Source organism: Flavobacterium xueshanense (genome assembly GCF_900112975.1).
GTDB classification, from domain to species: Bacteria; Bacteroidota; Bacteroidia; order Flavobacteriales; family Flavobacteriaceae; genus Flavobacterium; species Flavobacterium xueshanense.
The window spans coordinates 230,686-288,356 of sequence record NZ_FONQ01000002.1; the positions used below are offsets into that span (position 1 = coordinate 230,686).

Annotated in this window: 57 protein-coding genes and 1 tRNA gene (2 of these 58 only partly in view); 26 read left to right on the plus strand and 32 right to left on the minus strand. The window is 34.9% G+C overall.

Annotation, left to right across the window (positions count from 1 at the left end; translation table 11 throughout):
• The 4 genes from BMZ76_RS03185 to BMZ76_RS03195 all read left to right on the plus strand — a co-directional run.
• Positions 1-576 carry the 3' portion of a CoA transferase subunit A gene (locus BMZ76_RS03185; protein WP_091203271.1) on the plus strand. The gene continues 126 nt to the left of window position 1, outside the view, so 576 of the gene's 702 nt are visible here — the last part of the coding sequence; its start codon lies beyond the left edge, outside the window; it ends in the stop codon at positions 574-576.
• Between the two features lie 2 nt (positions 577-578).
• A complete protein-coding gene (locus BMZ76_RS03190; RefSeq protein ID WP_091203272.1) occupies positions 579-1,238 on the plus strand; it encodes a CoA transferase subunit B in 660 nt (219 codons plus the stop codon).
• Between the two features lie 112 nt (positions 1,239-1,350).
• Positions 1,351-1,752, plus strand: a complete 402-nt coding sequence (locus tag BMZ76_RS15965) for a helix-turn-helix domain-containing protein (protein WP_208857628.1) — start codon at positions 1,351-1,353, stop codon at positions 1,750-1,752.
• A gap of 29 nt (positions 1,753-1,781) precedes the next feature.
• Entirely contained in the window at positions 1,782-2,651 is an 870-nt protein-coding gene (locus tag BMZ76_RS03195; RefSeq protein WP_262987272.1) for an IS3 family transposase, read from the plus strand.
• A gap of 100 nt (positions 2,652-2,751) precedes the next feature.
• Here the strand turns inward: BMZ76_RS03195 and BMZ76_RS03200 are convergent, their stop codons facing one another.
• From BMZ76_RS03200 to hemA, 11 genes are all read right to left on the minus strand, one after another.
• Positions 2,752-4,191, minus strand: a complete 1,440-nt coding sequence (locus BMZ76_RS03200) for a nucleoside recognition domain-containing protein (protein WP_091203273.1) — start codon at positions 4,189-4,191, stop codon at positions 2,752-2,754.
• A 131-nt stretch (positions 4,192-4,322) separates the two neighbouring features.
• Positions 4,323-5,036 (minus strand): 3'-5' exonuclease, encoded by a 714-nt coding sequence (locus BMZ76_RS03205; RefSeq protein WP_091203274.1) that lies wholly within the window; start codon positions 5,034-5,036, stop codon positions 4,323-4,325.
• A gap of 81 nt (positions 5,037-5,117) precedes the next feature.
• A complete protein-coding gene (locus tag BMZ76_RS03210; RefSeq protein ID WP_091203275.1) occupies positions 5,118-5,588 on the minus strand; it encodes a methylated-DNA--[protein]-cysteine S-methyltransferase in 471 nt (156 codons plus the stop codon).
• A 229-nt stretch (positions 5,589-5,817) separates the two neighbouring features.
• Positions 5,818-6,204 (minus strand): c-type cytochrome, encoded by a 387-nt coding sequence (locus tag BMZ76_RS03215; RefSeq protein ID WP_091203276.1) that lies wholly within the window; start codon positions 6,202-6,204, stop codon positions 5,818-5,820.
• A 37-nt stretch (positions 6,205-6,241) separates the two neighbouring features.
• Positions 6,242-6,751, minus strand: a complete 510-nt coding sequence (locus tag BMZ76_RS03220) for a DinB family protein (RefSeq protein ID WP_091203277.1) — start codon at positions 6,749-6,751, stop codon at positions 6,242-6,244.
• Between the two features lie 3 nt (positions 6,752-6,754).
• Positions 6,755-7,747, minus strand: coding sequence for a porphobilinogen synthase (gene hemB, locus BMZ76_RS03225; RefSeq protein ID WP_091203278.1), 993 nt, complete (start codon positions 7,745-7,747; stop codon positions 6,755-6,757).
• A 109-nt stretch (positions 7,748-7,856) separates the two neighbouring features.
• Positions 7,857-8,759: an oxygen-dependent coproporphyrinogen oxidase gene (hemF, locus tag BMZ76_RS03230; protein WP_091203279.1), complete on the minus strand. Its 903-nt coding sequence runs from the start codon at positions 8,757-8,759 to the stop codon at positions 7,857-7,859.
• A gap of 69 nt (positions 8,760-8,828) precedes the next feature.
• The gene (hemE, locus tag BMZ76_RS03235; RefSeq protein ID WP_091203280.1) at positions 8,829-9,854 is read right to left on the minus strand and encodes a uroporphyrinogen decarboxylase; all 1,026 of its coding nucleotides are present in this window, start codon (positions 9,852-9,854) and stop codon (positions 8,829-8,831) included.
• A 22-nt stretch (positions 9,855-9,876) separates the two neighbouring features.
• The gene (locus BMZ76_RS03240; RefSeq protein ID WP_091203281.1) at positions 9,877-10,560 is read right to left on the minus strand and encodes a uroporphyrinogen-III synthase; all 684 of its coding nucleotides are present in this window, start codon (positions 10,558-10,560) and stop codon (positions 9,877-9,879) included.
• Positions 10,560-11,483 (minus strand): hydroxymethylbilane synthase, encoded by a 924-nt coding sequence (gene hemC, locus BMZ76_RS03245; RefSeq protein WP_167547408.1) that lies wholly within the window; start codon positions 11,481-11,483, stop codon positions 10,560-10,562. Before hemC ends, BMZ76_RS03240 begins: the two co-directional genes overlap by 1 nt.
• Positions 11,483-12,739 (minus strand): glutamyl-tRNA reductase, encoded by a 1,257-nt coding sequence (gene hemA / locus BMZ76_RS03250; RefSeq protein WP_091203283.1) that lies wholly within the window; start codon positions 12,737-12,739, stop codon positions 11,483-11,485. Before hemA ends, hemC begins: the two co-directional genes overlap by 1 nt.
• Positions 12,740-12,967: 228 nt before the next feature.
• On the opposite strand from hemA, the gene BMZ76_RS03255 reads away from it, so the two are divergent.
• The 7 genes from BMZ76_RS03255 (at position 12,968) to BMZ76_RS03285 (ending at position 19,717) form a co-directional block, all read left to right on the plus strand.
• Positions 12,968-13,840, plus strand: coding sequence for a helix-turn-helix domain-containing protein (locus BMZ76_RS03255; protein WP_091203284.1), 873 nt, complete (start codon positions 12,968-12,970; stop codon positions 13,838-13,840).
• 102 nt (positions 13,841-13,942) lie between these two features.
• A complete protein-coding gene (gene hemH / locus BMZ76_RS03260) occupies positions 13,943-14,998 on the plus strand; it encodes a ferrochelatase (RefSeq protein WP_091203285.1) in 1,056 nt (351 codons plus the stop codon).
• Entirely contained in the window at positions 14,999-16,354 is a 1,356-nt protein-coding gene (locus tag BMZ76_RS03265; RefSeq protein WP_091203286.1) for an MATE family efflux transporter, read from the plus strand.
• Entirely contained in the window at positions 16,341-16,895 is a 555-nt protein-coding gene (locus tag BMZ76_RS03270; protein WP_091203287.1) for a CopD family protein, read from the plus strand. Before BMZ76_RS03265 ends, BMZ76_RS03270 begins: the two co-directional genes overlap by 14 nt.
• A 2-nt stretch (positions 16,896-16,897) precedes the next feature.
• Positions 16,898-18,370 (plus strand): ATP-binding protein, encoded by a 1,473-nt coding sequence (locus BMZ76_RS03275; RefSeq protein ID WP_396230379.1) that lies wholly within the window; start codon positions 16,898-16,900, stop codon positions 18,368-18,370.
• A gap of 10 nt (positions 18,371-18,380) precedes the next feature.
• Positions 18,381-19,163, plus strand: a complete 783-nt coding sequence (locus BMZ76_RS03280) for an enoyl-CoA hydratase/isomerase family protein (protein WP_091203288.1) — start codon at positions 18,381-18,383, stop codon at positions 19,161-19,163.
• Positions 19,164-19,312: 149 nt separating this feature from the next.
• Positions 19,313-19,717, plus strand: a complete 405-nt coding sequence (locus tag BMZ76_RS03285) for a hypothetical protein (RefSeq protein WP_091203289.1) — start codon at positions 19,313-19,315, stop codon at positions 19,715-19,717.
• 92 nt (positions 19,718-19,809) lie between these two features.
• Here BMZ76_RS03285 and BMZ76_RS03290 read toward each other — a convergent pair whose 3' ends face one another.
• From BMZ76_RS03290 to BMZ76_RS03300, 3 genes are all read right to left on the minus strand, one after another.
• A complete protein-coding gene (locus BMZ76_RS03290; protein ID WP_091203290.1) occupies positions 19,810-20,463 on the minus strand; it encodes an HD domain-containing protein in 654 nt (217 codons plus the stop codon).
• A 90-nt stretch (positions 20,464-20,553) separates the two neighbouring features.
• Positions 20,554-21,543, minus strand: a complete 990-nt coding sequence (locus BMZ76_RS03295) for an acyl-ACP desaturase (RefSeq protein ID WP_091203291.1) — start codon at positions 21,541-21,543, stop codon at positions 20,554-20,556.
• Positions 21,544-21,553: 10 nt separating this feature from the next.
• A complete protein-coding gene (locus tag BMZ76_RS03300) occupies positions 21,554-22,288 on the minus strand; it encodes a lysophospholipid acyltransferase family protein (protein WP_091203292.1) in 735 nt (244 codons plus the stop codon).
• Between the two features lie 125 nt (positions 22,289-22,413).
• Between BMZ76_RS03300 and rnpA the strand changes: the two genes are divergently transcribed.
• From rnpA to BMZ76_RS03320, 4 genes are read left to right on the plus strand one after another with little or no spacing between them, the layout of a single operon-like run.
• Entirely contained in the window at positions 22,414-22,794 is a 381-nt protein-coding gene (gene rnpA, locus BMZ76_RS03305; RefSeq protein ID WP_091203293.1) for a ribonuclease P protein component, read from the plus strand.
• 42 nt (positions 22,795-22,836) lie between these two features.
• Positions 22,837-23,673 (plus strand): DUF4349 domain-containing protein, encoded by an 837-nt coding sequence (locus BMZ76_RS03310; protein WP_091203294.1) that lies wholly within the window; start codon positions 22,837-22,839, stop codon positions 23,671-23,673.
• Between the two features lie 4 nt (positions 23,674-23,677).
• Positions 23,678-25,315 carry a S41 family peptidase gene (locus tag BMZ76_RS03315; protein WP_091203295.1) on the plus strand — a complete coding sequence of 546 codons (1,638 nt, stop codon included), beginning with the start codon at positions 23,678-23,680 and terminating at the stop codon, positions 25,313-25,315.
• Positions 25,315-26,121 carry an OmpA family protein gene (locus BMZ76_RS03320; protein WP_091203296.1) on the plus strand — a complete coding sequence of 269 codons (807 nt, stop codon included), beginning with the start codon at positions 25,315-25,317 and terminating at the stop codon, positions 26,119-26,121. The genes BMZ76_RS03315 and BMZ76_RS03320 overlap by 1 nt, the downstream gene beginning before the upstream one ends.
• On the opposite strand, the gene BMZ76_RS03325 is transcribed toward BMZ76_RS03320, so the two are convergent.
• The 4 genes from BMZ76_RS03325 to BMZ76_RS03340 all read right to left on the minus strand — a co-directional run bounded on the left by BMZ76_RS03325 (position 26,083) and on the right by BMZ76_RS03340 (position 29,510).
• Positions 26,083-26,568, minus strand: a complete 486-nt coding sequence (locus tag BMZ76_RS03325; RefSeq protein WP_091203297.1) for a GNAT family N-acetyltransferase — start codon at positions 26,566-26,568, stop codon at positions 26,083-26,085. The two genes, BMZ76_RS03320 and BMZ76_RS03325, sit on opposite strands and share 39 nt — an antisense overlap.
• 37 nt (positions 26,569-26,605) lie before the next feature.
• Positions 26,606-27,589: a DUF4837 family protein gene (locus BMZ76_RS03330; protein WP_091203298.1), complete on the minus strand. Its 984-nt coding sequence runs from the start codon at positions 27,587-27,589 to the stop codon at positions 26,606-26,608.
• A 48-nt stretch (positions 27,590-27,637) separates the two neighbouring features.
• The gene (locus BMZ76_RS03335; RefSeq protein ID WP_091203299.1) at positions 27,638-27,958 is read right to left on the minus strand and encodes a LysM peptidoglycan-binding domain-containing protein; all 321 of its coding nucleotides are present in this window, start codon (positions 27,956-27,958) and stop codon (positions 27,638-27,640) included.
• 364 nt (positions 27,959-28,322) lie between these two features.
• Entirely contained in the window at positions 28,323-29,510 is a 1,188-nt protein-coding gene (locus BMZ76_RS03340; protein ID WP_091203300.1) for a phosphoglycerate kinase, read from the minus strand.
• 283 nt (positions 29,511-29,793) lie between these two features.
• Between BMZ76_RS03340 and BMZ76_RS03345 the strand changes: the two genes are divergently transcribed.
• The 4 genes from BMZ76_RS03345 to recA all read left to right on the plus strand — a co-directional run bounded on the left by BMZ76_RS03345 (position 29,794) and on the right by recA (position 33,099).
• Positions 29,794-30,942 carry a DNA polymerase III subunit gene (locus BMZ76_RS03345; protein WP_091203301.1) on the plus strand — a complete coding sequence of 383 codons (1,149 nt, stop codon included), beginning with the start codon at positions 29,794-29,796 and terminating at the stop codon, positions 30,940-30,942.
• 4 nt (positions 30,943-30,946) lie between these two features.
• Positions 30,947-31,330 (plus strand): DoxX family membrane protein, encoded by a 384-nt coding sequence (locus BMZ76_RS03350; RefSeq protein WP_091203302.1) that lies wholly within the window; start codon positions 30,947-30,949, stop codon positions 31,328-31,330.
• Positions 31,331-31,378: 48 nt separating this feature from the next.
• Entirely contained in the window at positions 31,379-31,888 is a 510-nt protein-coding gene (locus tag BMZ76_RS03355) for an acyl-CoA thioesterase (protein WP_091203303.1), read from the plus strand.
• 203 nt (positions 31,889-32,091) lie between these two features.
• Entirely contained in the window at positions 32,092-33,099 is a 1,008-nt protein-coding gene (gene recA, locus BMZ76_RS03360) for a recombinase RecA (RefSeq protein ID WP_091203513.1), read from the plus strand.
• Positions 33,100-33,693: 594 nt separating this feature from the next.
• Here the strand turns inward: recA and BMZ76_RS03370 are convergent.
• On the minus strand, positions 33,694-34,476 hold the full coding sequence (locus BMZ76_RS03370) for a lysophospholipid acyltransferase family protein (protein ID WP_091203305.1): 783 nt from the start codon (positions 34,474-34,476) through the stop codon (positions 33,694-33,696).
• A gap of 136 nt (positions 34,477-34,612) precedes the next feature.
• Between BMZ76_RS03370 and trpS the strand changes: the two genes are divergently transcribed.
• Positions 34,613-35,587, plus strand: coding sequence for a tryptophan--tRNA ligase (trpS, locus tag BMZ76_RS03375; RefSeq protein WP_091203306.1), 975 nt, complete (start codon positions 34,613-34,615; stop codon positions 35,585-35,587).
• 84 nt (positions 35,588-35,671) lie between these two features.
• Here trpS and dprA read toward each other — a convergent pair whose 3' ends face one another.
• Positions 35,672-36,772 carry a DNA-processing protein DprA gene (dprA, locus tag BMZ76_RS03380; protein ID WP_091203307.1) on the minus strand — a complete coding sequence of 367 codons (1,101 nt, stop codon included), beginning with the start codon at positions 36,770-36,772 and terminating at the stop codon, positions 35,672-35,674.
• A gap of 102 nt (positions 36,773-36,874) precedes the next feature.
• Between dprA and BMZ76_RS03385 the strand changes: the two genes are divergently transcribed.
• Complete coding sequence (locus BMZ76_RS03385; protein ID WP_091203308.1) at positions 36,875-37,822, plus strand: HU domain-containing protein; 948 nt, start codon at positions 36,875-36,877, stop codon at positions 37,820-37,822.
• Between the two features lie 58 nt (positions 37,823-37,880).
• Here the strand turns inward: BMZ76_RS03385 and BMZ76_RS03390 are convergent, their stop codons facing one another.
• The 6 genes from BMZ76_RS03390 to BMZ76_RS03420 all read right to left on the minus strand — a co-directional run bounded on the left by BMZ76_RS03390 (position 37,881) and on the right by BMZ76_RS03420 (position 48,073).
• Positions 37,881-40,148 carry a helix-turn-helix domain-containing protein gene (locus BMZ76_RS03390; protein ID WP_091203309.1) on the minus strand — a complete coding sequence of 756 codons (2,268 nt, stop codon included), beginning with the start codon at positions 40,146-40,148 and terminating at the stop codon, positions 37,881-37,883.
• A 343-nt stretch (positions 40,149-40,491) separates the two neighbouring features.
• Positions 40,492-41,106, minus strand: coding sequence for an OmpH/Skp family outer membrane protein (locus BMZ76_RS03400; RefSeq protein WP_244281739.1), 615 nt, complete (start codon positions 41,104-41,106; stop codon positions 40,492-40,494).
• Between the two features lie 244 nt (positions 41,107-41,350).
• Positions 41,351-42,199, minus strand: a complete 849-nt coding sequence (locus BMZ76_RS03405) for a class I SAM-dependent methyltransferase (RefSeq protein ID WP_091203515.1) — start codon at positions 42,197-42,199, stop codon at positions 41,351-41,353.
• 141 nt (positions 42,200-42,340) lie between these two features.
• Positions 42,341-44,212, minus strand: coding sequence for a tRNA uridine-5-carboxymethylaminomethyl(34) synthesis enzyme MnmG (mnmG, locus tag BMZ76_RS03410; RefSeq protein WP_091203311.1), 1,872 nt, complete (start codon positions 44,210-44,212; stop codon positions 42,341-42,343).
• 142 nt (positions 44,213-44,354) lie between these two features.
• Positions 44,355-44,774: an rRNA maturation RNase YbeY gene (gene ybeY / locus BMZ76_RS03415; protein WP_091203312.1), complete on the minus strand. Its 420-nt coding sequence runs from the start codon at positions 44,772-44,774 to the stop codon at positions 44,355-44,357.
• Complete coding sequence (locus BMZ76_RS03420; protein ID WP_091203313.1) at positions 44,771-48,073, minus strand: coiled-coil domain-containing protein; 3,303 nt, start codon at positions 48,071-48,073, stop codon at positions 44,771-44,773. The genes ybeY and BMZ76_RS03420 overlap by 4 nt, the downstream gene beginning before the upstream one ends.
• A gap of 131 nt (positions 48,074-48,204) precedes the next feature.
• Here BMZ76_RS03420 and BMZ76_RS03425 point away from each other — a divergent pair, with 131 nt between their 5' ends.
• Positions 48,205-49,233 (plus strand): alkane 1-monooxygenase, encoded by a 1,029-nt coding sequence (locus BMZ76_RS03425; RefSeq protein ID WP_091203314.1) that lies wholly within the window; start codon positions 48,205-48,207, stop codon positions 49,231-49,233.
• 91 nt (positions 49,234-49,324) lie between these two features.
• Positions 49,325-50,836: a glutamate--tRNA ligase gene (gene gltX, locus BMZ76_RS03430; RefSeq protein ID WP_091203315.1), complete on the plus strand. Its 1,512-nt coding sequence runs from the start codon at positions 49,325-49,327 to the stop codon at positions 50,834-50,836.
• 33 nt (positions 50,837-50,869) lie between these two features.
• On the opposite strand, the gene BMZ76_RS03435 is transcribed toward gltX, so the two are convergent.
• Complete coding sequence (locus BMZ76_RS03435) at positions 50,870-51,511, minus strand: outer membrane beta-barrel protein (RefSeq protein ID WP_091203316.1); 642 nt, start codon at positions 51,509-51,511, stop codon at positions 50,870-50,872.
• Positions 51,512-51,589: 78 nt separating this feature from the next.
• Between BMZ76_RS03435 and BMZ76_RS03440 the strand changes: the two genes are divergently transcribed.
• Complete coding sequence (locus tag BMZ76_RS03440) at positions 51,590-52,573, plus strand: SPFH domain-containing protein (RefSeq protein WP_091203317.1); 984 nt, start codon at positions 51,590-51,592, stop codon at positions 52,571-52,573.
• Between the two features lie 26 nt (positions 52,574-52,599).
• Here BMZ76_RS03440 and BMZ76_RS03445 read toward each other — a convergent pair whose 3' ends face one another.
• The 4 genes from BMZ76_RS03445 to BMZ76_RS03460 form a co-directional block, all read right to left on the minus strand.
• Complete coding sequence (locus tag BMZ76_RS03445; RefSeq protein ID WP_091203318.1) at positions 52,600-52,872, minus strand: DUF6327 family protein; 273 nt, start codon at positions 52,870-52,872, stop codon at positions 52,600-52,602.
• A 3-nt stretch (positions 52,873-52,875) separates the two neighbouring features.
• Positions 52,876-53,226 carry a phage holin family protein gene (locus tag BMZ76_RS03450; RefSeq protein WP_091203319.1) on the minus strand — a complete coding sequence of 117 codons (351 nt, stop codon included), beginning with the start codon at positions 53,224-53,226 and terminating at the stop codon, positions 52,876-52,878.
• Positions 53,227-53,265: 39 nt separating this feature from the next.
• Positions 53,266-53,595 (minus strand): YtxH domain-containing protein, encoded by a 330-nt coding sequence (locus BMZ76_RS03455; RefSeq protein ID WP_091203320.1) that lies wholly within the window; start codon positions 53,593-53,595, stop codon positions 53,266-53,268.
• A 303-nt stretch (positions 53,596-53,898) separates the two neighbouring features.
• Positions 53,899-56,001 (minus strand): glutamine--tRNA ligase/YqeY domain fusion protein, encoded by a 2,103-nt coding sequence (locus tag BMZ76_RS03460; RefSeq protein WP_091203321.1) that lies wholly within the window; start codon positions 55,999-56,001, stop codon positions 53,899-53,901.
• Between the two features lie 126 nt (positions 56,002-56,127).
• Between BMZ76_RS03460 and folB the strand changes: the two genes are divergently transcribed.
• Together folB and BMZ76_RS15840 are read left to right on the plus strand one after the other, a co-directional pair.
• Positions 56,128-56,487: a dihydroneopterin aldolase gene (gene folB / locus BMZ76_RS03465; RefSeq protein WP_091203322.1), complete on the plus strand. Its 360-nt coding sequence runs from the start codon at positions 56,128-56,130 to the stop codon at positions 56,485-56,487.
• Between the two features lie 104 nt (positions 56,488-56,591).
• Positions 56,592-56,662: transfer RNA gene (locus BMZ76_RS15840), tRNA-Cys, on the plus strand.
• A 601-nt stretch (positions 56,663-57,263) separates the two neighbouring features.
• Here the strand turns inward: BMZ76_RS15840 and BMZ76_RS03470 are convergent.
• On the minus strand, positions 57,264-57,671 hold the 3' portion of the coding sequence (locus BMZ76_RS03470; protein ID WP_091203323.1) for a LysE family translocator. The gene runs 270 nt beyond the window's last position; 408 of the gene's 678 nt are visible here — the last part of the coding sequence; its start codon lies off the right edge, out of view — the gene reads right to left on this strand; its stop codon occupies positions 57,264-57,266.

Genomic DNA, 57,671 nt, shown 5'->3' on the forward strand with positions numbered 1-57,671 from the left:
AAAGCAACTACGGATTTAACCTGTATTTCAAACAATGCGGGTGTTGATGATTTTGGTCTGGGATTGCTTTTGAAAAAGCGCCAAATCAAAAAAATGATTTCGTCTTACGTAGGTGAAAATGCCGAATTTGAACGCCAAATGCTTTCTGGAGAACTAGAAGTAGATCTTATTCCTCAAGGAACTTTAGCAGAACGTTGTCGTTCGGCGCAAGCTGGAATTCCTGCTTTTTTCACACCAGCAGGTTATGGAACTGAAGTAGCCGAAGGGAAAGAAGTCCGTGAATTCAATGGAAAAATGCATGTTATGGAGCACGCTTTCAACGCTGATTTTGCCATCGTAAAAGCATGGAAAGGTGATGAAGCCGGAAACCTGATTTTCAAAGGAACCGCAAGAAATTTTAATCCTTGCATGGCCGGAGCAGCAAAAATAACCATCGCCGAAGTTGAAGAATTAGTACCTGCAGGAAGTTTAGATCCAAACGAAATTCATATTCCTGGAATACTTGTAAATAGAATTTTTCAAGGCGAGAAATATGAAAAAAGAATTGAACAAAGAACCGTGAGACAAATTTTCTAATTATGGCTTTAGATAAAAATCAAATTGCAAAACGCATTGCAAAAGAATTAAAACACAACTATTACGTGAATCTCGGAATCGGAATTCCAACATTAGTGGCAAATTATGTTCCAGAGGGAATTGACGTTGAATTTCAAAGCGAAAACGGAATTCTCGGTATGGGTCCATTCCCTTTTGAAGGAGATGAAGACGCTGATTTAATCAACGCCGGAAAACAAACCATCACCTCTTTGCCCGGAGCAAGTTTCTTCGACTCCGCATTTAGTTTTGGAATGATTCGTGGGCAACATGTTGACCTAACCATCCTTGGCGCCATGGAAGTTGCCGAAAACGGCGATATTGCCAACTGGAAAATCCCTGGTAAAATGGTCAAAGGAATGGGAGGCGCAATGGATTTAGTGGCTTCTGCCGAGAATATTATTGTGGCCATGATGCACGTAAACAAAGCTGGAGAATCTAAAATACTTAAAAAATGTACGTTACCATTAACGGGTGTCGGTTGCGTTAAAAAAGTAGTCACTGAATTAGCCGTTTTAGAAGTAACGCCGCAAGGTTTCAAACTCTTGGAACGCGCACCGGGTGTAACTGTACAGCATATTATCGCTTCTACTGAAGCTGATTTAATAATTGAAGGAGAAGTTCCAGAAATGGAAATAGAGTAACACCTGCGCTAAAAAACACAAAAAAACCACGATCTCAATTAGTATTGAGATTGTGGTTTTTTTTTAAACAGCGTGTCCCGTCCTGAAATAGCGATACACAAAAAGTATCCTAATGGAAAAACATGAAGAAACTCGCTATGTTAAGCGCACCCAAAAAGACTACACAATGTCTTTTAAATTACAAATTGTTCAAGAAATAGAACGAGGACAACTTACAAGTACAGAAGCTACAAAGAAGTATGGTATTCAATGTAGAAAGACAGTTGTACAATGGCTAAGAAAATTTGGTAACTTTGATTGGGAAAATCAAATACCTTTTAATATGACAAAGTCTCCAGAACAGAGGATAATGGAGCTTGAAGCCAAAGTAAAACTTCTAGAGAAACAGAAGTCATTTTTGGAACAACAAGCTTTTGTTGCCGATAAAAAAGCTATCATTTTTGATATGATGATCGATATCGCTGAAGAAGAATATAAAATTGATATACGAAAAAACTCTCCCCCCGGACAATAGACCATTTTAGACAAAAAGAACAGCAAACAATAATGTTCGCCTGTAATTTGTTCGGGATAGACAGACAGGTTTATTATCGAAGAATTAAAAGAAAAACCATCAAAGAAGCCAAAGCTATTGAAGTGGTTTCGATGGTTCTTGAAATCAGAAAGAGCATGCCAAGATTAGGAACAAAAAAGTCTTATCATATTTTATTAGATAAGTTTCAATTAATTAATATTGGAAGGGATAAACTATTTGATATACTAAGAGCTAATCATTTATTGATACAACCCAAACGCAGTTATCATATAACTACAAACTCTCATCATCGATTTAGAAAACACCAAAATTATATTCTTGATTTAGAAATTAACAGACCCGAACAAGTCTGGGTCTCCGACATAACCTACATTGGAAAAAGAGACAAGCCACGTTATTTAAGTATTGTTACAGATGCTTATTTTAAGAAGATAATGGGATATTATGTGGCAGACAATATGAATACAGAGAGTAGTGTTATGGCTCTAAAAATGGCGATAAGACAAAGAAAAAACAAAGAAATGCCGTTGATTCATCACTCAGATAGAGGATTACAATATTGTGCTAATAATTACCAAAGTGTTTTAAGTAAAAATGGAATACTCCCAAGTATGACACAAAATTCTGATCCGTACGAAAATGCTGTAGCTGAAAGAATAAATGGTATATTAAAACAAGAATTTATGATTGATAAATACAATCTAGAATTAAGTGTTATCAAACGAATTGTCAAAGAATCAATTAATATTTACAATACGCAACGACCACATTATTCAAATTATATGCTAACTCCAGATCAAATGCACTTACAAAATCAAATTAAAATGAGAACTTATAAAACAAAAAACAGCAGTAAACTTTTGCTTACTACTGTTTAATAATTGTAATTTTATTTTTTATTAATCCTGTATCGTTTTTTTAGGACTAGACAGCGATTTGCGATTCCATATAAAAATCAAATCACTTCAAAATTCTTATTTAAAAGAACCAAGTCGCCACAAAAATTGCTGTAATAACACAAATCAAATCGACTAAAAGCATTGTTCCTAGGGCATAACGCGTATTTTTAATATTTACAGAACCGAAATAAACGGCTATCACATAAAAAGTACTTTCAGCACTACACTGAAAAATACTACTTAATCGCGCTGTTAAAGAATCGGCACCAAATGTATTCATTGAGTCAATTAAAAATCCTCGTGATCCGGCAGAGCTAAAAGGACGAAGTAAAGCCACCGGTAAAGCATCCGTGATTTGCTTACTTACTCCCATATTAGAAAAAATGAAAGCAATCCAATTGCTTATAATTTCAAATAAACCACTGTTTCTAAATAAAGAAATGGCAACCAGCATTCCCAAAACATAAGGAAAAATAGTCACACCGGTTTTCACACCATTATTGGCTCCTATTACAAAAGTCTCAAAAACGGTAGTAGATGCTTCTGTAAATTTCTTTTCATTTATAAATGAAAAAATCAACGTAAAAGCAATAATTCCAATTAATATTAAAGCAGAAAGATTAGAAGTGAAATAGTTTTTTCCAATTAAATCCAAATGGTTCACATACATCAACAAACCCACAATTGCAGCTATTAATGTCATCAATACAATCACTAAAGAAGCACTTTTGAAATTGATTCTTTGTTTGATTCCAACAATTAAAAAGGCTGCGATGGTACCGATAAAAGAAGTGATTATGCAAGGCAACATCACATCCGCAGGATTGCTCGCATTAGCAGCTGCGCGATAACCAATAATAGACGTAGCGATTAAAGTAAGACCCGAAGCATGCAAACACATAAACATAATTTGCGCATCACTCGCTTTATCTTTCTCTGGATTTATTTCTTGTAAACTTTCCATAGCTTTTAGGCCAAAAGGAGTTGCAGCAGAATCTAACCCTAAGAAATTAGCAGCAAAATTTAAAGTCATGTAGGAAATGGAGGGATGGTTTTTGGGAATACTCGGAAATACTTTTACAAAAACAGGGCTCAATGCTTTCGCCAATTTTCCAGATGCACCAGAAATAATTAAAAGTTCCATCAATCCACAGAAAAAGGCCAAATAAGCCATCAGCGGAAGGACTAAATCTAGCAAAGTACTTTTACAAGTTGGTAATAAACCATCTGATTTTTGAACACCGCTGTAAATTTTTACGGTTTTATTCTTAAAAACATAAGTCGTATCCGCATTTAGCGTGTCCCGATTGATAATCATGGTTTGTTCTGGGGCTGTCTTAATGCTGTCTTTTATAAAAGCAGGAAGTTCGTCGGCAAATTTCTCCGAAACCAGAATTGGATCATCTTTCTTTCCGTTCAAAACGTGGTCAATTGTATAACTGTCTCCAGAAAATAAACTAAACACTACAAATACAATTGCTGAAATAAAAATGACCAACCAAAATCTACTCAATACCATAATCTATAATTTTTGTAAATGTAATAAATCAATTGCAATGACAATAGCAAAAAGACAAGGTCAATATCAAATTCAAATCTAAATGTTATGCATTAGTATTGATTTTTGAAATTGAAATTGCCATTGATTTTTTATACATGAATAATCTCGTCATCAATCAATAATTCATCTCTACGCAATCGAAGGAAAATCTGTGCTACGGCAATCGTGTCTTTCTCACAATAGGTTACAATGCGATCAATATCTTTATCTACGTAAAAAACATGACCCACCTGACTGCCGTCGATATCGCCTTTTGGTGACGGAATCCCGAGTACTTTACACATTAACTTTAAGGAAGTATAGTGTTTATAATCTCCAAATTTCCATAATTCTAACGTGTCTAAATGTGGGATTTCCCATGGTTTTTTTCCAAATAAATTTAGCTTGTTAGGAATAGCGATTTGGTTAATAATCATGCGACGGGCGAGGAAAGGAATATCAAATTCCTTGGCATTGTGACCACACAAAACGTGTTGTGGCTGATTAAAATGAGTGTTCAGCAAATTATTGAAATCCAATAATAGTTTCTTTTCTTCTCCAAAGAAAGAAGTTACTCTAAAATTTCGAATATCGCCTTTGATGGTAAAATAACCCACTGAGATACAAACGATTTTCCCAAATTCGGCCCAAATTCCCGCTCGATCGTAAAAATCCTCCGGCGTGTATTCGTCTTTGCGCTGGTATTGGGTTTTGTGCTCCCAAAGGTCTTTCATTTCCGCATCCAGATCATTAAAATCTTCCGCTTCAGGAACGGTTTCTATATCAAGAAATAGGATATTATTGAGGTTTATTTTTTCTATCATTTTATGGCACGCAGATGAAGCGGATTTTACAGATTGAAACTGATTTTCTTAAACGAATATAAGAAATTTATTCACAAACAACTAAAAAAGACTTTGTTGTGTTGTAGGATTTTCGTGTTCCAATAACCATTTTTTGCGCCACAAACCTCCTGCATATCCTGTTAATGAACCATCAGTTCCAATTACTCGATGACAGGGAACCACAATCCATAATGGATTTTTCCCATTTGCGGAAGCCACTGCTCGAATGGCTTTTACATCACCCAAAATTTTGGATTGTTCGAGATAGGTGCGGGTTTTCCCATAAGGAATGTCCAATAAAGACTTCCAGACTTTTTGTTGGAATTCAGTACCTTTTGGATTGAGTGTAAAGTCAAAATCAATTCTCTTTCCCTCAAAATAATCTTGAAGTTGTGAAACCGCTTCCTGCAACACAGTTGAAATGCATTCTGAAATCACGCCTTCTTCAGCAACAGAAATTACGGATATTCCATTTTTATCGCCAATGATTGTGGCAATTCCTAAAGGTGTTTCGATTAAAGCTGTTTCCATGTTTTAAAGATAAAAAAATCAACCATATAGTTCCTAAAGATCCAGCAAAGTTCAGAAAGAAATAAATTTGAAATGTTTTGAATATAAAAAAACCATTCGCAGAGACGAATGGTTCTTATGTTTTAGCCCTGATAGTAGCGGCATCCTTTATGTTTTTTCTTTAAAAACATAAAGATAAAGCGGATAGCAGGATTAGCTCCTTATTTCGACTACGCTCAGTATATTAAATCTATTTTAAACTTGAATATACGTACGCTTCTAAGGTTTTTAACTCGTCATCAGACATAGCTTTAGTAATCACGAAGTTTGCTTTCATGACTTCGTATTGGCTTGGGTCAACAATAGGTTCGCCTTCACCTTTTAAAAATGTTACGATACTTGCGTTTTTATCTTTATAAATCTTAGCAATATCCTGCAGGCTTGGCCCAATCACTTTCTTGTCTACTTGATGACAGGCAACACAATTTCCTTTTCCTTTGAAAATTTCTTCCCCTAATTCCTCTGGCGTTTGTGCAACTACCTCTGTTGAGGTTGGGTATAAAGGTTCTTTTTTGACTTCTTCTTTTTTACAAGATGCAAAGGCTAAAACGGCAAATAAAAACAATGTCTTTCTCATGTTAATTTCTTTAATTGTGAATAACTATGTTACTGCTTTACCACCCAACATATTTGGGTGGTTGAATTTGATTCAAGTTCAAATATACTAAAATTTGCGCTCTGTGATGGGTAACATGATCTTGCATCAAATTGAGTATCTGTAATTTTGATTTTGGACCAGCAAAAAAATCGACCTTATCGGATAATTCAGCCTCTTTGGTTTTTTGTACAAATGTCTTTGCTGTATCAAACGAGGTTTTTATTTCTTGGATTATTTGTGTTTTTGAAAGGCCTTTTACCGCTTCTTTTTTTACATATTTCTGTCCCGAAAAATGCGTTGTGCTCAACCAATTCATGTTATCTTGTATGTGAAATAATTGTTCTCTAAATGACATTTCACGGGTTGAAGGCTTGTAATCATATTTGTCTTCGGGCATGGCTTGTGCAACGGCCACTAAATAATCTTTGGAATTATCCCATTTCTCGATGAAAGTAGCAATTACCTCCACTTGTGCAAAAATGCTATTGGATAGCAAAAAAACCGCTATTATTAAACATTTTTTCAATTTCTATTTATTTAAAAGTATAGCCGCTTCTTTGGCAAAATAAGTCGAAATCAAACTGGCTCCAGCACGTTTGATACACATTAATTGTTCCATCATAATTTTATCGTGATCTAACCAACCTCTTTCGGCTGCGGCTTTTATCATCGCGTATTCCCCAGAAACATGATAAACGGTTACTGGAACATTTACCGCATTTTTAACCTCGCGAACGATGTCTAGGTAGGCAATTCCTGGTTTTACCATCACCATATCAGCGCCTTCTTCCACGTCCCACAACGCTTCTTTAATAGCTTCGATGCGATTGGCATAATCCATCTGGTATGTTTTCTTGTCTTTTGGAATTTCAGTAGCATCAACAGGAGCGCTGTCTAACGCATCACGAAACGGCCCGTAAAATGCCGAAGCGTATTTAGCCGAATAACTCATGATGCCTACGTTATGAAAACCGGCAGCATCAAGACCTTCGCGCAAACGCAACACGCGTCCGTCCATCATATCCGATGGCGCTACAAAATCGGCTCCAGCTTGCGCATGAGAAACGGCCATTTTTACTAAGGCTGCGTTCGTCGAATCGTTTTCTATATCGCCGTTTGCAATAATTCCGTCATGTCCGTAAATAGAATACGGGTCCAAAGCTACGTCTGGCATTACTATCATTTCCGGACAAGCGGCTTTGATGGCACGAATGGCATTCTGCATCAATCCGTTTGGATTCCAAGCTTCCAATCCCGTATTGTCTTTTAAATTTTCACTGACTTTTACATAAATATTGACAGCACGAATGCCTAAATCGAATAATTCATGAATTTCTTTTACCGTCAAATCGATGGAACGACGAAATATTCCTGGCATGGAAGCAATTTCCACTTTGTAATTTTCTCCTTCAGCAATAAACATGGGAAACATGAAATCTGATGGACTTAAACTGGTTTCACGAACTAAAGAACGAATGGATTCATTAACGCGTAATCTTCTGCCTCTTTGTAATGGGAACATATATTTTCGTTTAAAGTTTAACTTTAATTTATTTTTTTAATCATTAAAAAATTAAGGTTCATTAAGGTTTTACACTTAATTTTCCTTAATCTCTTTATGGTTCAACTATTTAAATCCAATCTCTTGGATTTTCTAATACGTTGATTAATTTTTCTTCTGCACTTCCAATTTCCGGATGATGGTCATAGATCCATTGTACATTGGGTGGCAAACTCATCAGAATACTTTCGATTCTTCCGTTGGTTTTTAGTCCAAATAACGTGCCTTTATCATGAACCAAATTAAATTCGACATAACGGCCACGGCGTATTTCCTGCCACGTTCTTTGTTCTGGCGTATATGTTAAGTCTTTTCTTTTTTCTACAATTGGAACGTAAGCTTCAAGGAAACTATTCCCCACTTCTGAAACGTAATTGAACCAATCTTGCATGCTCATCTCTGGAGTTTCTTTGCAATAATCGAAAAACAACCCACCGATTCCTCGTGATTCATTTCTGTGAGCGTTCCAAAAATAAGCATCACATTGTTTCTTATATTTTGGATAGAACTCTGGATTATGTTTGTCGCAGGCTGTTTTACAGGTTTGATGAAAATGAATTGCATCTTCTTCAAACAAATAATAAGGTGTTAAATCTTGTCCGCCACCAAACCATTGCTGAATCACGTTTCCGTTATCATCGTACATTTCGAAATAGCGCCAATTGGCATGAACCGTAGGAACCATTGGATTTTTTGGATGCAATACCAAACTCAATCCGCAGGCAAAAAAATCAGCTTCACCTACGTTGAACATTTTCTGCATGGCCTCGGGTAACTTCCCGTGAACTGCCGAAATATTCACGCCGCCTTTTTCGAAAACTTTACCGTTTTCTATTACTCGGGTTCTTCCGCCGCCGCCTTCCGGACGTTCCCAAAGGTCTTCACGGAATTTGGCTTGACCTTCAACTGCTTCCAATCCTTTACAGATTTGGTCTTGAAGGTTTTTTATGTAGGAATAAAATTGTTCTTTCATTATAAATTAGTTTTCAGTGGCAGTTTTTTAATTCCAAGGATGGAAAATGAAAACTGTGACTGTGACTGACTACTGATTGTACTCCTTCACTGCATCAATGAACGCTTTCGCGTGATCCACAGGAATATTTGGTAAAATTCCGTGTCCTAAATTCACAATATATTTGTCTTTACCGAATTCATCGATCATTTCGTGTACCATTTTCTTGATAACAGGAATTGGTGACAACAATCTGGATGGATCAAAATTTCCTTGTAAAGTAATATTTCCTCCTGAAAGGTATCTTGCATTTCGTGGAGAACATGTCCAGTCAACACCTAATGCTGATGCTCTACTTTTTCCCATTTCGCCTAATGCAAACCAACATCCTTTTCCGAAAACAATTACAGGAGCATCATCGACTAGGGCTTCAATAATTTGGTTGATGTATTTCCAAGAGAATTCTTGATAATCCACTGGAGATAACATTCCGCCCCAAGAGTCAAAAATTTGTACAGCGTTTACTCCTGCTTTCACTTTTTCTTTTAAATATAAAATAGTGGTATCGGTAATTTTTTGCAATAAAACATGCGCTGCTTCTGGATGTTGGAAACAAAATCCTTTGGCCATATCAAAACTTTTAGAACCTTTCCCTTCCACCGCATAACACATAATTGTCCAAGGCGAACCTGCAAAACCAATTAACGGCACCTCATCATTCAACATTTCTTTGGTTAATTTGATAGCGTCAAAAACGTACCCTAATGTTTCATTAACATCCGGTACGATTACTTTCTCCACATCCTGAATCGTGCGAATTGGATTTGGTAAAAAAGGACCAAAATTTTCTTTCATCAACACCTCTATTCCCATTGCTTGCGGAACTACCAAAATATCCGAAAACAAAATGGCAGCATCAGGAGCGATTCTACGTATTGGCTGAACCGTAATTTCGGCAGCTAATTCTGGGGTTTGACAACGAGTGAAAAAATCATATTTATCGCGCAAAGCGATGAATTCCGGCAAATATCTTCCCGCTTGACGCATCATCCAAACTGGTGGGCGTTGTACTGTTTCTCCTTTTAGTGCTCTTAAAAATAGGTCGTTTTTGATCATGTATTTAAATTTTAGCAGATTGCTAGATGCTTTCCGGTGTATAATATTCAATAACTTCCAAAATCACCTCTTCGATAGTTGGTGTTTCAGCAATTACTATGTTTTTAATTTTCTTTGTTTCTAATGCTGATGCTGTAGTAGTGCCTACGCAAAAACAAACTTCTTTCTTGATTTTATTATTTGTCAAATAACTTTCAACGGCAGATGGGCTAAAAAATAGAATTCCGTCAAAATTTTCTTGGTCTGATATTTTAAAAGGCGCAAGTGTTGTTTGATAAACTTCGATTTCGTTAAAAATTATTCCGGCACTTTTTAATGCTCCAGGCAACGTTTCTTTACGCAAATTTCCGCTTAAAAAAGTATAGCTTTCCTTGTTGTAAATTAAAGTGATTATTTCGGCTAATTCAGAGGCGTAATCTAAATAAACATCAACCGTAAAGCCATGCAATTCAAGTAATTCCTTGGTTTTAATTCCGACACAAAAAACAGGTTTGGTCTTTAAAACTTCCCAACCGCTTTGTTCTATCAAACTTAAAACAGCATTTTGGCTGCTAAAAATTAAATTATTGTTGATTGTATTGAGTTCAAAAAGGTTGTTTTTAATTGCGATGAAATCCTGTTCTAAAAGATCAAAATCAGCATCAAGAAATACTTGCCTTTGTTCTGCCGACAATGTTTTAGTGGATAATATGCTTGTTTGGCTCATTATTTCTTCAAATTATTTTTAATTTCTGACATCAGTTTTGTTCCGCCATTGTTCAGAATTTCCTGAGCAGAATAAAATCCTAATTTCTTCCATTCTTCGATAGGAACAATTTTATCAATTTCAATCTTTTCTTTTCCGTCTAGCGAAAACAAAACACCTTGAAAATGAATGCTATCATCCTCTTCATTATATTTAGCTAAAGCCCCAATAGGAGCTGTACAACCTCCTTCTAAGGTTTTTAAAAACTGTCGTTCAATGTAAGTTACAATTTCGGTTTCAATATGATTTAACTGTGATAAAGCATCACGGGTAAATGCATCTTTTTGCATTGCAACAACCAACATTGCGCCTTGAGCCGGTGCCGGAATCATCCACTCCAAATCAATATAATTGGAAGGTTTCAAATTGATTCTTTCTAATCCTGCTGCTGCAAAAACGGCTCCGTTCCAATCACTTTGCTGCAATTTCTGCATTCTAGTATTTACGTTTCCGCGTAAATCAACTACTTTATGAGTCGGGTATTTACTCAGCCATTGTGCCTGACGACGCAAACTTCCGGTGGCAATTGTTCCTTGTTCATTGAGAAAATCAAGGTTTCCTTTATATACCAAAATATCCAACGTGCTAGCTCTTTCCAAAACTGCTGCCTGAACAATTCCTATTGGTAGAGCTGTAGGAACATCTTTCATCGAATGCACTGCAATATCAACCTGACCGTTGATCATGGCGATATCGAGAGTTTTGGTAAAAATTCCTGTGATTCCTAATTCGTAAAGTGGTTTGTCAAGAATGATATCTCCTTGTGATTTTACCGCTATAATTTCGGTTTTATAGCCTAAATCGTTCAGTCTTTTTTCGACGTTATGGGCTTGCCAAAGCGCGAGTTCACTATCGCGGGTTCCTATGCGTATTGTTTTATTCATTATCTTGCGGTAGCTCCAATTTTGAAAACTTTTTCAATCCATTCTATACTTTCGTCCACCATGGTATCGTCGTCTTTCAAATGATTAGCAAAGTGTGTTGTTATTTTTTGGATAATTCTGGCACTGATGATTTCGGCCTGTTCTTCATTAAAATTGGAAATTTTCCTACTTTGAAAATCCAATTCAGATGTTTTGATCGCATTCAGTTTTGCTTTTAAAGCATTAATTGTAGGCGCAAATTTTCTGCCTTTGGTCCAGGTAATAAATTCCTCCTTTATTTCTTCAATAATTGCCTCTGCTGCGGGAATGTGTTTTTTCCTGTTTTCTAAAGTCTCATCTGTTAGTTGTGACAGATAATCCATGTGAATCAGCGTAACGCCCTCGATCTCTTCTACATCCTCATTTACATTTTTCGGAATGGATAAATCCAGAATCAACAATGGTTTTTTTAAATTCAGAATTGCTTTGTCAATCGTTGGATTTTGTGCGCCGGTTGCTACCACAACAACATCTGCTTTTTGCAATTCCAAATGGAGTTCCGAATAATCTTTTACAATTAAATTCAATTTTCCGGCTAGTTTCTCCGCTTTTTCTTTGGTTCTGTTAATTAGCGTAATGTGTTCGTTTTTAGTATGTTTCACTAAATTTTCACAGGTGTTTCTGCCAATTTTCCCAGTACCAAACAAGAGTATATTTTTGTTTCCAATATCTTCAACATTCTTGAAAATATAGTGAACCGCAGCAAAAGAAACCGAAGTAGCTCCTGAGCTAATCTGTGTATCAGTTTTTATCTTTTTACTTGCCTGAATAACGGCATTCACCAATCGTTCCATAAATGTATTGGCTAAACCCAACGATTTTGACTGTGAAAACGAATTCCTTATTTGGGCAATAATTTCAAAATCACCAAGTATCTGACTATCTAAACCCGTTCCTACACGAAACATGTGACTTATGGCTTCTTGATTTTTATAGACAAAACCTACTTTTTGAAATTCTTCAACAGAGCCTTGACTGTTCTCGCAAATTAATTTGATTAATTGAAATGGATGTTCCGCATAACCGTAAATTTCAGTACGGTTGCAGGTAGAAGTGACTATTAAACTCTCTATTCCTTCATTCTTGGCTTGTTCCAGTAAACGCGTTTTTGCAGCGGCGTCTAAACTAAACTTACCTCTAATCTCAGCATCTGCTTTTTTATAACTCAATCCAACGGAGTAAAAATAATGATGCTTTAATGTGTTATTGTTTTCCATATTTGCACTTTTCCAGAAAGTTGAACAAAATTAGAACTATAGTATTTATAAAAGTAACGCTAGAAGTACTTTTTGTATCGCTGCATGATTTTTTAGATTTAAATCGTTATTTAATTATAAAAACCCTTATTTTTGTAACATAAACAGGTTCTTTTTAGCGCTCTATTTAGAGTGTTTCTAAATAAAACAATCTGATAATTATCATTTTTGTATTAAAAAAACATCGCTATGAGTTCTCAAGAAATAATAAAAATTGAAGATGATTTTACCTTAATTCGCTTTCAGAATGACGGAACCGATGTCTTTCAAGCCCAACGTGAAGTAAGCAGCGGATTGATTCAGTTTCATTTTGGATTAAAAGGAAATGCAAAATTCATTTTTAATCAAGGGAATTACGCGTTAGAGTTAAAGGAAGAAAAATCATTACTTTTATATAATCCACAAAAAGAATTGCCTTTAAATCTGGAATTAGCACCAAATTCGTGGGTGATATCAGTAATTATTTCCATCAAAAAATTTCATGCTTTATTTTCAACTGAAGCGGATTATATTACTTTTTTAAGTGCTGACAATAAGGACAAAAAATATTATGATGAAGGGAACATTAGCCCTTCGATGGCAATTGTTTTGTCCCAATTATTTCATTACAGCTTGCACCCGTCAATTAAAAACTTGTATTACAAAGGAAAAGGATACGAATTACTGAGTTTGTATTTCAATCGAACCGAAGATCCAAATGCAGAACAATGTCCGTTTTTAATAGACGAAGACAATGTAATGAAGATTAAAAAAGCCAAAGAAATCATCATTGCCAATATGGCCGAACCGCCTGGATTACAAGAATTAGCCGATGAAATAGGTTTGAATTTAAAGAAACTAAAAATGGGTTTCAAACAAATTTATGGCGATACAGTTTATGGTTTTCTATTTGACTACAAAATGGATTTTGCTCGAAAACTGCTCGACAGTGGTTCCTATAACGTAAATGAAGTAGGACTGAAAATAGGATACAGCACCGGAAGTCATTTTATAGCGGCCTTCAAAAAGAAATTTGCCACTACGCCTAAAAAATATTTGATGTCAATCAACCCAAATATGTAATTTGGCATTGATTTCTTATATTAAACAATAAATAAAAAATAGTTAATCGCAATTTATAAAAAAGTAAGTTTAATTACTTTTGTACCAACAAAAAAAGACAACATGAAAGGTGTATTATTAGTTAATTTAGGTTCGCCGGAAAGTCCAACTGCTAAGGATGTAAAACCATATTTAGATGAATTTTTAATGGACAAATACGTAATTGACGTTCCGTTTTTGTTGCGAGCATTATTAGTACGTGGAATAATTTTACAAACAAGACCTAAAAAATCCGCAGCCGCTTATGCAAAAATATGGTGGGACGAAGGTTCTCCGCTTGTAGTGATTTCCAAAAGAATGCACGCGAAAGTCCAAAAATTAGTTGATGTTCCTGTTTCCCTAGCGATGCGTTACGGAAATCCTTCGCTTTTATCAGGTTTACAAGAACTGCACGACAAAGGCGTAAATGAAGTACTGCTTTTTCCATTGTACCCACAACATGCAATGGCGTCTACAACAACCATTTTAGAATTGGCTGAAGAACACCGTAAAAAATATTTCCCGGAAATGAAATTTACCATTGTTCCTGCGTTTTATAACAAACCTGATTATTTACAAAACCTGGCCGATTCTATTAAAGGACATTTAGCTGGTTATGATTACGACCATTTATTATTCTCTTACCATGGAATCCCGGAGCGTCACATTCGCAAAACCGATATCACTAAATCGCATTGTAAAATTGATGGCTCTTGTTGCAACACGCCTTCACCGGCACATGAATTTTGTTACCGCCACCAATGTTACGAAACGACCAAACAAGTCGTTAAATTACTGGGAATTCCAGAAGGAAAATACAGCCAAACCTTTCAATCGCGCTTAGCGGGAGATAAGTGGTTGACGCCTTACACGGACGTTGAAGTGAACAAAATGCCGGAAAAAGGAATTAAAAATCTTGCCGTTGTAACACCTGCTTTTGTATCGGATTGTTTAGAGACTTTAGAAGAAATTGCCATGGAAGCCAATCATGAATTTAAGGTTCACGGAGGAGAAAATTTTAAAGCAATTCCATGTTTAAATGATGGTGACGACTGGTGTAAAACAGTAAGTAATTGGATTTCAAACTGGTCCAATACTTCATCATCCGTTAAAGCTGACTCCGAAAAAATAAACGCTTAAATGGCTGTTACCGCCGATGAGTTAGGAACCCAAGACATCAAAAAACTCTTGATAAAGCAAGCGGTTCCATCCTCTATTGGTATTTTATTCATGTCGGTTAATATTTTAATCGACACCATATTTGTGGGACAATGGATTGGTTCTCTTGCAATTGCGGCGGTAACCGTGGTTTTGCCCATTACCTTTTTGATTTCTTCTTTGGGAATGGCAATCGGTGTGGGCGGAGGCTCCGTACTTTCGCGAGCCTTGGGAGCTGATCACAAAGAAAAAGCATTGCATACCTTTGGTAATCAAATCATGATGACCTTTTTATTGGCATCTGTTTTTGTGTTATTTGGTCTTTTTTTCAGCACCGAAATGCTGATGCTTTTTGGCGCGAAAGGAGCGATAATGGAACCCGCCAGAGCATTCTTCTTTCCCATAATCATTAGTGTCCCGTTTTTGGCGCTTTGCATGATGGGGAACAACGTTATTCGGGCCGAAGGCAAGGCTAAATTTGCAATGGTGGCCATGATTATTCCCGCTTTTATAAATATTATATTAGATATTATTTTTATAAAATATTTAGATTTAGGAATGTTTGGCGCTGCGTTAGCTACGGCCATATCCTATTTTTCATGTTTCTTATTTGTGTTTTGGTTCTTTTATTTTAAAAGTGAACTAAAACTAAAAATCAGACATTTCAAGTTTAATATTCCTCTTGTAAAAGAAATTACCGAATTGAGTTTTGTAACTTTTTCGAGACAAGGAGTCGTAAGTATTTTAGCGATAATCCTCAATCATACTTTATACACGTACGGAGGTGAACATTCCGTTGCCATTTACGGAATTATAAGCCGAATGTTGATGTTTGCTTTATTTCCAATTCTGGGAATTACGCAAGGATTTCTGCCAATTGCAGGTTTTAATTACGGTGCCGGAAATTATGAAAGAGTGAAAGAAAGTGTACAGCTTTCGATAAAATACGCCGCTTTTTTAGCAACGTTGATTTTTGTGGTTATTCTAATTTTTGCCAAACCTATCGTTGCTGTTTTTACTACAGATCCACTCGTTATTGCCCAAACTCCGGAAGCGTTGCGCTGGGTTTTTGCGGCTTCGCCAATTATTGCTGTTCAACTCATTGGAGCGGCTTATTTTCAAGCGGCGGGAAAGGCAAAAAAAGCATTGCTTTTGACCTTAAGTAAGCAAGGATTTTTCCTGATTCCGTTAGTGCTGATTCTACCAAATTTTTTAGGTATTTTTGGTGTTTGGATTGCCTTCCCAATTGCGGATATCTTATCAACAATATTGACTGGCTATTTTTTAAAAAAAGAAATAAATACAAAACTGATTCAAACTAACGATGGAATACTATAATTACCTTAAATCCTTACACCTTATCTTTGTAATAACATGGTTTGCAGGATTATTTTATATCGTCCGCTTGTTCGTTTACCAAATTGAAGCGGCACAAAAACCTACGCCAGAGAAAGAAATTTTACAAAAACAATACAAAATAATGACCTACCGTTTATGGTATATTATCACTTGGCCGTCAGCAGTTTTGGCTAGTATTTTTGCTTTTTGGATGCTGTTTTTTACGGATTTAGGCCAAGCGTGGTTAAAAATGCCTTGGATGCACGTAAAACTTGGTTTCGTATTTGCGCTGTATTTATACCATGCAAAATGCCAACAAATATTCAATCAATTGCAAAATGACGAGGTAAAATATACCACAACTTTCATGCGATTGTGGAATGAAGGCGCGACGATAATCCTTTTTGCAGTGGTTTTTTTAGTGGTTTTAAAAAATGCCGTCAACTGGATTTATGGCGTGATTGGGATTTTCTTATTTTCCATTTTAATAATGCTAGGCTTTAAATTTTACAAAAAAATTAGAGAAAGAAATCAATCTTAATTATGTTCAAAAGTTTCAAAATAGCAATGCTTTCGTTACGAATCAGGATTTTCCTTTCGATGATTGTATTGATATTAATGGCTTCTGTGATATTGGCTTCCATATCTATTATCCAATTTAAAAACGAAGCCAAAGAATACCATCAAGAGCGACTGGAACGAAATGAAAACGCAGTAAAACAACACATTAACTTCATTCTTTCCACCACTACCTATCCGTTGACTTCTGGTAATCTGGATTTGATTTTTAAAGATAAAATTCACGAATTAGCCCACATTCACAACATCGAAATCAACATTTACAGTTTGGACGGAAAATTGCTGAAATCCTCCAAAGAATCATTTTCTGTTGATAAGGTGGCACCGCCAATTCCCAAATACATTTTAAAACTAGTTCGTTCTTCGATTGAAAAAAGATACGTGGACATTAAAACTATTGATGGCAAAAAAAATCGTTCAGCTTTCAGCCAGATTAAAGACGACAAATTCAAACCACTGGGAATCTTAAATTTACCTTATGTAGAAGATGACGGCTATTATGAAAATGAATTGAAAAGTTTTCTAATTCGTCTGGGGCAGGTTTATGCTTTCATGCTTATTATAGCTTTCGCCTTTGCATATTTTCTATCGTCCTACATCACAAAATCATTAAAAACAATTTCGGATAAGTTAAGCGAAACGAGTTTGAATCAAAAAAACGAAAAAATTGTTCTGGAAGCCAATAGCAAGGAAATTAACTTACTGATAAAAGCGTACAACGGAATGGTGGATGAACTGGAGAAAAGCGCCATAAAACTCGCGCAAAGCGAACGTGAAGAAGCGTGGCGCGAAATGGCGAAACAAGTGGCGCATGAAATCAAGAATCCGCTTACGCCAATGCGATTAACAGTGCAGAGTTTTCAGCGGAAATTTGACCCTACTGACCCCAATGTAAAGCAGAAAATGAACGACTATTCGGAAACTTTGATTCAACAAATTGATACCATGAGTGCGGTAGCTTCCGCTTTTTCGAATTTTGCATCGATGCCGGCACAGCAAAATGAAACTCTAAACGTGGTGGAAGTAGTAGAGCTTGCGATGGATATTTTCAACGAAGAATATATTGAATTCCAAAGTTCTTCTCCCGAAATTATTTCGAAAATTGACCGAACGCAACTCATTCGAATTATCACGAATTTAGCGAAAAATGCCATTCAATCGATACCGGAACAACAGGAAATTAAATCGGTTGTGGTGCGCATCAGAAAAGAAGCAAATAACGTATTAATTACGGTTTCTGACAACGGAATTGGCATTCAACCCAAAGACATCAGCCGCATATTTGAACCAAAATTCACCACCAAAAGCAGCGGTATGGGTCTTGGTCTTGGAATTATAAAAAACATTATTGAAAATTATAAAGGAACGATTACCTTTGAGACTGAATTTGGAAAAGGAACTACTTTTATTGTATCACTTCCAATAATTAACACCTAAAAATACAATTATGAACTACGAAAATATTTTAATTGCAACCGAAAATAACATTGCAACGATTACCATTAATCGTCCGACTAAACTCAACGCTTTAAATGTTGCAACTATTTCTGATTTGAACAAAGCGTTCAAAACATTAGGAAAAAATGATGAAATTCGTGTTATTATTTTAACGGGAAGTGGTGAAAAAGCATTTGTAGCCGGAGCTGATATCTCTGAATTTGCTCATTTTTCGATTGAAGAAGGGATGCAACTGGCGGCAGAAGGACAAGAAAAATTATTTGATTTTATAGAAAATCTAAAAAAACCCGTAATAGCAGCCGTTAATGGTTTTGCGTTAGGTGGTGGATTAGAATTAGCCATGGCGTGTCATTTCAGAGTAGCTTCTGAAAATGCAAAAATGGGATTACCTGAAGTTTCGCTGGGTGTAATTCCGGGTTATGGCGGAACACAACGTTTGCCACAATTGATAGGAAAAGGACGCGCAATGGAAATGATTTTGAGTGCAGGAATGGTAACAGCGCAAGATGCTTACAGAACTGGACTTGTGAATCACGTAGTCCCTGAAGCTGAACTTTTAGACTACTGTGTGAGTGTGGCCAATAAAATAATAAAGAATTCTCCTTACGCTGTTGGTAAAGCTATAAAAGCGGTCAATGCTAATTTCAAAGAAGGAAAAAATGGGTATGAAGTCGAAATAAAAGCTTTTGGAAAATGTTTTGGAACCGAAGATTTTAAAGAAGGAACAACGGCATTTTTAGAGAAAAGAAAAGCAGTGTTTACTGGGAAATAATAACAAAAGAGAGAACCATTGGTTCTCTTTTCTGTTTATCAGTGAATATCATTTAAAATAATTTTTCCTCAAAAACAGATTGTTTGCTTTACAACACTTAATTTTGCAGACCCGTTTCGGAATATAACGCACCATCTAAAATTAAACTTATGTCCTTCCAACCTGTATTTGAACTTTTCTGGGAAAAGGTAAAAGAAAGTATCGAAAACCATACCTACGCTAAACTAACGCTTGCCAAAACCATTGGTGATACAGAACTGAAAAATATTTATGTGCGTCCTGTTTTACTGGAAAATGACGTGTTTAGTCTTTCGGTTACGGAGCGTTACAAAACCGAGGAAATAGAAAGTTTTCATACGCTTGATGAAGCTTTTATTATATTGGCTCCGTATGTGAATAATCCGTTTTTAACCGCTTTACTGTTTACAACAGAAAATGACATTACCTTTAAACTCAATAAAAAAAGAGTGGGAACCATTATTGAGCAACCACCAACTTTTAAGAACGCTTCAGATGTGATTTTGGAAATGAAAGTCAAAGGAATTAAGATTTAAGATTTTTGATTAACGATTGCTGATTTTTGATTTAAAATCAGCAATCGAAAAAACATCTGAAATTTAAAATCTTTAATCCGCAATCAAAAATCTTACTTCTCTCCTTCCCATTCCGCATAAAACTGCGCCAGAAATCCTTCCATATAACGGTGTCTTTCTTGTGCGATTTGTTTTCCGGTCTCGGTATTCATCTTATCTTTCAAAAGCAATAACTTTTCGTAAAAATGATTTAACGTTGGAGAATCATTCTTCTTGTATTCTTCTTTAGTCATACTGGAATTTGGAGCAATTTTAGGGTCGTAGATTGCTCTGTTTTTAAATCCGCCATAATTGAAAGTTCTGGCGATTCCAATGGCTCCAATCGCATCTAAACGATCCGCGTCCTGAACCACATCCAATTCTATTGAAGAAAATTTCTTTTCGAAATTGCCGCCTTTGTACGAGATGTTTTCAATGATATCAACCACATGCTTGATGGTCTCTTTGTCAACGTTTTCTGATTCTAAAAATTCGCGCGCAATTCTTGGTCCGACGGTTTCATCACCATCATGAAACTTACTGTCGGCAATATCATGAAGCAAAGCGCCAAGTTTGACAACGGTGGTATCACAGACTTCACTTTTCGAAATCAGAACGGAATTCTTAAACACTCTTTCAATATGAAACCAGTCGTGCCCGCCCTCGGCATTTTCTAGTTTTTCTTTAACAAAAAGAATCGTTTTACTTATTAAATCAGGGTTTATCATTATTTATATACTTTTAAAAAAAATGTTGAATTTCAAAGTCCATCAACTTCAAAATCCAACATTTTTATTTTATATTTAAAATTTAGTAATCTATCGTACTAAAGCTGGCTCTACCCATTTAAAAATATGCGATTCTTGTGGAATTACCATTCTCTCGGAAATTTTTGCCATTCTACCCGGTAATTTCATCAAATAATCACGGGCTTTCTCTGCTTCATCGGTCAAACCGGAAATTTTATCAATTTCCCATTTCTCAATTAATTTTTGCATAATGTCTACATAATCCGCTGCTGTGTAAACTCCAATTCTTTGTGCCGAATCAGAAAACTGTTCAAAAGCGGTACTGATTTTTTGACCTGATTCTCTTAAGAAATGTGCAGGCATAACGATTTTTGCTTTCATCATGTATTGAAACGCAAGCATCATCTCACTTGGATCTATTTGAAAAATACGGGTAACAAATTCACTGTACGCATGATGATGACGCATCTCGTCACCAGCAATCATTTTGCACATTTTAGACAATTTGTTATCGCCATATTTCTTGGCCATTTGCGCTACTCTGTTATGGGAAACATAAGTTGCTAATTCCTGAAAACTGGTATACACAAAGTTTTTGTAAGGATCTCTTCCGGTGCCAATATCAAAACCATCGTTGATAAGGTGCTGCGTTGTGATTTCTACTTCACGCATGTTTACACGACCTGATAAATACAAATATTTATTCAGTAAATCGCCATGACGATTTTCCTCACCAGTCCACTGCCTGATCCATTTAGACCAACCATTTCTCTCTACGTTATCAATTCCTTCTACATCCATTAACCAGGATTCATAGGTTGGCAAAGCTTCCTCTGTAATGGTATCACCTACTAAAGTTACCCAGAAATCATAAGGTAATTCTTTTGCAATTTCACGTAATTCTTTGACCTCATCAAAAAAAGTATCACTTTGGGAATTAGGCAAAAAATCAGTTGGTTGCCATATTTTCTCCACTGGAATCAGATACTGATCGACAAAGCTGTCTACGTTTTTTTCCAAAAACTGCATTACTTCTAATCGAATGTTTTTTATTGACATTATATATAAATTAAATTTTTATTCCTTGAACAACTGCTGTTTCTGTTTTTTCCATTAATTCAGCAAAATCATAGTCTTTAACCGCTAACGGTTTATGTACCACAAAGGTAAGGCGATTTCCTAAACCTAGCGGGAAAAATCCGTATTTAACTATTTCCCAAGAATTGTTTATGCTCACTGGAACCACGTATGCCGAAGGCGCGTGTTTACATAAAATTTTCAAACCGCTTTGCGCAAACTCTTTTGGTTTTCCCGTTTTACTTCGTGTTCCTTCCGGAAAAATAACTGCTGATCGGTTGTGTTTTTCGATATATTCAGCCAATCCTTTGATGGCCGGAATCGCTTGTTTTGGATCTTTACGATCGATAAGAACAGAACCTCCGTGACGTAAATTAAATGACACGCTTGGGATACCGCTTCCTAATTCTTTCTTACTAACAAATTTACAATGAAAACGACGAAAAAACCAAATCATTGCAATAATATCGTACATACTTTGATGATTGGACACAAAAATTAAAGGCACGTTTTTAGGGATGCTTTCTATATTTTCAAATTTATATGTTGTTCCCAAGAGATTTGTGCATCTCAACAAGAAAAAATTCAAGTAATCGACACTTATTTTATGGGCTTGATAACCAAAAACATAGAAACAAACCCACTGAATTGGATGAAAAATAATCAAAGTAAGAACGAAACAGAAATAATAAATTACGGAAATGGGATACGAAATCAGTTTTTGCATGCTTTAAAAATTTGTTACAAAAGTAAGAAATATATTTTTAGCGGTATTTAAATCCGAAACAATATACTGGCTCGACGTTTAATCGTAACTTTGCGAGTCAAAATCTATGTCTTTTTTCTATTAAAATGAACTTTACTTACCCAAAAAACGAAAAGCTAAAAAGTAAAATCACCATTGGATTATTATTTACCGAAGGGAAATCAGTATCTAAATATCCGTTACGATTGGTCTACAAAGCCGGTTCTTTTAGCGAAGGCGAAAAAATAAAAATGGGTGTTTCTGTTTCTAAAAAGAATTTTAAGAAAGCCGTAGACCGCAATTATTTCAAAAGGTTATTGCGCGAAACCTACCGTCTGAACAAACACCTTTTGATTGACAATTTGGATCAACCGTATTCCTTTATGTTTTTTTACCAAACAAAGGACCGATTGTCTTACGAGGAAATTAATACCAAAACAATTCAGTTGTTTGAGAAGTTTTTGCTTCAAATAAAAAAAGAAGATTAGCATTTCTATTTTTTGTATTTTTAGCATTAAAATATTCTATTTATGAAGTCAATAGCCTTGTTTTTTGTTTTATTATTTTGTTTTTCCAGTTGTAAAAAAGCCGAGGCTGATTTAGATATGAAAGTATCAGCTATAAAACTTCCTTCAAAAGTAGCTTCAGCAGGTAATGCCCTTTATGACAAAGCCGATTTCAATTCACCTGTAAAGGAAACTCCTCAAAGTATTGAACAAAAAATCATCAAGGAAGGCAATCTTCGTTTTGAAACCAATGATTTAACAACCACATATTCTCAAATACAAAATGCGGTAAAGGTTTATAATGCAATCATTCAAAATGATACGGAAGGTAAGGATTACGAGTCTGTTTTTAGAAAATTAATCATTCGTGTTCCAAGTAAAAACTTCGATTTATTTTTGAAAGATATTTCAAAAGGGGTTACTTATTTTGACAATAAACAAATATCATCTCGGGATGTAACCGCTGAATATATTGACATTGATGCTCGATTGAAAGCTAAAAAAGTACTAGAAAACCGTTATCTCGAACTTTTAAAAAAAGCAAATAAGGTCACAGAAATGTTGGAAATTGAAAAGCAACTTTCCTCTATTCGTGAAGAAATCGAAGCAAAAGAAGGTCAATTGAATTACCTGCAAAACCAAGTTTTGTTCAGTACCATTACTATAGAATTCTACAGAACTATCGCCGAAGAAAGTGGTGTAACTGCCTCATACGGAATGAAAATTTGGACCGCCATCAAATCAGGATTCAATAGCCTTTCGAGTTTATTTATAAATCTACTGAGCATTTGGCCGTTTATCGTAATTATGGTTGCTGTAGTTTACTTTATTAGAAAAAGATTTAAGACAAAAAAAATATAAAACAATGTATTCTTTCTTCAAAAAAAAATTCATAATTCCCGTTATCGCTTCAGCATTTTTATTTATTGGAACGAGTTTCAAAGATGATTTTTTCGAAATCGCCAAACAAATCGAGATATTCACGACCCTTTTTAAGGAATTGAACCGAAATTATGTCGATGAAACCAATCCTGGAGAACTAATGGATAAAGCCATCAAAGGAATGCTGGCTAATTTAGATCCGTACACCGTGTATTTCAATGAGCAGGATGTGGTGCGATTCAAGATAAACAATACTGGAGAATATACTGGAATAGGCGCTTTATTGACTCGGAAAGAAGACAAATTAATTGTGAAAGAACCCTATAAAGATTTCCCTGCCGACAAAGCGGGTTTAAAAGCCGGAGACGAAATTATTCAGGTGGGCGACGTGCTTTTATCTGAATTTAAAGACGAAGCTTCTCAACTATTCAAAGGTACAAAAAATACCAAAATTGACATCAAATACATCCGTCAGGGAAAAGTGAACACTACTCAGATTATTCTGGACGAAGTCGAAATCAAATCGGTTCCTTTTTTCGCAAAAATAGATGAAAAAACCGGTTATATTGTATTGTCGCATTTTAACAAAAAAGCATCCTTGGAAACCAAAGAAGCTTTGGAACAACTGAAAAAATACGGTGCTGAACGCATTATTTTGGATGTAAGAGACAATCCGGGAGGACTTTTGAATGAAGCCGTGAATATCTGTAATTTATTTGTTCCAAAAAACGAAATTATTGTTACTACAAAATCGAAAATAGAGAAACACAACAGCACGTACAAAACGACCAAAGACCCTGTAGATACTGAAGTCCCTTTAATTATTCTTGTTAACGGCCGAAGTGCTTCGGCATCTGAAATCGTGGCTGGCGCACTTCAGGATTTAGATCGCGCTGTGGTGGTGGGAAGCCGCAGTTTTGGAAAAGGACTAGTGCAAAGACCAGTAGATTTGACGTATGGAACGCAACTAAAAGTAACTATTTCCCGCTATTACACACCATCCGGAAGATGCATTCAAGCTTTGGATTATTCTCGAAAAGACAAAAATGGGATGGCCATAAAAACGGAAGAAACAAACTTCAATGCTTTTAAAACCCGAAAAGGCAGAACCGTTTATGACGGCGGAGGAATCCAGCCTGACGTGGAACTAGAAGAAACTAAATCTAGTCCAATAACGGATGCTTTGCTAAAAAATGATGGGATTTTCAACTATGCCACGACTTATTATTATAAAAATCAAAATTTAGGAAATCAGATTCCGGTCATTTCTGATGCGGATTATTTGGATTTTAAACAGTTCCTGAAAGTACAGAAATTCTCCTTTGATACGGCAACAGAATTGGCTTTGAAAAATACTTTGGCTGTAGCCAAAAAAGAAAAATTAGACCAATCTATTCTCGCCGAATATCAACAATTGCTAGCCGCACTTCAAAAAAGTGAAAATGTTTTATTGGATAAAAACCAAAAAGAAATCAAAAATCTAATGGTTGATGAAATCATTAAACGCTACCAATATCAAGAAGGATTGTATCAATATTACATTAAAAACAATTCGGAAATTAAAAAAGCAGTGAGCATTTTAAACAATAACTCGGAATATAAGTCTATTCTCAAAATATAATGATAAAATCGTTTGCAATATTTTTGCTTCTTTTTTCGAGCTACTTAAGTGCCCAGGGAAAACCTGTAGAAACGGTCTATTTTGAATTTGATAAATTCACACTTCATGAAGATCAAATACAAATCATACTTGATTTCATGAAAAATGCGGATACCACGAAAATCGAATCAATACAAATTTATGGATATTGTGACGACAGAGGTGCCAATGATTATAATTATGCACTATCAAAAAACAGGGTAACTACAGTTCAAAACATTCTTACGGCAAATGGTTTTAACAAAAACAAAATTGTCATTATTGAAGGCAAAGGACGTGTAGTTCTGCAAAAAGATATGGTGGAAAACCTGTCCGAAACCCGTTCAAAAAACAGACGTGTAGACTTGTTTACTGTCAAGAAAAACAGTTACGGAAATGGCATATACAATTCGTTTCAGGATAAGCATAAAGTGGGAGATCGTATTTATCTGGAAAACATCCTTTTTCCGCTTGGAAGCAGCGCATTAACGGAACAATCCAAGAAAGAATTAGATAGAATTGCAGTGCTTTTTCAAAAACAAAAAACATTGGAATTCCAAATCAGAGGACACGTTTGTTGTACTCCAAGTTATTACTCGGATGCCATAGATAAGAAAACCCGGGAGCGTAAACTTTCTGTGAATCGAGCCAAAAATGTGTACAAATACCTTATGAATAAAGGCGTAAACAGCCTTAGGATGCACTATGTGGGCAGCGGAAATAAATTCCCTTTAAATCAGGGAGAAACGTTAGACCGTAGAGTTGAATTTATAATTTTGAAAATCTAATTCCCCTCTTTTCATCTCAATGTGCGGAATATCATCTTCGAGATACATTTGACTGGTTTGCACAAATCCATGACTTTCATAAAATTTTTTCAAATACAATTGGGCCCCGATAGTGATTTTGCTTTCGCCAAAATGATGCGAAATTCCTGCAATTGATTCTCGCATTAGGTCATGTCCCCACTTTCTGTCGCGGTAATTTGCATCAATGGTAACTCGGCCAATGGATGCATTATCAAAACTGATTCCGGGTTTGAAAAGTCTGGAATGCGATACAATTTTCCCTTCAAATACTCCCATAAGATGCAAAGCCACTTTGTCCTTTCCATCAAGATCTAAATAAACACAGTTTTGTTCTACCACGAAAATCTCGCTTCTTAAACGCAATAAATCGTAAAGTTCGTGAACTGTCAGGGCATCAAATGCCTTAATTAGCCATTGTATTGTCATGCTTCGTTTCTTTTTATAAAATGCAAATTAAAGAAATTTAAAGCTCTCTTTTAGCAATAACCACTGATTTCATGATAGCTTCCAGTTCATGCATTAAATCCCGTTTGTCTTTTGAGGGTGCGTAACAAAATCCTTCTAATACCAAAACTCGATTATAATCCTTATCAATAATAGCATAATTGATAAAAGGTCCCGACATAAAATCATTGTTTAGCTGCCAGGTTCCTTTTGTCTCGTAGGCTTCCTTCCCATCAAGATTGATTTTAAAAAGATAAGGCGCATACGCCTCTTCAGTAATCATGTTCGTATCTGGTTCCTTTCCGCTAATGTATAAATTACCTATGGAATCGCGCATTTTAATAATATTTGCGATTAGATCCTTGTCTTTATTTAAGGTATTTAAAGGAACTTGATATAATAAAAGACTCGTATTCCCGCCAATGATTTCTTTTTTTAGCCACATAAAATTACTTTTTTGAAGCACATAAGAATATCCGGAAGGAATCTGTAAAGTAATATGAAACTTGTTCTCTATGATTTTGGGATCTATCAATGACTGACTGTTTATTCGCTGATTCTCTGCGATTTCAGCCTGCTTGATTATTTGAATCATTTGCGGAGCATTTCTTTCAATGCAAGCAATAATATCAGAGGCTGTTTTACCAGAAATATGAAATACATTTTGAGGAGATGCGTATTGGTCTTTTCGGATTTCAAACTTGTTTTCTTCCGCTTTTTTGACCACAATAATAGCTCGGGTATCCGTCATAAATCCTTCTAAAAGCTTGACTGGATATTGATTGATATTGAATAAAGGCTCTTCTTGAGGCAAACCTATTACCGGCGATGCAAACTTGTTTCGGATGCTGTCTCCAATATCACCATTCCATAACTGATCATCGATAATAACCGAAATCGTGTTAATTTTACCGGCTGTTTTACGAGTAAGATGATTATTTTCTTTTTTACAGGAAAACAACAGTAGAGAAACAAAAAGAAATAAAAAATGGGCTTTATTCATTACTATTCTATTATAAAGTAAAACCCAAATTTATAGAAGTTTATTCTATTATCCGTTTATTTTTAACTTCATTCCAGGTTTAATATCTTCACTGCGAATACCGTTCCATTTTTTTAGGTCGGAAATGGTTACGCCAGGATGTTTTTTGGCAATACTAAATAAAGAATCTTCTTCTTGAACCACATAAAGTGTTGAATAATCAGTTGACAATGGTACCGAACTAGTATTTATTTTGGATTTATAAGCAACTAAATTTTGATTTTTCGAGATAGCTTGAGAAGTAACACGATCAGTATCAGATTCTTTCTTAACGGATCTCACCACACTTTGGTTCGAAATAATTTTCAGGCTTCTGCCGTACTTAATCATATTACTTTTCAGATTATTCCATTTTTTTATTTCAGAAATAGAAACATCATATTCATCCGCTACGGCAGTTAGATTGTCTCCTCGTTTACTTTATAACAAGAAGTTTTAGGCAGTGTTACGCGCTGAATCGTGTAATTAGCAGCATCTTTTACCGACATTACTTTTGTTACTTGAATCTAAGCTTCGTTTATAAAGAATTTTCTCTTGATTCAATAATAAAAACAACCGTAAAAATGAATACTTTTAAAATAAAAAACCTCAGCAATAAAGTGTTTATTGCCAAGGTTTTCATTTTATTATAACAGTATTTTTTAATTTAAATTATTAAAATTTAAACGGTTATATTTGTTTCGCAACAGCTGCATTAATCCAAAATCGCTGCAATTCCTGGCAGTATTTTTCCTTCCAGCATTTCCAGCATTGCTCCTCCACCGGTTGAAACGTAGCTTACTTTATCTTCCAGACCAAATTGTTTTACAGCAGCCACTGAATCACCACCACCTACTAGAGAAAATGCTCCGTTTGACGTAGATTCAGCGATAAAGTTACCCAAAGCAATGGTTCCGTTAGCGAAATTTTCCATTTCAAAAACGCCCAATGGTCCGTTCCAAAGAATCGTTTTTGATTCCATGATTACTTTTTTGAAGTTTTCCAATGATTTTGGACCTGCGTCCAAACCTTGCCAGCCGTCAGGAATTTCTTTTACATCCACAATTTGCGTTTCGGCATCATTTGCGAAAGCGTTTGCCGCCACAACATCAACCGGAATATGAATTTGTACTCCTTTTTCTTTAGCTAATCGCAATATTTCTAATGCCAATTCTTGTTTATCATCTTCACAAATAGAATCTCCAATTTTGCCGCCTAATGCTTTTACAAAAGTAAAAGTCATTCCTCCACCAATAATCATGTGATCTACTTTGTCCAAAATATTCTCGATAACGGTAATTTTAGAAGACACTTTAGATCCGCCAAGAACTGCTGTTACCGGTTTTTCACTATTTTTCAAAACTTTATTCAAGCTTTCAATTTCTTTTGCCATTAATAATCCGAAACATTTCTCCGTAGGAAAAAATTGAGCGATAATCGTAGTCGACGCGTGCGCTCGGTGTGCTGTTCCAAAAGCGTCGTTTACATAAATATCACCAAGTGAAGCCAATTCTTTTGCGAAAGCAACATCACCTGCTTCTTCTTCACTATGAAAACGTAAATTTTCCAACAATAAAACTTCTCCAGCCTGCAATTTTTTAGCTGCATCTTTTGCTACTGAACCAATGCAGTCAGCGGCGAACTGAACCGGGACTCCAAGAATATCTGATGCTGTTTTTAAAATGTGTTTCAAAGAATGTTTTTCCTCCACACCTTTTGGTCTGCCTAAATGTGACATCAAAATCACACTTCCGCCTTGAGCAAGAATCGCGTCAATGGTAGGTTTTGCAGCTTCGATACGAGTGGCATCCGTTACATTTAAATTTTCGTCCAAAGGCACATTGAAATCAACACGAATTATGGCTTTTTTATTTTCAAAATTGAAATCACTTAACGTTTTCATCAGAATATTTTTTAGTTTGTTTTTTTTGAAAGAGTAACAAATATAGAACTTTTAAAGCAGTATTAAATTAGAGAAAATTACATAAAATCAATTTTCAGCAACGAAATCGATGTAAATTGATAAATACTGTTGTTTTTTAATAATTTATGCGGCCATTGTTCTGATTAAAGCGAAATTAAATTTTAAAATTAATCACCGCAATTAACGCCTCTCTAAACGCGCTTCATCGGAAACTTTGCCTGCTAAAATTTTAGACTAAACCATTTTCTGCTATCTTTGCTTCATGCAATTTTCAGAAATTTTAGGACAAGAACACATCAAAAGTCATTTGACAAAAAGTGCTGATTTGGGTAGAATTCCCCATGCACAACTGTTTGTAGGTCCTGAAGGCAGTGGAACTTTACCCATGGCGATTGCGTATGCACAATACATCATTTGCAGCAATCAAAACGGGGAGAATTCCGGTTCAAATGAAGCGTGCAACCTGAAATTCCAGAAAACATCACATCCGGACTTGCATTTTATCTACCCGACGGTTAGCACTGAAGACGTAAAAACCAAACCCAAAAGCATCGATTTTATTACCGAATGGCGCCAGTTTTTAGAACATAATCCGTACGGAAGTTTGTTTGACTGGTACCAAATGCTGGGCGTTAAAAACAAACAAGGTGAAATAAGGGTTGATGACGCTCAGGAAATCTTGAAATCGCTGGCTTTGAAATCTTATGAAGGCGGATACAAAATAATGATTATTTGGATGGCTGATAAATTGAATATCGCGGCTTCCAATAAATTACTGAAATTGCTGGAAGAACCTACAGACAGAACGGTTTTTATCCTGATTTCAGAAAATGAAGAAGATATTATTCAAACGATTCGTTCCCGTTGCCAAGTATTGCATTTTAATGGTTTGAGTGAAACTGTTATTGCGGAGGCTTTAGTTTCAAAAGAAAATACGAATTCTAAAATAGCTTTAAAAATAGCGCATCAGGCACAAGGAAATTATAACAAAGCATTGCAATTATTACAACCGGACAGCGAATCTGTTTTTTTTGAAAAATGGTTTGTCGATTGGGTTCGTGCTGCTTTCAGAGCCAAAGGAAACGCTGCCGCCATTCAGGATTTGATCCAGTGGAGTGAGCAAATTGCCGGTTTAGGAAGAGAAACCCAGAAGAAATTTTTACATTTCTGTATCGATATGTTTCGTCAAGCATTGTTGTTGAATTATCAAACACCAACCCTGGTTTACATGGAGCCGCAAGTAGAAAAATTCAAATTGGAGAATTTTGCGCCTTTTGTAAATGGCAACAATATAAATGATATTTTTAAAGAACTTTCGGAGGCGATGTATCACATTGAACGCAACGGAAACGCTAAAATTATCCTAACCGATTTATCCATAAAATTAACCCGTTTAATTCACAAAAAATAATAACATGAACAACATTACTTCTATTTTGATTTTAATTTTTCTGGCCATCACTTTCCTGCAGTCCGGATACGACAAACTGTTTTATTGGAAAGATAATGTCGAATGGTTAAAAGGTCATTTCGCTAAAACACCATTAAAAAATAGTGTCCCTTTAGCATTACTGAATATTTTAATTTTAGAATTAATTTCCGGTATTTTATGTGTGGTGGGCTGCATCGAATTATTCGTAAACAACGGAAGAATATTTGGTTTCTATGGAGCCGTTTTCTCTTGTATCACGTTGTTGATGTTGCTTTTCGGACAGCGATTAGCCAAAGATTATGATGGAGCAAGAACGATTGTCATCTATTTTATCCCTGCAATATTGGCCGTTTATTGGTTAAACTAGACTTTACAACTTATTATTTTGAACAACAACTCCTTTTTAAATAAAAAAATGACACCAAAACACCCTTCAGAATCCCTGACGATATTAACCGATTTGGTTTTACCAAGCGAGACCAATCCTTTGAACAATCTTTTTGGTGGCGAATTATTAGCCCGTATGGATCGCGCAGCAAGTATAGCGGCACGCAGACATTCCCGAAGAATTGTAGTTACAGCATCCGTAAATCACGTTGCATTCAATAGAGCAATTCCGCTGGGAAGTGTCGTTACTGTTGAAGCCAAAGTTTCTAGAGCTTTCAAAAGTTCAATGGAAATATTCATTGACATTTGGGTTGAAGACAGAGAATCCGGTAATAAAACCAAAGCAAATGAAGCGATTTATACTTTTGTAGCAGTAGACGATACGGGAAGACCCGTTGAAGTACCCCAAATTGTTCCGGAAACCGAAATAGAAAAACAACGTTTTGAAGCTGCATTGCGACGCAAACAGTTGAGTTTAGTTTTAGCCGGTAAAATGAACCCACATGATGCGACCGAATTAAAAGCGCTGTTCACGTAATGAGCATAATTCAGCCGAATGTTTTTTATAAAAAAATAGATTTAAAATATTCTTTAAAGAGAAAATTTTAATTAAAAAAAGAAGTATTTTTACGAAAATAAATGTTCAGTATACAAATGAAATTACAGGATAATAAGTCATTCTGTCAGTTTCTTACCGTTATAAAATAATACAAATAGATGAAAGAAAAGGTAAAAGAGAAGATGAGTACAGAGAAAGAATCTAAATTAAAAGCGCTACAACTTACGCTTGACAAATTAGATAAAACCTATGGAAAAGGAACGGTAATGAAAATGGGCGACAAAGCCATTGAGGAAGTAGAAACTATTTCTTCAGGGTCTTTAGGAATCGATTTAGCGTTAGGAGTTGGCGGTTATCCAAGAGGAAGAATTATTGAAATATACGGTCCGGAATCTTCTGGAAAAACCACATTGACACTTCATGCCATTGCTGAAGCTCAAAAAGCAGGTGGAATTGCAGCTTTTATTGATGCAGAACACGCTTTCGACAGAAACTATGCGGAGAAATTAGGCGTTGACATCGAAAACTTAATCATTTCACAACCGGACAACGGGGAACAAGCGTTAGAAATTGCAGAGAACTTGATTCGTTCCGGAGCAATTGACATTGTTGTAATTGACTCGGTTGCTGCTTTGACTCCAAAAAGTGAAATTGAAGGCGAAATGGGAGATTCTAAAATGGGATTACACGCCCGTTTAATGTCTCAAGCATTGCGTAAATTAACAGGAACCATCAGTAAAACAAACTGTACAGTTTTCTTTATTAATCAATTGAGAGAGAAAATTGGAGTAATGTTTGGTAATCCAGAAACGACAACGGGAGGAAATGCATTGAAGTTTTATGCTTCGATTCGTTTAGATATCCGTCGTTCTACACAAATTAAAGATGGTGATAACGTCCTTGGGAACAGAACCAAAGTAAAAGTGGTGAAAAACAAAGTCGCTCCGCCATTTAAAATCGCTGAATTTGATATCATGTATGGTGAAGGAATTTCAAAAACAGGAGAGATTCTAGATCTTGCTGTTGAATTTGAAATCATCAAAAAAGCGGGATCTTGGTTTAGTTACGGTGAAACCAAATTAGGACAAGGACGTGATGCAGTTAAGTCTTTAATAAAAGACAATCCAGAATTAGCGGATGAATTAGAAGAAAAAATTAAAGCTAGAATAAAAGAACTAGCAGAAGCATAAAAAGTAAAACCCGAAAATTTCGGGTTTTTCCATTTTTAAACGCAACCTTTTTTAAAAATTTCATCTAACAAGAAAACAGTCAGTAAAAAGATTTAAACTAACGGAAAAGTAATATAAATTATTAAAGATGAAAAAACTGTTTTACCTACACTGTTTTTATTGACCCTGACTTGCTGTAGTTTTGAAATTACGAACGAACTTAAAGTTAAGAACTACTTCCACTAGACAAGAGCGTTATCCTTTAAAAGTAAAAACAATTCCTAAGTTCGTAGCTAATAATATTGAAATAGGGAAAACAAATGAAAAAGAAACTATATCTGCTGATAGATTTAAAAGCAATTCGAACAAGGAGAAGAATAAGAACGGTTCTGTTGTTTATTTCAAAAAAAATCATTCACCGTTAAAACAAACGACAGCTAAAACTAACGAGCTAATTAGGAGAGGCAAAAAACCTGAATCAGGTCCATTTTAGCACCAATGTAGCTTTGGGATTTAAATACCCGATTATAAAATTATTTCAAATAAATGTACATCCAATGATTAAATATCAATTGAAAACCTTTTCCAACAACTCTGGTAACTTTAAACCACTTTTTATTGGATTATATTCCGTTGTGTATTAAAGCTTTTAATTGAATCAGAATCGAAAGCTATTAATTGATTGTATATTATTTTGCGCACTTCTTCGCGAATTTCTTTGCGGTCAACGCTAGTTTTTCCCAATGTTTCTATATGTGAATGCATTTTTACACGCATAATTCCCGGGCTACCACTAAAAAAAGTATACGGAAATCTCTTCTTATTATCGACAAAAGTAATAGGAACAATAGGAATTCCATGTTCTATCGCCAATCGGAACGCGCCATCTTTAAAAGTGTCCAATACGACGGATTCATCATCTGGAACACCACCTTCTGGAAAAATACAGATACTCAATCCCTGATTGATTCTTTTTTGAGCACGATTAAAGACTTCCATTTTACTTTTCGAACAATTCCTATTAACCAAAATACAGGTTCTTTTGTAGAAAAAGCCAAACAACGGAATTTTTGAAAGTTCTTTTTTACCCACAAAAACAAACGGATTTCTTGTCAGAGCAAGCATCAGCATAATATCGGCCATTGACGTATGATTGGCAACAATCATGTAACTTTTTTGATATTCCATTTCTTGGCTTTTATCTATTTTATAATAAAATCCCATTCCAAAAAGAATAAATTTTGCCCAAATACGCGCCATCTTAAAAAAATAAGGATAGCCACTTTCCGTTAAAATAGACAAAACCAAAAAAGGAAACATTACCAATATGGGAATGGTCATTAAAACATAAAACCAGACCCGCCAAAGCACCCAAAAAATAATTTTAAATCCTCTCATAAGTTCAAAAGTAACAAATCAGATGTAAATATTGGTAAAATAATTTGCTTTGGAAAACTACCTAGCAGAAAAAATTTACAATCCATGTGAACTTTGCGTAAATCTTTGCGAACTTTGCGCTTAAGAAAAAATCATAATGGCAAAAATACTTACAGGCGTTCAAAGTACCGGAACACCACATTTAGGAAACTTACTTGGCGCAATCATTCCCGCAATAGCATTATCAAATAAACCTGAAAACGAATCGTTTCTTTTCATTGCTGATTTACATTCGATAACGCAAATAAAAAACGGTGAAACTTTAAGAACCAATACTTACAGTACTGCTGCAGCTTGGCTTGCCTGTGGTTTGAATGTAGATAAAGTAGTTTTTTACAGGCAATCTGATGTGCCACAAACAGCGGAATTGTCATGGTATTTAAGCTGTTTCTTCCCTTTTCAACGTTTGACATTAGCGCATTCCTTCAAAGACAAAGCCGATAGACTGGAAGATGTCAATGCTGGATTGTTTTCGTATCCAATGCTGATGGCTGCAGATATTTTGTTATATGATGCTGAACTTGTTCCGGTAGGAAAAGACCAATTGCAGCATGTTGAAATCACTCGTGATGTAGCGTCCCGTTTCAACCACCAAATGGGAGAAACGTTCGTACTTCCCGAAGCCAAAATTCAGGAAGATAGCATGCTGATTCCGGGAACCAACGGCGGAAAAATGAGTAAATCAGCCAATAATATTATCAATATTTTCCTGGATGATAAATCGTTGCGTAAACAAGTGATGAGTATTGAAACCGACAGCACGCCACTGGAAGATCCTAAAAATCCAGAAACCTGTAATGCATTTGCTATTTATAAATTATTGGCAAATGAAGAACAAATAGCCACAATGACTGCCAATTACCTTGGGGGAAATTACGGTTACGGTCATGCCAAACAAGCGTTGTTTGAGTTGATTTGTGAAACTTTCAAAACCGAAAGAGAAAAATACAATTACTACATCAATAATCTTACTGAAGTTGATGCTTTACTAAAAAAAGGTGCCGAAAAAGCAGCAGTTGTTGCCAATGGAGTTTTAGGAAGAGTAAGAGAAAAATTAGGATTTGAAGTGTAATAATTCATTTTTAAAACATATAAGTCATGTAAGTTTTTTGTTTGCTGTTATTTCACGAAAGCTTACATGACTTATATGTTAAAATCAAATCGCCTCAAACAATTTCCCCGGTAAAGGCCGTATCACGCCTTTCAATTCCATATTCAACAGCATTCCTGAGATTTTATAAATAGGGAAATCACAACGCAAAGCAATAATATCCATCAATTCTTTTCCGGTTTTAAGGAGGTAATCATATACTTTTTGCTCGTCTTCCTCTAAGCTTACAAACAATTGTTTTTGTACCGGTTTTGTTTCTTTTTGAATATCCCAATTCAAAATATAAATCAAATCCGCGGCACTCGTCAAGACATTTGCTTTTTGGGTTTTTATCAGGTTGTTGCAACCCTGGCTGTACTTATCCGTAACACGTCCAGGAACAGCAAAAACATCCCGGCTGTAATCATTCGCCATGTTGGCCGTTATCAATGAACCACCCCTGTCCGCTGATTCAATAACGATTGTCGCTTCAGACATTCCCGCAACGATTCGGTTTCTTCGAACAAAATTTTCTTTATCAGGATTAGAGGAGCTCCAAAACTCGGTCATGAAACCACCGTTTTGTTCGACTTTAGCAACATATTTTTTATGGGTTTTCGGGTAAATTTGGTTCAAACCGTGCGCCACCACTCCTATCGTTTGTAAATTATGCTCCATCGCCAATTGATGCGCGACAATATCGACGCCATAGGCAAAACCACTGACGATTATAGGATCCAGTGGAGCCAATTCTTCTATCAATTTTCTGCAAAATTCCGTTCCGTACGAGGTGATTTGTCGCGTTCCTACAATACTGATTATTCTTCTGTTTTTTAAATTGATATTTCCAGATGTGAATAATAAAAGTGGTCCGTCAATACAATGTTTCAAGCGTTCCGGATACTCTTCGTCCAGAAAATAAACTGCGTTGATTTCATTCGCTTTTATAAATTCCAATTCCTGAGTTGCTTTTTCGAAAACGGATTTATCCTTTAAATTTTTCAGCAAAACAGACCCTACTCCATCAATAGCAGCAAGTTGCGATGCCTTTGTATTAAAAATCGCCTCTGCAGTTCCAAAATGAGTCAGCAGTTTTTTGGCCATTATGTCGCCCACGCCTTCTATTCTTTGCAATGCCAATAAATAAAATAAATCCTGCTCTTTCATGCTAAATATTTGAGAGTGAAATGTATAAATTTTTATGCGGATTGTTAATAAAAATTGTGAATAAAATTTTGATAACTATTTTCGTTGTATAACTTTGTAAGTATGAAAATCGAACTATACATCGCGCAGCTTTTATACCGTTATCAATGTGTTACCGTTCCTGGTTTCGGAGCTTTTTTGACCGAAATTCAATCGGCTAAACTAAACGAAAGTACAAATTCATTTTCTCCACCCAAAAAAATGATTGCTTTCAATGCAAATCTGAAAAACAATGATGGTTTATTAGCCAATCATATCGCTTTAGCTGAGAAAACCTCTTATGATTATGCCGTAAGCGCAATTCAATATGAAGTTTTTAATTGGAAAAAAGCATTGGAAGAAAACCAACTTTTTTCTATAAAAAATGTGGGAGATCTTCGTTTGAACGCTGATAAAAACATCGTTTTCACTCCGTACAATCTAACGAATTATTTAACCAGTTCTTTTGGGTTGGCTCCTTTTATTTCACCACTCGTAAAAAGAGAAATCTTTGAAAAAGAAATTGAAACTATTGAAGAAAAAGCAACCATCACAATGATTCCTGAAGAAACAAAAACAGCAAACCCGTATTTAAAATACGCCGCTATTTTTGTATTAGGATTAGGAATTGCTGGAAGTGTTGGCTATCCAATGTATCAAAACCAAATTGCCTCAGAAACGATTATTGTTGAAACTGCCGTTCAAAAACAAGTTCAAAATAAAATTCAGCAAGCCACTTTCTTCATCGAAAGTCCGGTTCCCGCTGTTACACTCTCCGTAAAATCCGATAAGGAAATGAAAATGCCATATCACATTATGGCTGGAGTGTACCGAGAAGAGAAAAATGCCAATAAAACGCTGCGAATTCTATCTCGTTTAGGATATGATGCCAAACGAATCGCTCCTAACAAAAACGGTTTTTTTCCGGTTTTGTATGGCAGTTACGCCACATTTGCTGAAGCAGAAAAAGCAAAAAAAGAAATTCATGAAAAGCACAATCCAGAAGCTTGGATATTGATTCAATCACTATAAAAACCAAAACCCTATTTTTTACCGAATAGGGTTTTCTAGTTTTAGCACTTTGTTGTTTTTAATTCAGACTCGCTTTGTACATCCTAGCTTCTTCCCACGAAAATTTATGACCGTATTTTTCCATCAAGGTGTTCAGTGATTCTTCTTTGTATCCATCAAAAGCAGTTGCTAAATCTTGCATTTTATCCTCTGGTAAAACTTCCGAAATAGATACCGCTTTAGTTTGAATCAGCTTTACAAAATGCGAATAAATGGTTTGTTTAGTCAATACTCTGATTGTGGCAATATCTTGAATTGATTTCTTTTCAACCCACAATTCATAGGTTTCCTGAACAGTAGATTTCTTGGGTGCTGCTGTTTTTGATTTTTTCGACGTATAGCGTTCTACATCTTTATAATCATCAATCAAGGTTATGTTTAACTCTTTAAATTGATTTTGTATAGCTTCCGTTTTTCGGCTGATGTATTTTTTTATTTCTGAGGACGTCAATTTTTCTTTCGAAATGGTTTCTCCTGCAACAACGGTTTCAATCAATAATTTGGCCTTCATTAATCGTAGAACGGCTCTGGTTTGCAATTCTTCCAGAATAATTAATTCATCGTAAAACGCTTTTACTTTCTTGATTCGTTTTACTTCTTCAATTTTCCAAAGGATTTCAAAAACCAGATCATCCATTGGTTTTAAGAAATAACCGAAAGCAGCTTGAATACGTTCAGAAACATGATTCAAATCGACGGTTTCCTGACCAAAAAGTTTATTCAATTGTGATATAAATTTTTTTGATGGATCCAATAGCTGTTCGATGATCGCCGTTTGCTTTTTGGCCCAAAGGGCATGTTTGGATTTCTCCGAGATTTCTGATTTTTCGTTGTAACTGTATTTATGATTGCGCCATTCCTGAGCTAAATCATTCCAATCAAATGTGTTTATCAGATAGTTATGGATGAAATTTTTGGTTTCAAAATGCAAGGCATTCTCTAAAAACGAATCCGAAGCTTTATTTAGTGAATAATCCATTACATCTTGATCGTTTGAAATTCCATTCATACGTAACGGAGAAAGCAAAATAAGCCCTTCTAGCGAGCGCAAACGCGATAATGCAACATAAGCCTGGCCCGGAAGGAAAACTTGCGAAACATCAAGCGCCGCTTTATCAAACGTTAATCCCTGGCTTTTATGAACCGTAATCGCCCACGCTAATTTGATGGGATAATGCACAAAAGTCCCCAAAACCTCTTCTTCAATTTCTTTGGTAGCTTCATCAACTTTATACCGAATGTTTTGCCATTCGTATTTATCCACTTCTATGGTTTTGTTTTCTTCTGGAAAATGAACCAGGATTTCCTGATTCGAAAGTGATTTGATAATTCCCATTTTTCCGTTGAAATAGTTTTTATCAAAAGACAAATCGTTTTTTACGAACATGATCTGCGCGCCCAGTTTCAACTGAAGTTGTTGTTCTACGGGAAATATCTTCTCCGGAAAATCTCCGGTTATCTCCGGTTTGTAAACCGCTAACTTTCCTTCTAAATCTCCCAAAGCCTGCGCATTCATAGAATCGGCTTTGTTGTTGTGCGTGGTTAATGTGATGTACCCTTTATTGGCTTTTAAATCAAAATCGGGTTTTACGTATTGGTTTAAAGTTTGAATGTCTTGCTGGGAAATTTCATTGTTTCGCAGATTATTCAAAACAGAAATAAACGTATCGTCAGTCTGGCGAAATATCTTGGATAATTCAATGTATAATGGAGGATTTTGCTGCACTACATGCGAATGGAAAAAGAATTTTCCTTTATAATACGTTTTCAGCGTACGCCATTCTTCGTCCCGAATCACCGGTGGCAACTGCAATAAATCGCCAATATACAAGACTTGAACGCCACCAAAAGCAGTACTTTTTTTGCGCACGGTTTGCATCATATAATCCATCGCATCCAGTAAATCCGCGCGAAGCATACTGACTTCATCGATAATCAACAATTCCATATTGCGAATTACTGATTTCTTCAAACCACTCATTTTAAAATGTCTGCGCAAGGTAGCTTTGGTTTCAAATTTAGTACTTTCGGAAAATTGAGGTGATGAATTATCCGGAATAAATCCTCCAAAGGGTAATTGAAACATGGAATGTATCGTTACACCGCCCGCATTTAAAGCAGCAATTCCAGTTGGCGCCACTACAACAGTGTTCTTGTGTGTAGTTTGGATAATTTCCCGTAAAAGTGTGGTTTTTCCAGTTCCTGCTTTCCCTGTGAGAAAAACGGAGCGATGCGTTTGATTGATGAATCGTAATGTGTAAGCGGCGGCTTCTGAAATGGTTTGCATGTGGCGTGTGTATATAATGCTAAAATATTGAAAATTAGGAATACTATTTTAATTTTTGGCAAACATTTTAGGATTGTAATGCGACTATTTTTTAGCCCCAATAACAACGGAAATCCTCGAAATTTAGAAAATGATTTTTTTCTGGCCGGAAAAGAGCGACCAGCGGAAGCTCCTTTTACGGGTAAGAAAAAACACTTCCTAAACCAGAGATTACTTCACTATACTTTTATTTCAATTGGAGTTCAGTGAACTACGTTTATAGTGGAAAGCGGGAAATAGCTCCAAAAAAAATGCCTTCAATCTACAGGTAGATGAAGGCAATTTTTGAATTAATATAAAAAAATTATTTTTTAGCTGCTGCTTTTTCTTCTGTTTTTGCAGGAGCTTTGTATTTATCGTTCAAGGCTTTGATAATTTCTTTTGTGATATCAAATTTGTCTTCAGCGTATAAAATTGAAGCTGCGTCACCTGTACCGTAGATGTATGCATATCCTTTTTCTTTACCGTACGTTTTGATGAATTTTTTCACTCCGCTTACTAAAGAGTCCATTTCTTTTCCGCTTTCTTGTTGCAATTCTTGAGACAATGCTTGTTGTGAATAGCTCAATTGTTGCTCCTTTTTTTGCAATTCAGCACCTTTTTGTTGTGCCCATGCCTGGCCGTTTGCTTGAGCTTGCGCTTGAAAACCAGCTGCCTCTTGTTTAAATCTTGCGATTTCAGCATCTAATTGTCTACCTTTTTCTTCTGCTTTTGTTTTATATTTTGCTTCAAGGTCTTTTGCCTCTGTATATTCTTTCATTAATTCCGAAGTGTCTACGTAAGCTGTTTTTACTTCCTTAACTGCTTCTGCCGGTTTGTTACAAGCAACAATTGAAATTGATAATGCGATAATTACTAATGCTTTTTTACTCATATCTTTAATATTTCTTTTTTGGTATTCGTGAATCTTTGATTTCATTATGATGAATTTCTAGTTTTAAGTATTGGTGACAAAAATATAAAAAAATTGATAGTATTGACAAAAAGTTTACAAATTGCTACTTTTTTATGATATAAGATTTTGTTATTGTGATTTATAAATGCATAATTTATGACTATTAAAAATGAGTTGTATATCTTTCAAATAAACGAATTAGTTTAAAAATTCGATTTCACCCTTGACTACGGTTAATAAACAAGCTTAAATGCACTTAAAATGATTTTTAGTTGTTTTTTAGGATGTAAATGTGTGAAGAATACTCGAAATTCTTTTTCGCTTTCCAATTTGATTGCAATCCTACAAAAAAGGCTTTTATATAATTCATTTTGCCTGTTTTGTATTTTTCCGAAAGTAAGCTCACGTAAAAAGAATCAAATTTCATAGGTAGTACTTTTACCAATTTCATTTCTTCTTTTTCAAAAAGCATTTTTATAGCTGTTTTAGAAAAATGCCAAAAATGAATGGGTACATCATAAGCAGCCCAAAACTTTCCATAATGTTTTGCATCGAAAGATTTGAAATTTGGAACAGCAATAATTAGAGTTCCATTTTGTTTTAATAATCGTTTCAATTCTTTAATTTGGTTTTCCAAATTAGGAACGTGCTCCAAAACATGCCACATCGAAATCACATCGAAAGAATGATTGTCTAACTCACTAGTTTCGCCAACAAATGAAACGCCTTTCTTTTTTGCAATCGTTTTTGCTTTTTCGCTTGGCTCCACTCCTATCGTGTGCCAACCGTTTTCTTTGGCAACTGATAAAAAGTCTCCTGTTCCGGCACCAATATCTAAAATGCTTCCTTTATTAGTTTGCAGCGAATTAATTAAATTCAATTTGTTTTTCAGCGCAATAGTTTTTACAAAATGATATGCTTTTTCAAACAGCGATCTTTTGCTATCCGTGTGCGAAATATAATCCACGCTTTCGTAATACTTTCCTAAGTTCTCTAAACTGGGTTGCGGAGATGTAATTAGCATATCTAACTTCTTGTCATGATATAAGTCGAAAATCTCCTGAGAAACAGAATAATCTTTAACAGTTAAAAAAGGCTGTTGGCTTGAAATGTTCATATTGTTGTTTTTCGGTTTCCAGTCGCAGTTTGCAGCTGAATCCCTTTGTATATAATGCAAATTTAATTTTGTTTCACGTGGAACGTATTGCTAAGTATTCATTTTTTTACTGAACACTGAGACTGTAAACTTATTACTTTCTCATCGTCCCATATAAATCAACAAAACCGAAACATCGCTTGGCGAAACACCACTAATTCTTGATGCTTGGGAAATAGTCACCGGACGAATCTTGCTCAATTTCTGTTTTGCCTCAATTGACATCGATTTGATTTTCTCATAGTCGAAATTTTCAGGGATCTTCACATCTTCCAATCGAAGCAGTTTATCTGCATTATTTCTTTCCTTTTCAATGTAACCTGAATATTTCACTTGGATTTCGGCTTGTTCCAAAATCTCTTGGTCCAAATCATTTTTCGCAACATAAGCAGCAACCTTTTCAAATTTCATGATGTCTTCCAAATCAATTTGCGGACGAGAGAATACTTTGAACATTTTATCCCCTTGCGTTATCAGCGCCGTATCTTTTGATTCTAAAATAGGATTTGCTTCCGCAACCGAAACGCTCGTTTCTTTGAAAAAAGCCACCATCTTTTCAGATTCATTTAACTTGTGTTCCATTCTACGCAAACGCGCTTCTGAAGCCAAACCTATTTTATGCGACATAGGAGTTAATCTAAAATCAGCATTATCCTGACGCAACAACGTTCTGTATTCGGCACGAGAAGTAAACATTCTGTATGGCTCTTCCGTTCCTTTCGTAATTAAATCATCAATCAAAACTCCAATATATGCTTCGTCTCTTTTTAGAATTAACGGCGCTTTTTCATGTACTTTTAAATGCGCATTTATTCCAGCCATCAAGCCTTGAGAAGCCGCTTCTTCATATCCGGTAGTTCCGTTTATTTGTCCTGCGAAATACAAACCTTCAACCAGTTTTGTTTCCAAAGTATGTTTCAATTGCGTCGGAGGGAAATAATCATATTCGATTGCATAACCCGGACGAAAGAATTTCACTTTCTCAAATCCCGCAACAGAACTCAACGCCTTGAATTGAATATCCTCAGGCAGCGATGTAGAAAATCCATTTACATAAACCTCACAGGTATTCCATCCTTCTGGTTCGACAAACAATTGATGTCTTTCCTTATCAGCAAAACGATTTATTTTATCTTCGATTGAAGGACAATATCTTGGTCCAAGACTTTTAATTCTTCCATTAAACATTGGCGAACGATCAAAACCTTCTCTTAAAATATCGTGAACATCAAGAGAAGTATACGTCATGTGACACGATTTTTGATGAATCAAAGGTGACGTCACATCCGAATAGGAAAACTTATCCGGTTTAGCATCTCCTTTTTCTTCGTTCATTTTCGAATAATCCAAAGATCGCCCATCGACTCTTGGAGGCGTTCCTGTTTTCATTCGTCCTGATTGAAAACCTGCAGCAACTAAATCTTCGGTAATTCCATACGCGGCACTCTCGCCTGCTCTTCCACCACCGAATTGTTTTTCGCCAATATGAATTAAACCATTCAGGAAAGTTCCATTGGTCAACACAACCGATTTAGATCGAATCTCTACTCCAAGCGAAGTACGAATTCCTTTTATTTTTCCGTTTTCTATAATCAAACCTTTTACCATTTCCTGATAAAAATCAAGATTTGGAGTTCCTTCCAACATCATTCTCCATTCCTCAGCAAAACGCATGCGGTCACTTTGAACCCGTGGAGACCACATTGCAGGGCCTTTAGACTTATTCAGCATCTTGAACTGGATTGCAGTTCTGTCCGAAATAATTCCCGAGTAACCTCCAAGCGCATCAATCTCGCGCACAATTTGTCCTTTGGCAATTCCGCCCATTGCAGGGTTGCATGACATTTGGGCAATATTCTGCAAGCTCATGGTAACCAATAAAGTTTTCGAACCCAGATTTGCAGCAGCAGCAGCCGCCTCAGAACCAGCATGTCCTGCACCCACAACTATCACATCATATTCATCTACAAACATCTTTTTTTGTAATTTAATCCTTCATAAGGATTGTAATTTTGAAATCTATATTTTGTTCCACGTGAAACATTGCAAGCGTGTTTTTTAAATCAAAACAAAACGTTCCACGTGAAACATTTTTAAATCAAGGTTTAAATCCCCGCTATTGTTCCACGTGAAACATAGCGATTTTTTCGTCTTCTTTACTTCTCATCAAAAGCTCTTCGACTTCACCTTTATCTTTGTAGCCACAGTAGTGCATAATCCCGTGTACTAAAACGCGCTTTAATTCTTCTTGAAAAGAAACATTGAAATCAGCAGCATTGTCTTTCACTCTTTCGACAGAAACAAAAATATCACCGTGCAATTCATTACCCATAGAATAATCAAAGCTGATGATATCCGTTAGTGTATCGTGATCCAGATACTCCACATTTATTTTATGGAGATATTCATCATCACAAAAGATGTAATTTATCTCACCTTCTTTTTTGTTTTCCGAAGTAATAACATTTCCCAACCAACCAGCAATAGCATCTTCGTTGTCTAATTTAAAGTCGGTTTCGTAATTAAAATTGATCATTTTTTATTAAAATATTCTTGAACCTTTTGATTAAAATTCGAGCGCAAAGGTAAGGATTGTCTATTTAATATTTCTATGCTATTCAAATAATCTAATAAAGCAGCTGGCAGTGCATTAGATTGATTATTAAACTCCTTTTTATTGATCTCAGATTGGCGTTTGTTTTCCTCTCCTTGTTGCTGAATGGCGGAATTTAGTTTCAATAATTCCTGTTTCACATTCAGTATCTTTTGAAGCGTTTCGTTCTTAAAACCTCTATTTAATAATTGCTTTTCAATTTGCTTCATTTGTTCCAAAGCACTTTGTCCGTTACCACCCAATCCTTGCTTGTTCAATTCGTTTTGCAATGCTTCCCGCAATTGCTTTTGCTCTTTATAAATTTCCATTATAGCTTGCGCATCACCTTCACCGCCCTCACGATCTTGACCTGATTCGCCAGGTTTTCCTTGCTTACCGTTTTGTCCCTTTTGACCGTCACCAGGCTTCTCTCCTTTTTTGATACCGTCTTTCATTTTCTCACCAAGACCTTCTTGCTTTTTAATAATGTCCGGCAGTTGCATTCCTTGTCCTTGGCCAGGTTTCGGTTTACCCGAACCCATTCCTGACATTTGCATTTGCATATTGTTAAGCATATCACTTAGAAAATCTGCTAATTTGTTAGCTGCTGAAATGGTGTACTGCTGGTGCGACAAACCTTTCGACACTTGAGCATCGGTTAAACTGGACAACGATTTATCAACGTTGTAAATTACATTGCCAATTTCTTTAGTGATATCCTCAGCAATTTTTGGATTACGCAATGACATCGCAAATAAACTGTCGTCAACATGTTTGAACTGTTGCTTTAAATCCTGTTGAATTTTTATGTTTTTATTGAACGCTGGAGACCCTGATTTATGCTTTTTGAACTGATTCATTAAGTCTTCCTGTGACAAAGAGAATGCCAATAAATTATCTAGAATTTGTCGCAACATCGCTACATCTTCCTGTAACTGTTCCATCTCACCTTGCTCCAAAGTTTGCGCCATTTTTTGCGCCATCTCTTTCATCTTTTTGGAAGCACTTTTTTGATTTGGCTTAGCCTTTTCTTTCTTGTCTTTCTTTAATTCATCAGAAGCTTTCTTTAAATCATCATCAATACTTTTTTCTTTGGCATCGTCTTTTGGTAAATCCAAACGTGATTTTAATTCCTTGTTTTCTTTTTCCAGATCATTTAAACCTTCCTGAATTTTGTCAAAATCAGCATTAATGTCTTCCTGTTTATCCAGTTTATTTTCCTTTTCATCATCGGATAATTTATCTTGTTTTTCAGAAAGCTTGTCCAGTTTGTCTCCCAATTGTTCTGCTTTCTTTTTTACATAAAACCTTTTCGTCAATTCCACCAGCTGTTCCAAATTCTTAGTTTGGTTTTTACTGTTTTGTTTGAATTTATCCAACTTAGACAACAGATCTTCATTCTGAATTTTATCATTCAGTTCTTTCAATTCGTCTAAAAGTTTTTGGTTTTTTTCCAATTCGTTTTCGGATTTGTCCATTCGTTTTTGAAGTTCCTCCTTCAACTCATCCTTTGTATCGGTTTTGAATTGCTCCAAATTATCGTTCATTTTTTTAGTGAATTCCTTCATCATCACATCATGTTTCATTTGACGCTTGATGAAATCATTTACTTTTTGCTGATCTTTGAAATCCAGATTTTCTTTTTCTTTTCCGGTTATTTGCAACTTCTCCATTTCTGAGATTTGCTTATCCTGATTTTTTAAAGACTTCTCTAAACTATTGATGTTGTCATTTTGCTGCTGCAAAATTTGATCTTCCTTTTCTACATCTGTAGCTATCCGATTAGAAAAAACTGAAGACCTCGTGCTTTTAAAATTATGGAGGGCATCGTTATCAAAAACTTCAAAATAATAATCATAAGACACACCTTGCTCCACCGAAAGATTGCTGGGAAACGAAAACACGAATTGATCAAATGCACTTTTCTTTATAGCAATTGTTCCACGTTTAGCAGTTTGAGGTTTCTCTCTTTCGTAATAAACAATCTGAAGTTTAGACAAACCATAATCATCTGAGATTTGACCTAATACATAGTTCTTAGCAACCTTCAAACTGTCTGGTGCGTTGTTCACATTAATAGTTGGGAATTGATCTTTGATAATGGTAATCTGATAATTAAGTTTTTCGTAGTTTTTTACCTTCTCATTTGAAGTAACGATTTGATAATCTGTGTTTTGAAGTATATTTTTGGATAAAATAAAGGTATTTTCTGTTTTCGAAAAAGAAGCTTTTGAAATTCCGTCCATCCACACTACATTTTCTGTCGCTTGTGTATTCATTTTCCAAGTCACATGCGTTCCTTCCGGAATAATCGCATTTCCTGTTCCTTTGATTGTTTCTGGTTTTTTATTCAAATACGAAGGAAAGTTCAACTGCATTTCAAAATTAGCAATCGAAGGAACGGTTATCACTTTCAATTCATAATCCGGAGAAGAAATAGTATTTCCCTCCACGTGGAAAAAAATATTTCCTGAAGGCTTTGCAATCTTAAATTGAAATTCTCCTGCTTTGACTGATTCCATAAAATAACTTTCATCTTCAATGAATATCATCGCATTCTCAGGAACTATTTTTCCTTCGGTTTTAATTCGAAGTATAAAATCCTTTCCTTGCTCCGTTTGTAAATTAGAATTTAAAACCACGAATTTAAAAGGAGCCGGCGGCAAAAAAGCTGAATTGAAATGCACGACTCTATTCAAACTTTGAGAGATCATGCTGCTGTTTCCCGAGAAATAAAAGGAAGCAAATAACAGCATTGGAATTAAAGCCAAAGGAAAATACTTTCTGTTTCCGTTATAATTTATGGCGTTCCCAAAAGGGATTGGTTGCAACGCGTTCGCTTTTTGTTCAATTGAAGCGGCTAATAATTCCGACTTAATTTGATTATTATCAGAATCTGATAATTGTAAAAAGTTAGTCAGTTTGTCGCTTACTTCCGTGAAATGATTTCCAATAATTGTAGAAGCCTGGTCGTAATCGATTCCTTTTTGAAGTCTGAATAATTTAAAAATTGGAAACATAATAAAACGGAACAACAAATACACTTCAACTCCGATGAAAGTCCAAAATAAAATTGTTCTTCCCATTGGCTTAAGCCAAAGAAAATATTCGACAAAAAGGGTAAATAAAAAATACAACAATCCTAAACCGATGAAGAATAATAATCCCCGAATAAGTTCATTGGTGTAATACTTTTTGATAAAAGCCTCCAGTTTTTGAAAAATAACATTTCCTGTTTCCAAAATTTTTAACTTCTAATTAATAACCGTTAAAAGTACAAATTTATCTCAATTAGAAAACGTTAAAAAAATAAGCAAACTTAAATAGTTGGAAAAATCGATACGATTTAGTAAATTTATAAAAATCTTTTGATATGAAATATTTATGGGCATACAGTATTCCTGTTGTTGGTATTCTAGGAATATATTTAGGTGATTTTTGGTCGTTCTCTGCACTACTCTTTACTTTTATTATAATTCCTTTTTTAGAATTACTTTTACCAGTAGACCAAAAAAATTATGATCAAGAAACCGTTTCGAATAGATTAAAAAATAAGTTTTTTGATGTTTTACTATACTTGAATGTTCCCATTGTTTATGGTGCAATATTTTTTTGTTTGTATAAAATTACCCAACCTGGAATATCCAAAATCGAAATCATTGGGATGACATTGAGTCTTGGGGTTATTCTTGGATCTAATGGTATTAACGTCGCCCATGAACTGGGTCATAGAAAGAATTTTTTTGAAAAAATTTTAGGAAAATTTCTTTTAATTCCAAGCCATTACACCCATTTTTACATAGAACACAATCACGGACATCATTTACATGTTTCCACTCCTGAAGATCCATCAACGGCAAAATACAATCAAAATCTGTATGCTTTTTGGTTTCAAACAGTCATAGGAACATATAAAAAAGCATGGGAAATTCAAAAAAGATTAAATATAATTGATAATCGTTCATTCTTTTCTGTTAAGAATGATATGTTTTGGTTTACGATAATTCAAATTAGTTATTTACTATTAATTTATTTGTTTTTTGGTTTCAAAGGTTTTTTGTTTGTTTTGTTTGCCGGAATTGTTGGCTTTCTTTTACTGGAAACTATTAATTACATAGAACATTATGGATTAAAAAGAAACCGACTTGCATCCGGAAGATTTGAACGAGTTTCAGAGAAACATTCTTGGAATTCAAATCACGTTCTTGGAAGAATTGTTCTTTATGAACTTACGCGCCACAGCGATCACCATTTTAAATCTCAAAAGAAGTACCAAATATTAGAATACCATGACGTTTCCCCGCAAATGCCTTATGGTTATCCTACATCTATGGTTTTATCCTTTTTCCCGCAACTATGGTTCGCTGTAATGAATAAAAGAATTCCTGTAGAAATGAGGTAGCTTTTCGTACTTTCTTTATTTATCTAAAAAAAGAGGAAGTCTACCAATCTACAAATCCATTTAATTTATCTTTGCACCAAAATTTACAAAAATGTCGAAGCAAGTTCGTGTGCGTTTTGCACCAAGTCCAACTGGACCTTTACATATTGGCGGAGTTCGTACCGCATTATTCAATTATTTGTTTGCCAAAAAAAATAATGGTGTATTCTTTTTAAGAATTGAAGATACGGACCAAAACCGTTTTGTTCCAGGTGCCGAAGAATATATCATGGAAGCACTGGAATGGTTAGGAATTGCGCCCGATGAAACTATTGGTAAAAACGAAAAATTTGGTCCATACCGTCAAAGCGAAAGAAAATATTTGTACAAACAATATGCGGATCATTTAATTAATTCGGGAAATGCGTATTACGCTTTTGATACAGCCGAAGCTTTGGATGCAGCAAGAAAATTAGAAGAAGAACAAGGAAACACCTTTATATACAATCACCATAACCGAGAAAATCTGGACACTTCATTAGTGATTTCTGCAGACGAAACTGCTAAAAGAATTGCTGATGGCGAACATTATGTCATCCGTTTTAAAACTCCGGTGAATGAAACGCTGCATTTGCACGACATCATACGTGGAGACGTAAAATTTGAAACGAATCTTTTAGATGATAAAGTATTGTTCAAAAGTGACGGAATGCCAACATACCATTTGGCTAATATTGTAGATGATCATTTAATGGAAACATCTCATGTAATTCGTGGCGAAGAATGGTTGCCATCTATGCCTTTGCACGTTTTATTGTACAGAGCTTTTGGTTGGGAGGCACCGGAATTTGCACATTTGCCTTTGATTATGAAACCTGTTGGTAACGGAAAATTATCAAAGAGAGACGGTGACAAGATGGGATTTCCTGTATTTCCATTAGATTGGAAAACCGAAGAAGGCGTTTCATCAGGGTACAGAGAAAAAGGATTTTTCCCGAAAGCAGTAATCAACTTCTTGGCTTTATTAGGTTGGAATGACGGAACGGAAAAAGAATTATATACACTTGAAGAATTAGTGGGAGCATTCGATTTGAGTCGAGTACATAAAGCCGGAGCTAAATTTGATCCGGAAAAAAATAAGTGGTTCAATCACCAATATTTGGTGAAACAGAAAGATGAAGATTTGGCGAAAGCCTTTGCTCCTATTTTGATTGAAAAAGGTTTATCGACTGCGCACGAAATGACAAAGTTGACCAAAATAGTTTCCTTGATTAAAGAACGCGCACATTTTGTTTCGGAATTTTGGCAACTATGTGATTTCTTTTTTGTGGCTCCAACATCGTATGATGAGAAAGCAAGTAAAAACTGGAAAGCTGAAACTCCTGCGTTAATGCAAGAATTAATCTCCGTTGTAAAAGAAATAAACGATTTCACCTCCATGAGTATCGAAATCATCGTGAAAGACTGGATGACGAAAAATGAAATTGGAATGGGTAAAGTAATGCAACCGTTTCGATTGAGTATGGTTGGCGCATTGAAAGGTCCTCACCTATTTGATATCGTTGAAGTAATTGGAAAAGACGAAACGATTAATAGAATTCAAAAAGCAATAGTTACTTTATAAAAATAAAAAAGCTCCCAAATTTGGGAGCTTTTTTTATAAATAAAGAATCAAATCTGCATTGATAATTCCTGGATTTCCTTTGAAATTTACACCTAAATTCTTCGTGTTTAAATTTTCAAGCATATTGTTTAGTCCATATTGATACGAGACATTAATTCTGAAATGGCGAACTCCGGCAGTTATTCCTACAGTTGGATAGAAATTAAACTTTGAAATATCCAGAATATCTTTGGCTAACAATGTGGTTCGGGAAATGTTGTTATTTTCTTTGTTAGAGTCAATTTTAAAATTTCCGTTCACTTGAACTAAAGGACCAAACTCAACACTTAAATGATTTTCGATAAGTTTATAACTCAACTGCAGTGATATTTGCGCAGAAGCCAATTTATAATTCACCTCTTCTTTAGCCAAAGTCAAACTATTCGTTGAAACAGAAAAATTGTTTTCGCTAAACTGAATTGCATAAACCATATCCCAGTTATTATAGAAATTTCCCCGCATGCAAAGTCCAGCATTCCAACCCAATTCAGGTTTTGTTTCGAAATTATCAGTGTTAAAGGTAAATTGATTGACTCCAAGACTGATTCCTATCCTGTTTGAATCTCTATATTTAAATTGAGAAAAGGCTGATATTGTACAGAAAACAAAAACTAAACTAAGTGATATTTTTCTCATATAATTGGAATTTACAAAGACAAACCTAAAGTTTTTTTGTAAATTGTGGGATAATTTTTAACTAAAAATAAAAACATTATGAACATTGCTTTAATTATTCTACTCGTATTTGGATTTTTCATTTTATTTTCCTCATTTTTTACAGTCAAACAGCAAACGGCTGTTGTTGTAGAGCGATTTGGAAAATTTTTAAGTATCAGACAATCAGGTTTGCATTTGAAAATTCCATTGATTGACAGAATCGCAGGACGTGTGAATCTAAAAATCCAACAATTAGATGTTATCATTGAAACAAAAACCAAAGACAACGTTTTTGTGAAACTTAAAGTTTCAGTTCAATTTATGGTTATAAAAGAAACCGTTTACGACGCTTTTTATAAACTGGAATATCCGCACGATCAAATTACTTCTTATGTATTTGATGTCGTTCGTGCAGAAGTTCCAAAGCTAAAACTTGATGATGTTTTTGAAAGAAAAGACGATATTGCCATTGCTGTAAAAAGAGAATTGAATGAAGCCATGACGACTTATGGATATACGATTATCAACACATTAGTAACGGATATTGATCCGGATATTCAAGTAAAAAATGCGATGAACAGAATAAATGCGGCTGATAGAGAAAAAACTGTAGCTGAATTTGAAGCGGAAGCCTCCAGAATTAGAATTGTAGCCAAAGCGGAAGCGGAAGCAGAAAGCAAACGATTACAAGGACAAGGAATCGCAAACCAACGAAGAGAAATTGCTAAAGGTTTAGTAGAAAGTGTTGATGTTTTGAACAGAGTTGGTATCAATTCCCAAGAAGCTTCGGCATTGATTGTGGTAACACAACATTATGATACGTTACAAGCTATTGGTGCTGACACAAATTCGAATCTGATCTTATTACCAAACTCTCCACAAGCGGGAAGTGACATGCTTAATAACATGATTGCTTCATTTAGTGCTTCTAATCAGGTAGGTGAATTAATGAAAAAGAGAAGCGAAAGAGGGAATTCTAGAAGGGAAAATAAGGTCGAATTACCGGAAGCTCCTGAAGAAACTCCCGACACAGAAGAATAGATACTTAAAATCATAAAAAAAGAGGCTTAAATGCCTCTTTTTCTTTTTGCAAACCAATTTTTGATAAATGGAATTGCTTTATTTAATATAAAAGGTGCCGCAGTAGAAACGATTGCTCCATAAGGAATAACAGAACTATACGTGCCTATTAAGTCACTTACAATGTTTTGAGGTGAAAAACTTTCCTTAGTTTTTTTTACTCCAAAAATTAATTTTTGATAACTGATTTCCTTTTCAGTCTTTAAAATTTCAAGTTCTCTATCAATTTGAGCGTAAGAAGAATATTTTTTTGTTTCCATGATTTAGTCGTTAAAAAATATTTCAGAAAACTTCTGCAATATTGGTCCTTCAACAATTTTATCTTTTATTAAAAATAAAAGGCTCGTTATTAAAAGATATACTCCTCCTATTATTAAAAAACCCAACGGATAATTATCTAGATATTTACCCATTGCCAATGCTCCTGCTATAGAACAAAAAAATAAAACCATGCTAAAACATAAAAAAATCAATGTGAACTTAAGAATCATGGTCGTCGATTTCATTGCTACTTTGAAACCCCATAATTTGTAATAAGACACATTGCTCTGAATATATCCTTGTATTTGTTCCTGAATATCCTCCGTATTTTCTTTTAATTCTTCAAAAGCCATGTATTTCGTTTTAAAATTTGAAAGATGGGTAATGCAAGATTATTTTTGAAGTTTTGCATTTTGTCTTTTTAAATCCGCTAATTTTTCTTCTAAAAAAGAAATTACTTCTTCGGTTTTATGACTCATATTTGAAACTAAATCTTCATAGGTTTCTTCTAAATCAAATTTAGCCGTTGTTAATTGATCGCTCAACTGTAATGATACAGAATCAAGTTTATTTTGTAAATCATTTTTGACCCCATCAAAACCATCTTTTAATTTTCCTCTGGTTTTTGATCCTTTATCAGGTGCGTACAAAATTCCTATTCCGGCTCCAATTGCTACTCCTGTTAAAATAGCGAATAATGTATTTCCTGTAGTATTTGACATAATTCTTAGTTTTATAAAGTTTGTTTTATAAAGATACGGATTTATTAACAACAACCTTATAACAACTCGTTAAAGTGTAATTTTACCAAGAAAAAAGCAAATAAAAGCGAGCTGTTAAGCGATTTTTTTAAATTTATACTTAGTGCTGTTTATTTAAAAAAATAGCTTGAAAAACGATTTATAAAGGTATTTTTTAATTGGATAAAAGTATTGAAAATTAAATTTTTATAAGAAATTACTATAATAAAAAAGCCCTCTAAAAAGAGGACTTTCGATTGTTAAAACCTATTTAAAAAATAAAGCTTAAATTTTAAGGGCATTTAATAATTGCAAAACTTTTTCGTTTTTTTCGTTTTTTTTCACTTCTGAAAGTTGTATCTGAAAAAGACTAAAATTATTCAAATCATTTTGTAAATTTTCAATTGCCAAAATTCTAACAGCTGCCATTTGACTTTTTAAGGACATCGTATATAATTTTGTCAAAGATTCTTCTTCAATATCTTTTACTTGTACTTTATCGGAATGATGCAAAATCAGATTTGAAAACAACAACGAGTTATTATCATTCTTAATATTTTTGACAATAGTCTGAATAATTAAACTGTAATTATCAATACTTTTTATGTTTTCAACAATGGCGTTAAGAATCAAATTGGCATTGTTTTCATCTTTTTCCTTAACATATTTATTGATTTCTTTTTGAGTATTCATCAATAAATTTTCTTCTTTTTTACCTTTTTCTTCCCAAGCATCTTTCAATCCAACGGTTTTATTAAAGACAATTTTGCCTTCCGTTGAATCTTTGTCCACATTGAAATATCCTAATCGTTGAAACTGAAATTTCTCTCCGGAATGAACTGTTGCTAAACTTGGTTCTACAAATCCTTTTACAATTTGTAATGAATCAGGATTCATGAATTCCAAGAAATTTTTCTCTTTATGACTGTCTGGTGCTTCATCGATAAACAATCTATCATAGAGACGCACTTCTGCTTCCAAAGCATGTTGTATAGAAACCCAATGCAAGGTTCCCGCTACTTTTCGCTGACTGGCTTCGCTCCCACTTCCGCTTCTACTATCTTCATCATAGGTTACATGAATCTCAGTTATCGTTCCAGCAGCGTCTTTTATAACACTTTCTCCTTTAATAATATAAGCGTTTTTAAGACGTACTTCTCTGCCTAAACTCAATCGGAAAAACTTTGCCGGAGCATCTTCAAGAAAATCTTCTCTTTCAATAAATAATTCTTTTGAAAAAGGAACTTTTCTAAATCCTGCGCTTTCATCTTCCTGATTATTTTCGGCTTCCAACCATTCTTCTTTATCTTCCGGATAATTCGTAATCACTAATTTTATTGGATCTAAAACTGCCATAACTCTTGGAGCCGTTTTATTCAAATCTTCGCGCAGGCAAAATTCCAAAAGAGAAAAATCAATTATATTTTCTCGTTTAGCAACACCAATCATATCACAAAACTTACGAATAGAATTCGCTGTATAACCTCTTCTTCTTAATCCTGAAATCGTTGGCATCCTGGGATCATCCCAGCCATTCACTATATTTTCCTGAACTAATTGCAACAGTTTTCGCTTGCTCATTACGGTGTAATTCAAGTTCAAACGCGCAAATTCATATTGATGTGGTCTTACTTTTGAGTCATCATAAATTTGGTCCAAAAACCAATTGTATAATTCTCGATGCATGACAAATTCTAACGTACAAATAGAGTGTGAAATTTGCTCTATATAATCACTTTCACCGTGTGCATAATCATACATTGGATAAATTTTCCAATCGTTTCCAGTTCTATGATGATGGCGGTGCAAAACACGATACATTAATGGATCACGCATCAACATATTCGTAGAAGTCATATCAATTTTAGCACGTAAAACATGACTTCCTTCCAGAAAATCACCATTTTTCATTCCTTCGAATAAAGTAAGATTTTCTTCAACAGAACGGTTTCTGTGAGGACCATCAACTCCTGGTTGTGTTGGCGTTCCTTTTTGTAAAGCCATATCTTCTGACGATTGACTGTCTATATACGCTTTTCCGTTTTTAATCATCGAAATCGCCCATTCATATAATTGCTGAAAATAATCAGAAGAATATAATTCTTCCGTCCAATTAAATCCCAACCATTTCAAATCTTCTTTGATGGCATCTACATATTCCTGCTCTTCTTTGGCAGGATTGGTATCGTCAAAACGCAAGTTTACCGGCGCATTATACTTTAATCCTAAACCAAAATTTAAGCAAATCGATTTAGCATGACCAATGTGCAAATACCCATTTGGCTCCGGCGGAAAACGAAAACGTAATTTATCTTTGGGAAAACCGTTTGATAAACTGTCTTCGATGATTTGTTCTATAAAATGGAGTGATTTTTCTTCAGTTGACATTTTTTTGTTTTATTTTAGCAAAGATAAAAAAAGTTTGAGGTTTAAAGTTTAATGTTTCCACAGAAACCTATGAAAAGTTAGCAATTTCTCTTTACACTTTACACTTTTAAACAAAAAAATAAAATAATGGGAATTATAAAACTTAAAAATATCAGAACTTATTCCTACCACGGTTGCTTAATCGAGGAAGGAAAAATTGGATCAGACTATACCGTGAATTTAGAAGTCAAGACAGATTTGAGAAAATCCAGTTTAACGGATGATTTGAAAGATACAGTTGATTACGTGCTCTTGAATCGTATTGTTGTAGCCGAAATGGCGATTCGTTCGGACTTATTAGAACATGTGGCGCACCGGATCATAACGCGCATATTTGAAGAAATTCCTGAAATTTCCAGAATTATCGTGGCGGTTTCTAAACTTAATCCTCCTATTGGCGGTGATGTTGAAGCAGTTACTATCGAAATGGAAGAATACAGAAGTTGAATAAGAAATGCTTAAAAAGAATAAAAAAATATTTTTTAAAATTTTTAAACTTTAATCTTTTAAACATTAAACTTTTTAAGTACTTTTGCCATCCGTTTAACAATGGCGTCGTGGCCGAGCGGCTAGGCTGGGCTCTGCAAAAGCTCCTACTCCGGTTCGAATCCGGACGATGCCTCTAAAAGAGATACAGAAATGTGTCTCTTTTTTTATTTCAATTTTTAAGAAAAATTAAGTAAAGTATGGTTCGAATCCAGACGATATTCAAAAATCTTAAAGCAATTTGGAAGTTTTTTTATCTAATTTTTAAGAAAAATTAAGTAAAGATATGGTTCGAATCCGGACGATTCCTCTAAAAGAGATACAGAAATGTTTCTCTTTTTTTGTTTCAATTTTTAAGAAAAATTAAGTAAAGTATGGTTTGAATCCAGACGATATTCAAAAATCTTAAAGCAATTTGGAAGTTTTTTTATCTAATTTTTAAGAAAAATTAAGTAAAGATATGGTTCGAATCCGGACAATGCCTCTAAAAGAGATACAGAAATGTGTCTCTTTTTTTTGTTTCAATTTTTATGAAAAATATTTTAATTATTAAGTAATTAGGTTTTAGTAAGTCTATAAAACATAAATGACTTAAATGTTTAAAATCTCATACATTTGACTAATAGAGCTTTCGACTAGATTGCCATAAAGTCATAATAGTTTAAATAATAAAAAGCCTTAATCCTAATTTATTTAGAGTCAAGGCTTTTTACTGTTTTATGAAAATTATAATCTATCTAATTATCAATTTTATCGAATGCATCTTTTACCATTGCTTTTTCTTCCGGAAACCACCCTTGAGTAATTAAAACCATTCCAAAAACCATCATTACAATACTGATTCCTTTTTTAATTTTAAGAATATTTACAGGAGTAAGTTTTGTTTTTAATTGTTTTGCCAAAAGTATTTTGATACAATCTACAACCAAATAAGTTCCAATAACTGCAATAAAAAAAGTAATCATTCTGGGTGTTTGCATTTCTAATTTTGGCCCAACAGAAATAATGATTGCCAGCCAAAAACCAAGAACACCAATATTGATAATGTTTAACAGAAAACCTTTTATAAAAAGGCTTATGTAGTTTTTTTTGACAATTTCCTTGTCAATAATATCTGTATTTATCTTTTCCTCCTTTTTTAATTG

Bases quoted from the DNA above. Each gene is read 5' to 3' on its own strand.
- folB (WP_091203322.1), top strand. From the start codon at position 56,128: ATGGGAATTATAAAACTTAAAAATATCAGAACTTATTCCTACCACGGT.
- BMZ76_RS03460 (WP_091203321.1), bottom strand. From the start codon at position 56,001: ATGTCAACTGAAGAAAAATCACTCCATTTTATAGAACAAATCATCGAA.
- BMZ76_RS03210 (WP_091203275.1), bottom strand. From the start codon at position 5,588: ATGGAAACAGCTTTAATCGAAACACCTTTAGGAATTGCCACAATCATT.
- mnmG (WP_091203311.1), bottom strand. From the start codon at position 44,212: ATGTTTGTAGATGAATATGATGTGATAGTTGTGGGTGCAGGACATGCT.
- rnpA (WP_091203293.1), top strand. From the start codon at position 22,414: ATGAACTTTACTTACCCAAAAAACGAAAAGCTAAAAAGTAAAATCACC.
- BMZ76_RS03340 (WP_091203300.1), bottom strand. From the start codon at position 29,510: ATGAAAACGTTAAGTGATTTCAATTTTGAAAATAAAAAAGCCATAATT.
- BMZ76_RS03405 (WP_091203515.1), bottom strand. From the start codon at position 42,199: ATGAACATTTCAAGCCAACAGCCTTTTTTAACTGTTAAAGATTATTCT.
- BMZ76_RS03295 (WP_091203291.1), bottom strand. From the start codon at position 21,543: ATGTCAATAAAAAACATTCGATTAGAAGTAATGCAGTTTTTGGAAAAA.
- BMZ76_RS03350 (WP_091203302.1), top strand. From the start codon at position 30,947: ATGAACAACATTACTTCTATTTTGATTTTAATTTTTCTGGCCATCACT.
- BMZ76_RS03390 (WP_091203309.1), bottom strand. From the start codon at position 40,148: ATGCAAACCATTTCAGAAGCCGCCGCTTACACATTACGATTCATCAAT.
- BMZ76_RS03240 (WP_091203281.1), bottom strand. From the start codon at position 10,560: ATGAGCCAAACAAGCATATTATCCACTAAAACATTGTCGGCAGAACAA.
- BMZ76_RS03335 (WP_091203299.1), bottom strand. From the start codon at position 27,958: ATGATTAAGTACGGCAGAAGCCTGAAAATTATTTCGAACCAAAGTGTG.
- gltX (WP_091203315.1), top strand. From the start codon at position 49,325: ATGTCGAAGCAAGTTCGTGTGCGTTTTGCACCAAGTCCAACTGGACCT.
- BMZ76_RS03190 (WP_091203272.1), top strand. From the start codon at position 579: ATGGCTTTAGATAAAAATCAAATTGCAAAACGCATTGCAAAAGAATTA.
- BMZ76_RS03425 (WP_091203314.1), top strand. From the start codon at position 48,205: ATGAAATATTTATGGGCATACAGTATTCCTGTTGTTGGTATTCTAGGA.
- BMZ76_RS03215 (WP_091203276.1), bottom strand. From the start codon at position 6,204: ATGAGAAAGACATTGTTTTTATTTGCCGTTTTAGCCTTTGCATCTTGT.
- BMZ76_RS03265 (WP_091203286.1), top strand. From the start codon at position 14,999: ATGGCTGTTACCGCCGATGAGTTAGGAACCCAAGACATCAAAAAACTC.
- BMZ76_RS03345 (WP_091203301.1), top strand. From the start codon at position 29,794: ATGCAATTTTCAGAAATTTTAGGACAAGAACACATCAAAAGTCATTTG.
- BMZ76_RS03355 (WP_091203303.1), top strand. From the start codon at position 31,379: ATGACACCAAAACACCCTTCAGAATCCCTGACGATATTAACCGATTTG.
- BMZ76_RS15965 (WP_208857628.1), top strand. From the start codon at position 1,351: ATGGAAAAACATGAAGAAACTCGCTATGTTAAGCGCACCCAAAAAGAC.
- ybeY (WP_091203312.1), bottom strand. From the start codon at position 44,774: ATGATCAATTTTAATTACGAAACCGACTTTAAATTAGACAACGAAGAT.
- hemE (WP_091203280.1), bottom strand. From the start codon at position 9,854: ATGATCAAAAACGACCTATTTTTAAGAGCACTAAAAGGAGAAACAGTA.
- hemF (WP_091203279.1), bottom strand. From the start codon at position 8,759: ATGAAAGAACAATTTTATTCCTACATAAAAAACCTTCAAGACCAAATC.
- BMZ76_RS03370 (WP_091203305.1), bottom strand. From the start codon at position 34,476: ATGAGAGGATTTAAAATTATTTTTTGGGTGCTTTGGCGGGTCTGGTTT.
- BMZ76_RS03445 (WP_091203318.1), bottom strand. From the start codon at position 52,872: ATGGAAACAAAAAAATATTCTTCTTACGCTCAAATTGATAGAGAACTT.
- hemC (WP_167547408.1), bottom strand. From the start codon at position 11,483: ATGAATAAAACAATACGCATAGGAACCCGCGATAGTGAACTCGCGCTT.
- recA (WP_091203513.1), top strand. From the start codon at position 32,092: ATGAGTACAGAGAAAGAATCTAAATTAAAAGCGCTACAACTTACGCTT.
- BMZ76_RS03300 (WP_091203292.1), bottom strand. From the start codon at position 22,288: ATGCAAAAACTGATTTCGTATCCCATTTCCGTAATTTATTATTTCTGT.
- dprA (WP_091203307.1), bottom strand. From the start codon at position 36,772: ATGAAAGAGCAGGATTTATTTTATTTATTGGCATTGCAAAGAATAGAA.
- BMZ76_RS03330 (WP_091203298.1), bottom strand. From the start codon at position 27,589: ATGAATAAAGCCCATTTTTTATTTCTTTTTGTTTCTCTACTGTTGTTT.
- BMZ76_RS03310 (WP_091203294.1), top strand. From the start codon at position 22,837: ATGAAGTCAATAGCCTTGTTTTTTGTTTTATTATTTTGTTTTTCCAGT.
- BMZ76_RS03290 (WP_091203290.1), bottom strand. From the start codon at position 20,463: ATGATAAACCCTGATTTAATAAGTAAAACGATTCTTTTTGTTAAAGAA.
- BMZ76_RS03280 (WP_091203288.1), top strand. From the start codon at position 18,381: ATGAACTACGAAAATATTTTAATTGCAACCGAAAATAACATTGCAACG.
- hemB (WP_091203278.1), bottom strand. From the start codon at position 7,747: ATGTTCCCATTACAAAGAGGCAGAAGATTACGCGTTAATGAATCCATT.
- BMZ76_RS03455 (WP_091203320.1), bottom strand. From the start codon at position 53,595: ATGTCAAATACTACAGGAAATACATTATTCGCTATTTTAACAGGAGTA.
- BMZ76_RS03200 (WP_091203273.1), bottom strand. From the start codon at position 4,191: ATGGTATTGAGTAGATTTTGGTTGGTCATTTTTATTTCAGCAATTGTA.
- BMZ76_RS03450 (WP_091203319.1), bottom strand. From the start codon at position 53,226: ATGGCTTTTGAAGAATTAAAAGAAAATACGGAGGATATTCAGGAACAA.
- BMZ76_RS03325 (WP_091203297.1), bottom strand. From the start codon at position 26,568: ATGACAATACAATGGCTAATTAAGGCATTTGATGCCCTGACAGTTCAC.
- hemH (WP_091203285.1), top strand. From the start codon at position 13,943: ATGAAAGGTGTATTATTAGTTAATTTAGGTTCGCCGGAAAGTCCAACT.
- BMZ76_RS03275 (WP_396230379.1), top strand. From the start codon at position 16,898: ATGTTCAAAAGTTTCAAAATAGCAATGCTTTCGTTACGAATCAGGATT.
- BMZ76_RS03435 (WP_091203316.1), bottom strand. From the start codon at position 51,511: ATGAGAAAAATATCACTTAGTTTAGTTTTTGTTTTCTGTACAATATCA.
- hemA (WP_091203283.1), bottom strand. From the start codon at position 12,739: ATGGAAAACAATAACACATTAAAGCATCATTATTTTTACTCCGTTGGA.
- BMZ76_RS03320 (WP_091203296.1), top strand. From the start codon at position 25,315: ATGATAAAATCGTTTGCAATATTTTTGCTTCTTTTTTCGAGCTACTTA.
- BMZ76_RS03440 (WP_091203317.1), top strand. From the start codon at position 51,590: ATGAACATTGCTTTAATTATTCTACTCGTATTTGGATTTTTCATTTTA.
- trpS (WP_091203306.1), top strand. From the start codon at position 34,613: ATGGCAAAAATACTTACAGGCGTTCAAAGTACCGGAACACCACATTTA.
- BMZ76_RS03205 (WP_091203274.1), bottom strand. From the start codon at position 5,036: ATGATAGAAAAAATAAACCTCAATAATATCCTATTTCTTGATATAGAA.
- BMZ76_RS03385 (WP_091203308.1), top strand. From the start codon at position 36,875: ATGAAAATCGAACTATACATCGCGCAGCTTTTATACCGTTATCAATGT.
- BMZ76_RS03255 (WP_091203284.1), top strand. From the start codon at position 12,968: ATGAGTTCTCAAGAAATAATAAAAATTGAAGATGATTTTACCTTAATT.
- BMZ76_RS03270 (WP_091203287.1), top strand. From the start codon at position 16,341: ATGGAATACTATAATTACCTTAAATCCTTACACCTTATCTTTGTAATA.
- BMZ76_RS03285 (WP_091203289.1), top strand. From the start codon at position 19,313: ATGTCCTTCCAACCTGTATTTGAACTTTTCTGGGAAAAGGTAAAAGAA.
- BMZ76_RS03315 (WP_091203295.1), top strand. From the start codon at position 23,678: ATGTATTCTTTCTTCAAAAAAAAATTCATAATTCCCGTTATCGCTTCA.
- BMZ76_RS03400 (WP_244281739.1), bottom strand. From the start codon at position 41,106: ATGAAATCAAAGATTCACGAATACCAAAAAAGAAATATTAAAGATATG.